The organism is uncultured Nostoc sp. (genome assembly GCF_964245445.1).
Lineage (GTDB): Bacteria > Cyanobacteriota > Cyanobacteriia > Cyanobacteriales > Nostocaceae > Nostoc.
The window spans coordinates 1-43,060 of record NZ_CAXTNE010000031.1 but is presented as its reverse complement, the minus strand read 5'-3'; the positions used below and the strand labels follow the sequence as shown (position 1 = coordinate 43,060).

General features: G+C 40.3%; 37 protein-coding genes. 22 read left to right on the top strand and 15 right to left on the bottom strand.

Going from position 1 to position 43,060, the window contains the following annotated elements:
* Positions 1 to 46: 46 nt before the first annotated feature.
* The gene (locus tag ACFE90_RS08300) at positions 47 to 847 is read left to right on the top strand and encodes a DUF3800 domain-containing protein (RefSeq protein ID WP_375499441.1); all 801 of its coding nucleotides are present in this window, start codon (positions 47 to 49) and stop codon (positions 845 to 847) included.
* A gap of 90 nt (positions 848 to 937) precedes the next feature.
* Positions 938 to 1,084 (top strand): hypothetical protein, encoded by a 147-nt coding sequence (locus ACFE90_RS08295; RefSeq protein ID WP_375499437.1) that lies wholly within the window; start codon positions 938 to 940, stop codon positions 1,082 to 1,084.
* 140 nt (positions 1,085 to 1,224) lie between these two features.
* Here the strand turns inward: ACFE90_RS08295 and ACFE90_RS08290 are convergent, their stop codons facing one another.
* From ACFE90_RS08290 to ACFE90_RS08275, 4 genes are all read right to left on the bottom strand, one after another.
* Positions 1,225 to 1,515, bottom strand: coding sequence for a hypothetical protein (locus ACFE90_RS08290; RefSeq protein WP_375499435.1), 291 nt, complete (start codon positions 1,513 to 1,515; stop codon positions 1,225 to 1,227).
* A gap of 173 nt (positions 1,516 to 1,688) precedes the next feature.
* Complete coding sequence (locus tag ACFE90_RS08285) at positions 1,689 to 3,095, bottom strand: NAD(P)(+) transhydrogenase (Re/Si-specific) subunit beta (RefSeq protein ID WP_375499433.1); 1,407 nt, start codon at positions 3,093 to 3,095, stop codon at positions 1,689 to 1,691.
* Complete coding sequence (locus ACFE90_RS08280; RefSeq protein ID WP_375499431.1) at positions 3,092 to 3,385, bottom strand: NAD(P) transhydrogenase subunit alpha; 294 nt, start codon at positions 3,383 to 3,385, stop codon at positions 3,092 to 3,094. The genes ACFE90_RS08285 and ACFE90_RS08280 overlap by 4 nt, the downstream gene beginning before the upstream one ends.
* A gap of 136 nt (positions 3,386 to 3,521) precedes the next feature.
* Positions 3,522 to 4,697, bottom strand: a complete 1,176-nt coding sequence (locus tag ACFE90_RS08275) for a Re/Si-specific NAD(P)(+) transhydrogenase subunit alpha (RefSeq protein ID WP_375499429.1) — start codon at positions 4,695 to 4,697, stop codon at positions 3,522 to 3,524.
* A 761-nt stretch (positions 4,698 to 5,458) separates the two neighbouring features.
* Here ACFE90_RS08275 and ACFE90_RS08270 point away from each other — a divergent pair.
* From ACFE90_RS08270 to ACFE90_RS08240, 7 genes are all read left to right on the top strand, one after another.
* The gene (locus tag ACFE90_RS08270) at positions 5,459 to 5,971 is read left to right on the top strand and encodes a DUF2808 domain-containing protein (protein WP_375499427.1); all 513 of its coding nucleotides are present in this window, start codon (positions 5,459 to 5,461) and stop codon (positions 5,969 to 5,971) included.
* Positions 5,972 to 6,140: 169 nt separating this feature from the next.
* Entirely contained in the window at positions 6,141 to 6,275 is a 135-nt protein-coding gene (rpmH, locus tag ACFE90_RS08265) for a 50S ribosomal protein L34 (protein ID WP_094327629.1), read from the top strand.
* Between the two features lie 26 nt (positions 6,276 to 6,301).
* Entirely contained in the window at positions 6,302 to 6,724 is a 423-nt protein-coding gene (gene rnpA / locus ACFE90_RS08260; protein WP_375499425.1) for a ribonuclease P protein component, read from the top strand.
* Positions 6,711 to 7,103 carry a PH domain-containing protein gene (locus ACFE90_RS08255; protein ID WP_375499423.1) on the top strand — a complete coding sequence of 131 codons (393 nt, stop codon included), beginning with the start codon at positions 6,711 to 6,713 and terminating at the stop codon, positions 7,101 to 7,103. The genes rnpA and ACFE90_RS08255 overlap by 14 nt, the downstream gene beginning before the upstream one ends.
* A 219-nt stretch (positions 7,104 to 7,322) precedes the next feature.
* A complete protein-coding gene (yidC, locus tag ACFE90_RS08250) occupies positions 7,323 to 8,474 on the top strand; it encodes a membrane protein insertase YidC (protein WP_375499421.1) in 1,152 nt (383 codons plus the stop codon).
* The gene (locus tag ACFE90_RS08245) at positions 8,471 to 8,998 is read left to right on the top strand and encodes a protein jag (RefSeq protein WP_375499419.1); all 528 of its coding nucleotides are present in this window, start codon (positions 8,471 to 8,473) and stop codon (positions 8,996 to 8,998) included. The genes yidC and ACFE90_RS08245 overlap by 4 nt, the downstream gene beginning before the upstream one ends.
* A 284-nt stretch (positions 8,999 to 9,282) precedes the next feature.
* On the top strand, positions 9,283 to 9,798 hold the full coding sequence (locus tag ACFE90_RS08240) for a DUF177 domain-containing protein (protein ID WP_375499417.1): 516 nt from the start codon (positions 9,283 to 9,285) through the stop codon (positions 9,796 to 9,798).
* 92 nt (positions 9,799 to 9,890) lie between these two features.
* On the opposite strand, the gene ACFE90_RS08235 is transcribed toward ACFE90_RS08240, so the two are convergent.
* Together ACFE90_RS08235 and ACFE90_RS08230 are read right to left on the bottom strand one after the other, a co-directional pair.
* Positions 9,891 to 10,592, bottom strand: a complete 702-nt coding sequence (locus ACFE90_RS08235; protein WP_375499415.1) for a hypothetical protein — start codon at positions 10,590 to 10,592, stop codon at positions 9,891 to 9,893.
* Between the two features lie 51 nt (positions 10,593 to 10,643).
* A complete protein-coding gene (locus ACFE90_RS08230) occupies positions 10,644 to 11,012 on the bottom strand; it encodes an HNH endonuclease (RefSeq protein WP_375499413.1) in 369 nt (122 codons plus the stop codon).
* A gap of 327 nt (positions 11,013 to 11,339) precedes the next feature.
* On the opposite strand from ACFE90_RS08230, the gene ACFE90_RS08225 reads away from it, so the two are divergent.
* Positions 11,340 to 12,851 carry an AAA family ATPase gene (locus ACFE90_RS08225; protein ID WP_375499411.1) on the top strand — a complete coding sequence of 504 codons (1,512 nt, stop codon included), beginning with the start codon at positions 11,340 to 11,342 and terminating at the stop codon, positions 12,849 to 12,851.
* A 112-nt stretch (positions 12,852 to 12,963) separates the two neighbouring features.
* On the top strand, positions 12,964 to 13,473 hold the full coding sequence (locus ACFE90_RS08220; protein WP_375499409.1) for an SH3 domain-containing protein: 510 nt from the start codon (positions 12,964 to 12,966) through the stop codon (positions 13,471 to 13,473).
* Positions 13,474 to 13,499: 26 nt separating this feature from the next.
* Here the strand turns inward: ACFE90_RS08220 and ACFE90_RS08215 are convergent, their stop codons facing one another.
* On the bottom strand, positions 13,500 to 15,266 hold the full coding sequence (locus ACFE90_RS08215) for an MHYT domain-containing protein (RefSeq protein ID WP_375499407.1): 1,767 nt from the start codon (positions 15,264 to 15,266) through the stop codon (positions 13,500 to 13,502).
* A 264-nt stretch (positions 15,267 to 15,530) separates the two neighbouring features.
* Between ACFE90_RS08215 and ACFE90_RS08210 the strand changes: the two genes are divergently transcribed.
* A complete protein-coding gene (locus ACFE90_RS08210; protein WP_375499405.1) occupies positions 15,531 to 16,964 on the top strand; it encodes a peptidoglycan-binding protein in 1,434 nt (477 codons plus the stop codon).
* A gap of 137 nt (positions 16,965 to 17,101) precedes the next feature.
* On the opposite strand, the gene sbcC is transcribed toward ACFE90_RS08210, so the two are convergent.
* Together sbcC and ACFE90_RS08200 are read right to left on the bottom strand one after the other, a co-directional pair.
* Entirely contained in the window at positions 17,102 to 20,128 is a 3,027-nt protein-coding gene (gene sbcC / locus ACFE90_RS08205) for an exonuclease subunit SbcC (RefSeq protein ID WP_375499403.1), read from the bottom strand.
* A 379-nt stretch (positions 20,129 to 20,507) separates the two neighbouring features.
* Positions 20,508 to 20,702 (bottom strand): hypothetical protein, encoded by a 195-nt coding sequence (locus ACFE90_RS08200; RefSeq protein WP_375499401.1) that lies wholly within the window; start codon positions 20,700 to 20,702, stop codon positions 20,508 to 20,510.
* 162 nt (positions 20,703 to 20,864) lie between these two features.
* Here ACFE90_RS08200 and ACFE90_RS08195 point away from each other — a divergent pair, with 162 nt between their 5' ends.
* From ACFE90_RS08195 to bchM, 4 genes are all read left to right on the top strand, one after another.
* A complete protein-coding gene (locus tag ACFE90_RS08195) occupies positions 20,865 to 21,281 on the top strand; it encodes a hypothetical protein (RefSeq protein ID WP_375499399.1) in 417 nt (138 codons plus the stop codon).
* 86 nt (positions 21,282 to 21,367) lie between these two features.
* A complete protein-coding gene (locus ACFE90_RS08190; protein WP_375499397.1) occupies positions 21,368 to 22,003 on the top strand; it encodes an NACHT domain-containing protein in 636 nt (211 codons plus the stop codon).
* Positions 22,004 to 22,019: 16 nt separating this feature from the next.
* A complete protein-coding gene (locus ACFE90_RS08185; RefSeq protein WP_375499395.1) occupies positions 22,020 to 22,394 on the top strand; it encodes a DUF4288 domain-containing protein in 375 nt (124 codons plus the stop codon).
* A 152-nt stretch (positions 22,395 to 22,546) separates the two neighbouring features.
* Entirely contained in the window at positions 22,547 to 23,233 is a 687-nt protein-coding gene (bchM, locus tag ACFE90_RS08180) for a magnesium protoporphyrin IX methyltransferase (RefSeq protein ID WP_375499393.1), read from the top strand.
* Positions 23,234 to 23,285: 52 nt separating this feature from the next.
* Here the strand turns inward: bchM and ACFE90_RS08175 are convergent, their stop codons facing one another.
* The 3 genes from ACFE90_RS08175 to ACFE90_RS08165 all read right to left on the bottom strand — a co-directional run bounded on the left by ACFE90_RS08175 (position 23,286) and on the right by ACFE90_RS08165 (position 29,242).
* A complete protein-coding gene (locus ACFE90_RS08175) occupies positions 23,286 to 24,758 on the bottom strand; it encodes an AAA-like domain-containing protein (RefSeq protein ID WP_375499391.1) in 1,473 nt (490 codons plus the stop codon).
* 139 nt (positions 24,759 to 24,897) lie between these two features.
* Positions 24,898 to 27,918, bottom strand: coding sequence for an ABC transporter substrate-binding protein (locus ACFE90_RS08170; RefSeq protein WP_375499389.1), 3,021 nt, complete (start codon positions 27,916 to 27,918; stop codon positions 24,898 to 24,900).
* A gap of 25 nt (positions 27,919 to 27,943) precedes the next feature.
* Entirely contained in the window at positions 27,944 to 29,242 is a 1,299-nt protein-coding gene (locus ACFE90_RS08165) for an AAA family ATPase (RefSeq protein WP_375499387.1), read from the bottom strand.
* Between the two features lie 377 nt (positions 29,243 to 29,619).
* On the opposite strand from ACFE90_RS08165, the gene ACFE90_RS08160 reads away from it, so the two are divergent.
* Both ACFE90_RS08160 and ACFE90_RS08155 read left to right on the top strand, forming a co-directional pair.
* Positions 29,620 to 30,105 carry a hypothetical protein gene (locus tag ACFE90_RS08160; RefSeq protein WP_375499385.1) on the top strand — a complete coding sequence of 162 codons (486 nt, stop codon included), beginning with the start codon at positions 29,620 to 29,622 and terminating at the stop codon, positions 30,103 to 30,105.
* 100 nt (positions 30,106 to 30,205) lie between these two features.
* The gene (locus tag ACFE90_RS08155; RefSeq protein WP_375499383.1) at positions 30,206 to 30,586 is read left to right on the top strand and encodes a DUF423 domain-containing protein; all 381 of its coding nucleotides are present in this window, start codon (positions 30,206 to 30,208) and stop codon (positions 30,584 to 30,586) included.
* Positions 30,587 to 30,638: 52 nt separating this feature from the next.
* Here ACFE90_RS08155 and ACFE90_RS08150 read toward each other — a convergent pair whose 3' ends face one another.
* The gene (locus ACFE90_RS08150; RefSeq protein WP_375499381.1) at positions 30,639 to 31,400 is read right to left on the bottom strand and encodes a DNA polymerase beta superfamily protein; all 762 of its coding nucleotides are present in this window, start codon (positions 31,398 to 31,400) and stop codon (positions 30,639 to 30,641) included.
* Positions 31,401 to 31,545: 145 nt separating this feature from the next.
* Between ACFE90_RS08150 and ACFE90_RS08145 the strand changes: the two genes are divergently transcribed.
* Positions 31,546 to 33,972: a GH116 family glycosyl hydrolase gene (locus ACFE90_RS08145; protein WP_375499379.1), complete on the top strand. Its 2,427-nt coding sequence runs from the start codon at positions 31,546 to 31,548 to the stop codon at positions 33,970 to 33,972.
* Between the two features lie 2,171 nt (positions 33,973 to 36,143).
* Complete coding sequence (locus tag ACFE90_RS08140; RefSeq protein ID WP_375499439.1) at positions 36,144 to 36,479, top strand: HetP family heterocyst commitment protein; 336 nt, start codon at positions 36,144 to 36,146, stop codon at positions 36,477 to 36,479.
* Between the two features lie 789 nt (positions 36,480 to 37,268).
* Here ACFE90_RS08140 and rpe read toward each other — a convergent pair.
* A complete protein-coding gene (gene rpe, locus ACFE90_RS08135; RefSeq protein ID WP_273766505.1) occupies positions 37,269 to 37,976 on the bottom strand; it encodes a ribulose-phosphate 3-epimerase in 708 nt (235 codons plus the stop codon).
* A gap of 164 nt (positions 37,977 to 38,140) precedes the next feature.
* On the opposite strand from rpe, the gene ACFE90_RS08130 reads away from it, so the two are divergent.
* Positions 38,141 to 39,736 carry a S8 family serine peptidase gene (locus ACFE90_RS08130; protein ID WP_375499377.1) on the top strand — a complete coding sequence of 532 codons (1,596 nt, stop codon included), beginning with the start codon at positions 38,141 to 38,143 and terminating at the stop codon, positions 39,734 to 39,736.
* A gap of 434 nt (positions 39,737 to 40,170) precedes the next feature.
* Positions 40,171 to 41,502 (top strand): serpin family protein, encoded by a 1,332-nt coding sequence (locus tag ACFE90_RS08125; protein WP_375499375.1) that lies wholly within the window; start codon positions 40,171 to 40,173, stop codon positions 41,500 to 41,502.
* A gap of 221 nt (positions 41,503 to 41,723) precedes the next feature.
* Here ACFE90_RS08125 and ACFE90_RS08120 read toward each other — a convergent pair whose 3' ends face one another.
* Positions 41,724 to 42,899, bottom strand: coding sequence for an AI-2E family transporter (locus tag ACFE90_RS08120; protein ID WP_375499373.1), 1,176 nt, complete (start codon positions 42,897 to 42,899; stop codon positions 41,724 to 41,726).
* Positions 42,900 to 43,060 lie beyond the last annotated feature (161 nt).

Sequence of the window (43,060 nt, the reverse complement as noted above, 5' to 3'; positions counted from 1 at the left end):
TTGGTTTACTAATTGTTGTTACTGTACCTCATAAACCTCAAATACGCTGTATATATGTGAATTTGCTATATACATTGATGATTCTGGAAGTCCAAAGCCAGACCCTAAAGACCAATATCCCTTCTTTGGTATGGGTGGCGTCTTAATCAAAAGGAACGATGAGCAAATAATTAAACAATTAGTATCAGAGTTCAAAAGTCGCTGGTCTATTCCTCAAGAACAACCCTTGCACGGTAATGAAATACGCTCTCGAAAAAAAGGTTTTGCTTGGTTAGGAAAAATTTCAAAACCAGAGCAAAATCTATTTTTGGAAGACTTGACACTTACTATCATTAGTTGTCCAATAATTGTTCATGCCTGTGTTGTATCTCGTCAAGGATATCTCAATCGTTATCTTGATAAGTATGGTGAGGAAACTTGGGAGATGATGAAAACTGCATTCTCTATTGTCGTTGAACGTAGTGCAAAGTATGCTGGGATGAATAATGGTAGTCTAATGGTTTATTTTGAAGCCGCAGGAAGAAACGAAGATACTTTACTTAAGCAATACTTTCATGATTTAAGAGCAAAAGGACATCCTTTTGATGCTAATAGATCGGATAAATATTCACCTTTATCTGCTGAAGATTTATCAAACACACTACGTGGAATAGACAGTAAGAAGAAGGCAAACGCAATTATGCAGATTGCTGATTTATGTTTGTATCCCATCGTTCGTAGCAAAGACAATCCGGATAACCAAGCATTTTTGTCCCTCAAGAATGCTGATCGACTTGTCGATTGTCGCTTGACACAGAATCAGATTAATACATTAGGAATTAAGTACTATTGCTTTGACAACCCCTAAAAACAACAAAACCGCCTTATTAGCGGTTTATGATGCGGCAGTCATACGACTACCCCCAGGCTGTGCCTAATTTATATAATATCTTCTATCTTGCTGATTGTCAACTCAGAATCACTTAATGGAAATTTGGAGGTGCGATCGCTCTTTTTAGCGAACCACAGAGGCGCAGAGGACACAGAGGAAGGAGAGAAAATATTGCACGGTGGAGTTTTGCAGGCGATCGCTTTTTTTAACTAACCGCAGAGGCGCAGAAGACACAGACGAAGAAGGGGAGCGATCGCTTCGCTTTTTTTCACAAACCAAAACTCCTTGTTTAATTCTTGGGTTCTTCTTTGAGTTTATTGTTCTGGTTTTTGTGTTGGCGTAGCTAGATTTTATCATCCAAATAGGGAATTAGATGAACCAAATAGTGAATTGTGTGGTTGCTCCATTCTTCTTCGTGTATATAATACTGCCAAGTGAATAGCATTCAGTGTCATTTCATAATCGTGCAGTCTCCTTTCATGCTCTTTTGCTAACTCGTTACTTCTTGTTTGAGTTTCTTCCTCTAGTTTTTGTTGATTTGCTGGTGTAGCCCAAAAAGTTGGGCTAAATAGTGAATAATGTTGTTTGTTCATTATTTTTCCTGGGTATTGTAGCGAGGTAAAGCGAATAGAGTTTTTATCCATATTAAACCTCCTAATGGACAATATAAAACATCTGTACTATAAAATGGTAGATATAAGAATTATTTATGACTAAAAAACTTGCCTTGGAAATAACAAATTCCCAAAGCAAGCCCAATTACTAATTCTTTTTTTCTTCGCACCTTGTGTGCAAAAAGCGTTGTGAACGCGGTTCGTTAAAGTTGCTTCACTTCCGAAACCAACTTCGCCACCATATCCTTCGCACTACCAAAAAGCATTGTAGTTTTATCCTTGTAGAACAACTCATTATCTACACCGGCAAAACCCGTACTCATGCCGCGCTTAATCACAATCGTCTGCTTCGCCCGATCTACTTCCAAAATTGGCATACCATAAATCGGGCTATTTACATCACTTCGCGCCGCCGGATTTACTACATCATTTGCCCCAATTACCAAAGCCACATCCGCTTGTTCAAACTGGGGATTAATATCATCCATGTCGTACAACTGGGTATAAGCCACATTTGCCTCTGCTAGCAACACATTCATGTGTCCCGGCATTCTCCCAGCAACAGGGTGAATGGCATACTTGACATCAACGCCCATTTTTTCTAACTGATCTGACAATTCCCGGACGCTATGTTGCGCTTGGGCAACTGCCATCCCATAACCAGGCACAATTACCACAGAACGGGCATAACCCAACATCATCGCCCCTTCTTCGGGATCGATACTGCGGACAGTTTGATCGATCGCACCACCACCAGCAGCACCACCGCCAGAAGTAGATCCTGTACCAAAAGCACTGAACAGCACACTGAAGAGAGAGCGGTTCATTGCCTTACACATAATTTCGGTGAGGATTAAGCCAGATGCTCCTACCAAAGCCCCAGCGATGATTAACATATTGTTCATCACCACGAAACCCGCCGCCGCCGCCGCCACACCTGACAAGGAGTTCAACAGCGAAATTACCACCGGCATATCGCCGCCACCAATGGGGATGACGAACATCACACCCAGCACTAAAGAAACAGCTACCACTCCCAAGAATATGGGTAAGCTATCTGGTGTGATGATTAAATAGGCACTACCTACCAAATAAGCACCCAGAAGCAACAGGTTAAATGGTTGCTGGAAAGGAAATGTAATCGGGGAACCGCTAATTAAACCTTGCAATTTAGCAAAGGCTAAAAAACTACCTGTGAAGGTAACGCCACCGATTAACACGTCCAATAGCATGGAAATGTTCACATCTAGGGGTACGGGTGCGCCAGAATCCAATAATCGCCAAAATTCGGCAACGGCGACTAATGCTGAAGCTGCACCACCTAAACCGTTGAGTAAACCCACCATTTGGGGCATTTCCGTCATTTGGACTTTATAGGCAACGATCGCCCCAATTCCCGATCCAATTGCCAAGCCCAACAATATCATCTCGTAGTTCAATACATGCTGATCCAGCATTGTCGCTACAATTGCCAGCAGCATTCCCACAGATGCAACCACATTACCGTTTCGCGCTGTAGCTGGTGAACCCAGCTTTTTCAAACCAAAAATGAATAAGGATGCAGCGACTAAATATGTCAGCTGAATGCCAGTTGGTAAAAAGTCGCTCACGCCTTAATCTCCTTCTTCTTGAACATTTGCAGCATTCTATCTGTGACTAGAAAGCCACCGACAACGTTGACTGTAGCTAGTACTACAGCAATTAAACCAAGAATTACTGACACACTTGTTTCTTTAGCACCTGAGGCCACTATTGCCCCAAGTACCGAAATGCCAGAAATCGCGTTTGAGCCTGACATTAAGGGCGTGTGGAGAGTCGGTGGTATTTTGTTGATAACTTCAAAGCCGATAAAAGATGCCAAAACAAATACAAACAAAGCAGCAAGTAATGCCTCTGTCATGAAATCAAAACTCCTTTTAAGAATGGGTATTGGGTACTGGGGATTGGGTATTGGTGTATTGGGTACTGAGAAAGTATTGCTAAGTATTTATTTCCTAGTCCCCAGTCACTAGTCCCTAGTCCCTAATCTTCAGTTCCTAATTAACCGCCGATTGTTGAGTATTCGATGCTTGTAGCGCATCCCGCACTCGTTGATTGCGAATTTCACCAGCGTGGGTAACGCAAGCTGCATCAACGATGTCGTCGCTAAAGTCTACCTGTAAAGTTTTCTCTTTGTTAATTAGCAATTGCATCAACGATGTTACGTTCTTGGCATACAATTGGCTGGCGTGAATTGGCATCGATGACGGGAGATTGATGGGGCCGATAATTGTCACGCCGTTCCATACAATATCTTTGCCTGGTTCTGTGCAGGCGCAGTTACCACCCTGATCAGCAGCCAAATCCACAATCACTGAACCGGGTTTCATTTGTGCCACCATTTCTTCTGTAACCAGCCGTGGTGCTTGTCTCCCAGGAACTTGGGCGGTGGTAATTACCACATCAGAATTTTTGACGTGTTCGGCGACAACTTCTTGGGTACGTTGTTTGCTAGCCTCAGAAATTTCCTTGGCGTAACCGCCAGCAGCAACGGTTTCTTCGTCTAATTTGACTTCAACAAATTTTGCCCCTAAGCTTTGCACTTCTTCTTTGACGGCGGGACGAATATCAAAGGCTTCTACCACAGCTCCCAAACGTCTAGCGGTGGCGATCGCTTGCAATCCGGCTACACCAGCGCCCATAATAAATACCTTCGCTGGAGCGATCGTACCTGCGGCTGTAGTTAACATCGGAAAATATTTCGGTAATGCAGCTGCGGCAATTAATACAGCCTTGTAACCTGCTAATGAAGCTTGCGAGGACAAAGCATCCATACTTTGCGCCCTGGTGGTACGGGGAATCATTTCCATACTCAAAGCTGTGACTTTCCGATTTGCTAGTTGCTGCGCCACAACGGGATTTCCCAAGGGATTGAGGAAACTGACTAAAACAGCCCCTTCCTTTAACAAGTCAATTTCTGAGCGTCCATCTTCTCGTTCTTGTGGGGGGCTGACTTTCAACAGAATATCTGTTTCGCCCCATAATTTGGCACTATCGCTGATTATTGTGGCTCCTGCGGCTTCATAGTCAGAATCGCCAAAAAATGATCGTTCTCCTGCACCTGCTTCTACCCAAACTTCCAAACCTTGTTTTACCAATCGAGCAACGGTGTCAGGAATTAATGCCACACGACGTTCACAAACTTCAATTTCTTTAGCAACTGCTATTCTCATGAAATCTCCTGAAGATAAATACCTAATCTCTGCCAAGTAAGCGATTGTCTAGATGAGGGATATCCCGCACTCACAGTACTTAGGCAGGAACATCACCCATGAATTTTACTTGTAGATTGAACCTTGAAACTTTCCTCTCCCACTCTTAGCTGTCCAGGCAAAGCCTGACTTTGCCGTTCGCAGATGTCATATTTTCAGATAGTTGCAAACAGGGTTACGTATTGCACATCCTAAATTGATTCCCAAATTTTGCATCTTTATCTTCAGCTTGTTTTCGGGATTGATAAATTTTGGTATTCCTTTCTTATAGAGTAATATTGACTAAATTTTGAAAGCTTTATAATTTCCAAATCAAATTTTAATAATTACGACTCTGATTCAAACTTAATTTTAATCAATTTAGTCCAACTTAACAGGCGATCGCTGATGGCACGCCTCAATTTTTATAACAAAATTCTCAAATTTAGATACACTTGTACATATTTGGAAACACAATCCAATCCCAACTGTGTTTATACTGAGTTCAAAATTTGACCAATCTACTCATCAAATCAGCACTCTGTAAGGGTAATGAAGTAACTCTAGTACATAGTAAATTTATGACTAAGTAATTTTGCTGTCGCCCAAAGCTCAGTAAGGATGGCACTTTTTTTGTTATGGAACGTCAATTGTCAGGAAGTCAGTAGTAAAGTTTAGTAACGAATACTAACACACAGTTATTTTAGATAACAGATTTATATTTTGGTAGAGGAAGCCTGATTATGCGACGTTTACTTTCTGCTTTAGCCGTGACTAGCTTTCTGGTTACTGGATTACCAGCCTTGACTTGGGCGCAAAGCTTACCCGGATTTACACTGTTTAGCGGTGTCAAACAAGAAAATCAGCTGCCCTTTAGGTTAGATTTTGGTGGACAAGCGAGTGGTTGGGATCGATACATATTAAGGATTCCAGCCCAAAAAATGAAATTGGCTGTTGGTCAATTTGCCATTACTTACCCTGATTATTACAAAGGAACTTTTGACCAGAAAAAAATTGAAGTCCGAGTCAAAGGTAAAGCAGTTCCGCTTTCTGAAGTGAAGTGGGACAAAGAAGGTAAGCTGATTAATATTTTTCCCCAAGAGCCAGTACCAGCAGGTAGTGCAGTTGAGGTAGTCTTATCTAACGTTAAAAACCCAGCCTTCGGCGGAGTTTACTATTTTCGCTGTCAAGTTCTCTCCCCTGGCGATGTGCCACTATTGCGCTACATGGGAACATGGATTTTGAGCATCAATTAATAAGTTTGGGGAGTGGGGAGATGAGGGAGCAGGGGGAGAAATCAATTCAAAATTCAAAATTAAAGAACTTCTGCCTTCTGCCTCCTCTTTTCCTATTCCCCATTCTCTAATAAAGTAATACAATTAGAGATTGTGAGTTTTTATAAAAATCACCTAAGAGGAGAAGAGTATGAAAAGAACACTAGGCGGTACTAGCCGTAAGAGAAAAAGAACCTCTGGTTTTCGCGCCAGAATGCGGACACCAGACGGCAGAAACGTGATTAGCGCCAGGAGAAGAAAGGGGCGTCACCGTCTAAGCGTTTAGGGCGTATCTAAGCTAAAAGAGCATCTGTGGCTTTGCCTAAAGCAAATCGGCTAAAATCCCGCAAAGATTTCCAGGCAGTTTTCCGGGAAGGAATTCGGCGTCATGGCTTTTATTTAACATTGAGAGCCTTAAAGCCGTTATATTCAACAAAACCTTCTTTGTCCACTGCCACCCAGACAACACAAGCAACTGACTCAGTAAATCTTGCCAGCACGCGGATTGGCATTTCCATAAGCACAAAAGTCAGCAAAAGAGCAGTGGTTCGCAACCGAATCAAACGGCAAATTACTTCTGCTTTATATAGCTTGCTGCCCAAATTATCACTAGGATGGCGGCTAGTGTTTATTGTCAAACCCACAACAGCAGAATCTAAGTGCGTAAGCCCACAATTTCTGCAAGAATTAGAGCAGTTGTTGGCACAAGCTGAGGTGTTCGATGGGAATTCGTGAAGATGTTTATTATGAAGGTGGCCCCCATATTGGGGATTTGATTGTCAACCTGTTGATTGGGCTAACCATTGTCGGGATACCATTAACAGTTGGGGCAGTTGTCAGAGCATTGTGGCTGCGTTTCCGCATCACCGATCGTCGAATTACTGTGACAGGAGGTTGGCAGGGACGCGATCGCACTGACATAATTTACTCAGAAATTGTCAAAGTCGTCACAGTTCCCCGTGGCATTGGCTTGTGGGGAGATATGGTACTAACCCTAAAAAACGGCAGCCGTCTCGAATTGCGGGCAATTCCCAAGTTTCGGGAAGTCTACGACTACATCAACGAAAGAATTGCTGCGAAAAATCCTGAATATAGCGCTGCTGCTAATAAGTGATGGGAGTAGGGAGTAAGGAATACAAAATTTACTCAGAATAAAATCCAAAGTTAAGAACTTCCCACTTCCCAAAAACTACATACCACTCCCAATTCCCCACTCCCCACTCCCTTTTTTTGGATGTGCGGCTATCCGTAGCGAAGGGTAGTCGCACATAATTTATGATTTAGATAAATTAGATTCAGTTAGTTTACAGTACCTCAGGTTGAATTCAGAATAATGGATTTTGGTATCGGCTTTCTCTCGAACAACGTGATGTTGCCAATCATAGATTTCTTCTATGGTATTGTGCCTAGCTACGGATTGGCGATCGTTGCTTTGACCCTGATAGTCCGCTTCGCGCTCTATCCCCTGAGTGCTGGCTCAATTCGCAACATGCGGAAAATGCGAATTGTACAACCTCTGATGCAGAAGCGGATGGCAGAAATCAAAGAGCGCTATAAGGATGAACCGCAAAAACAGCAAGAGGAAATGGTCAATGTTCAAAAAGAATTTGGCAATCCTTTAGCAGGCTGTTTTCCATTACTAGTGCAAATGCCGGTCTTATTAGCGCTGTTTGCCACTTTGCGGGGTTCGCCTTTTGCAAGTGCGAACTACAGCGTTAACCTGCAAATCTTTCCCGTAGAACAAATCGAACAAATTCAACCGCAAGCCTTTGCCACTGCTCCTCAAAATATTTACGTTGCTGATGGAGAACACGTTAAAGTAGCTGCCATCCTTCCTAGTGGTAACAAACTAGCGGTGGGAGAACAAACTAAGATCCAATATCAGACCATTGAGGGCAAACCATTTCAGGTACTTTTGGCAGAACACCCAGAAAATAAGCTCATTCCTGATTGGAAAGTCACCAAAGGTGAAGATAGGATAAAAATTGATGCCCAAGGCAATGTAGAAGCATTGCAGCCCGGAGAAGTCACTATTCAAGGAACAATTCCTGGACTAGCAGCAGACAAAGGTTTTCTATTTATTGATGCTTTAGGCAGGGTTGGCGCAACTGATCCAGATGGCACAATCCACTGGGATATCGTCGCCATGATCGTTTCCTTCGGAATCAGCCTTTATGTTAGCCAAATGCTTTCTGGGCAAAATTCCAGTGGTGGCAATCCGCAGCAAGATACAGTTAACAAAATCACTCCAGTTATTTTTTCTGGAATGTTTTTGTTCTTCCCACTACCAGCTGGGGTGCTGATGTATATGGTAATTGGTAATATTTTCCAAACTGCCCAAACTTATCTTCTCTCCCGCGAACCTCTACCAGAAGAACTGCAAAAAATCGTAGCAACCCAAGAGAAAGAAGCAGTAGTAGCAGAACAAAAAGCATTGCCATTTGAACCAAAAAGTGCCAAGAAAAAGGCGACAGGGGGATCATGAGCAATATTTCCATGCAGCGAGGTCAGCAGTGGGTAAAAACCCTGCTGGAACTCACTGGAATACCTGCTGAAATTCAGGGTCATTTAGAAACTGCCCAATTTCAAGACGGCGATTCCCCAGAACCAGATAACTACTGGTTGACAATTGAACAAACGAATTTGACGACAGAACAGATCCAGGTCTTAATTGGTGCTGATGGTTCTGTGTTAGATGCGATTCAGTATCTAGCAAATTCAGTTTTAAACCTGAGCCAACCTCCAGAGGAACAAGCTTCTTACACTATTGAGTTAAATGGCTACCGGGTCAAAAGAGAAGCCGAAATTCGCGCATTAGCAGAAGCAGCAGCCGATGAAGTGCGCTTTTCTGGTAGAGAAGTGGAAATCAAATCCCTTAGTTCTGCTGAACGGCGTCAAATCCATACCTTCTTGAAAGAGTTTGGAGATTTGGAAACCTTCAGTCGCGGTAAAGAGCCGCATCGTCATCTGGTTGTCCGTCCAGCTTTGTTGGAAGGAGTTGGGAGTTAGAAGTCATTCAATTTTGGATTTTAGATTTTTTATTCAATCCCTTCTCCCAAGGGGAGACGCTGCGCGAACGGGTTCAGCAGTCGCTCATGGGGGAAACCCCCAAGAACGCGCTGCTTCACCAAAATCCAAAATTCAAAATCTAAAATTGGCAGAATCAGGAGTTAATTGAGAACTCATAACTATATAATTTCAAAATTACTCTTGTTGCCTAAAATAAAGATGTAGTAACAGTATTATTGCTGGTAATGAAGATAAATTCTTAGTGAGGATGTCTCACAAATCCTATGGACGCAATTTATATTCCGCAGCTAACTAAAGCCCCGGAGCGGACAGAGGAAGTTCAGGTTCAGGAATTTCTGCCTGGTCTGGAAACGTTGACACCAGTTCGCGGTCATGTGCGCGTGCAGCATCATGGCAATTACCTGGAGGTATCCGCTCAGGCAGAAACAATTATTACTTGTACCTGCAATCGCTGTTTGCAGCAATACAATCGACGTTTAGGGCTTGATAGGAAGGAAATCATCTGGTTAGACGAAACTGCAAATCAGACACATGACTTGCCCCTAGAGCGCGAAGTTACTATGGAAGATTTGCTAGAAACCCTACCCCCTGATGGTTATTTTTATCCCAATGAATGGCTGTATGAGCAGATGTGCTTGGCAATTCCCCAACGCCAACTGTGCAGTCGGAATTGTCCAGGTATTCCTCCAATTACTGCTGAGAGTTCTGATAGTTCTGAAATTCCAGTTGATAACCGTTGGGCTTCTCTGGAAGCCCTAAAAAAGCAACTTCCGGGATAGATATTTAATGCGCCGTTTGCTGTATTACGGCGCAATAAATTATCTATTTCTAAGTATGAGTTGCCTAGAATACCTAACGCGCCTTATAAACTCTACTCCTGATTAAAAAATCCTTTGTCGTACAGCAAAGCAGCAATTTTATCAGTACATTCTATAGCTAATTCTGATGACATTTCTTTAGTTAAAATTGTATCTTGTGGAATATCTTTAAAGAAATTTTCTATAACATTTTCAACTTCTTTGCTAAGGCTCTCATAAATTTGTTTATTATTTATGGTTTTAAATAGGCATCTCAAAGAATTCTGAATTTGCTGCAAGTTATTCTCTCGTAGTTGTATAACTTTTAAAACTTCATCTCTAGAGAGATTAATATTAACAAATTTATCTATAATTTTTTGACCTATAACATCAAAAGAATAAAATTCTTTATATTCTTTACCTGTATAAGTATCTGATAGTAATACTATAAATTTGAAGGTACTAAAAAGCTCGATATAAGCACACAGTATTTTTTCACTAGGATTGCCTACAACAAATAAAGTATGTAAAACTTCTATATTTTCTGAATTGGAATTAGTAATATTTTCTGGATAATAGTGCCAAACAGTATTATTTAACTGACCATCTTTTATATAAGGAATTAAGTGCGATATATAATTTCGCTCCCCTCCTTTGTAAATATAGAAACTGATTGCCATTTTACAGATAGCTCGAAATGCTTCATTTCCTCCAAACGTGAGTTGATACTTAATAGGACTATCAATGGATTCTTGTCGCTTGATTGCATTACTCATAAGTTCTTGAACGTCAATCCAAAGGTGCTTACGTTTAAGCCCATTAAGCGCTTATCTCATCTGATTTTCATCTCTAGCAGAGACAAAAAGGTAGACATTATCTCCATCGGATCTCACATCAATAATTGGTTTGATTGGTACTATTTTGCCACCAGAAATTAAAGATACCTTTTCACCTGTGCTAACTATTTTTGCTTTGGTGTATGGATTCTTATATCTATCGCGCTTGATATCAAGAACTAAGCCTATAGTATTTAGCTGCTTACCAAGAGCAGCATCTATGCCATCAAAGTGCGGAGCACATGTATTGCAAATCAAAGATGATGATTTGAGCCTGCCTCCTATTGAATTGAGTATTATATGTTCTTTGTAACTATTGTCTGGACTAATTTCGCATTCACAGATATAACATTTAGACATATATTTTGCTTAGTTATTAAAATAGTCAGTATTTATAAATTTTAGCGAAACTAGGCTGAATTTGCCGACGATAAACAATCTTTACATCCAAGTTTTAATAATTTTCTGGCAATAGTCTGTAAAAAAGTGAAAAAATGGAGTAGTTTTAAGCATCTGATTATCCTGACAGGTGATTCAACTATACTCACCACAAAAGAGCGTTAAAAAATATCTCACATAGAGCGATCGCACTCGCAACCGCTATGAACTGGTAGATGTTGGTTTTTTAGTTGTTAGAGGTGATACAAACCTGAACAATGAAAGAAGAACTAATAACGATAGCCAAATATGAACTTCCGTGAAGAGTTTAAACTGCTGCTACGCGCCCGCTACCCTTTGATTTATATTCCTACTTATGAGGAAGAACGGGTAGAAGCAGCTATCCGGGAAGAAGCAACCAACCAGGGTAATCGCCCAGTGTATACTTGGGATTTTGTCGATGGCTACCAGGGAAACCCCAATGATGTTGGGTTTGGGCGACGTAACCCCCTACAAGCTTTAGAATTTATCGAAAAATTACCAGCTTCTGCACCAGCTGTATTGATTCTCCGAGATTATCATCGCTTTTTAGATGATGTAGCGATCGCCCGCAAACTCCGCAATCTGTCCCGACTTCTCAAGTCGCAACCAAAAAATATTGTTCTACTGTCGCCACGTATCGCCATTCCTGACGATTTAACCGAAGTGCTGACAGTCGTTGAGTTTCCCTTACCCGCCGCCCCAGAAATTAAAACTGAGGTAGAACGCTTACTACAAAGTACTGGTAACTCCCTTTTTGGGAAAGTTTTAGATGACTTAGTGCGTTCTTGTCAAGGGCTTTCGATGGAAAGGATTCGCCGGGTTTTGGCAAAAGCGATCGCTACCCACGGAGAATTGCGACCAGAAGACGTGGATCTCGTTTTGGAAGAAAAGCGCCAAACTATCCGCCAAACCCAAATCTTGGACTTCTACCCCGCCACTGAGCAAATTTCTGATATCGGCGGACTGGATAACTTAAAAGACTGGCTGATCCGCCGGGGAGGCTCATTTACAGATAAGGCGCGACAGTACGGATTACCGCACCCCCGTGGTTTAATGTTGGTAGGTATTCAGGGAACTGGTAAATCGTTAACGGCAAAAGCGATCGCTCATCACTGGCATTTACCCTTGTTACGTTTGGATGTGGGAAGGTTATTTGGTGGTTTGGTGGGTGAATCAGAATCTCGGACTCGGCAAATGATCCAAGTAGCTGAAGCGCTTGCTCCCTGTATTTTGTGGATTGATGAAATAGATAAAGCCTTTGCCGGACTTGGTAGCAGAGGTGATGCAGGAACAGCTAGCCGTGTGTTTGGGACTTTTATTAACTGGCTAGCCGAAAAAAGCTCACCCGTTTTTGTCGTCGCCACCGCCAACGACATCCAAGCTTTACCGCCGGAAATGCTCCGTAAAGGGCGATTTGATGAAATTTTCTTTGTGGGATTGCCCACCCAAGAAGAGAGAAAAGCAATTTATGACGTTCATTTATCCCGATTGCGCCCCCATAACTTAAAAAGTTATGACATCGAAAGGTTAGCTTATGAAACGCCCGATTTTTCTGGGGCAGAAATTGAGCAAACTTTAATTGAAGCGATGCATATTGGATTTAGCCAAAACCGCGACTTTGCTACTGATGATATTTTAGAAGCAGCCAGTCAGATCATCCCCTTGGCGCGAACTGCTGTAGAGCAAATTCAGCAACTCCAAGAATGGGCTGCTGCTGGGAGAGCACGTTTAGCATCTAAACACAATCCTTTAAGCGAACGCCTCCGGCGCACTACGTGAACGCATTCAGCAGTAGCTACAATAATTGGTTAGTTAATAATTGCTAGTCAATAGTCAACAGTTAATCATGAATTACTATTGACTATTGACCACTGGTGATCAGGTTTTAAATATGTTGTCTGGCTTCATAAAGTTTATACTTGGGTTTTTCTTAGCGATCGCTGTGCTAATAGGTGGCGGCGTTGCAATTGGACTCTATTTCATGAATCGCACCGGCATACCCCCTGCCAAACCCGTTTTTTCTAATGATAGTCCCTCGGTGAAAGCCCAAGCTCCCAAAGCAACTGAGCCTGGAGGAGCTAAATCCACTCTTAAACCTGGGACAAAGGCTGAATCGTCTCCAAGCCCAAACTCCACTCCCACAGAATCACCAAAGGCTACCCCATCACCAAAACCATTGCCATCGGGAGCTTACCGAGGGCGTGTTAGTTGGCGTGAAGGCTTGAGTTTGCGATCGCAACCAAATCAAGAAGCTGAAAAGATTGGTGGGGTTGCTTTTAATCAGAAAATTATTATCTTGGAAGAAAACCAAGATAAATCCTGGCAAAAGATTCGTTTGGAAGGTAGCGAACAAGAAGGTTGGGTGAAAGCTGGTAATACTGAAAAAGTTGATCAACAATAGCTTAAAAATCAGAAAATCAGATGTATCTACTCAATAACTTCATCTGGATATACTTGAGATTGCTTTCCTAGAAAACAGGAAGTATCTATTAATGTATCAATTGGAAGCTCAATTTGAAAAGTAGTTCCTTGCCCCTTGGCAGAAATACAATTGAGCTTACCACCATGTGTTTGAACAACAATTTGATAGCTAATTGATAATCCTAATCCAGTTCCTTGTCCAACTGCTTTAGTTGTGAAAAAGGGATCATAGATTTTATTTTGTAAGTCTTCACTAATGCCAGATCCATTGTCGAAAATTTGAATTTTGACCCAACCGACTTGATTAATGGTTGTTTTAATCCGAATTAAAGGTGTAAAACTGGACTTTGATTTTAAGCTCATCAGCTTTTGTTCTAACACATCAATAGCATTTACAATAATGTTGAAAAATACTTGGTTTAACTGTCCGGGATAGCAATTTACTAAGGGTAAATTACCATATTCTTTAATTACAATAATTTCTGGTCGATTGTTCGGCGCATAACTAATACGGTTCTGAAGAATGAGCAGTGTCGAATTAAGCCCTTCGTGGATGTCCACAGCTTTCAATTGTGCCTCGTCTAGACGAGAGAAGTTACGCAAGGATTCCACAATATGCTTAATACGTTCTGCTCCGGCTTGCATTGAGTTCAGTAGTTTAGGTAAATCTTCTAGCAAGAATGGTAAATCAATAGACTCTAATTTCGCTTGAACCGCAAGCACTGGTTCCGGATAATGTTGCTGATAAGTGTTGATTAATTCTAAGAGTTCGCGCAGATAAATTCCCGAATGAAAAAGGTTTCCATAAATGAAGTTAGCAGGATTATTAATCTCATGAGCAACTCCCGCTACTATTTGCCCTAAAGACGACATTTTTTCTGTTTGAAGAAATTGCAATTGAGCTTTCTGAAGTGCCAACATAGCTATCTCTAATTCTTCAGACCGAGACTCAGCTAGAGTAGCCAGCGCTTCTTGGTTTTGTAAAGCTTGTTTGAGACGTTCTTCGTTTTCTTTAAGATCAGTTGTTTTGACTAGTTGAACACTCATTTGTTCGTTGAAAAAAGATGTGAGCAGTGTCCATCCTAGAAGGAGTAATGTAAATAAGCCAATAATCACAGCCATCCAATAGGTTGCAGCAGTATCAATTGCTGAAAACTCGACCGATTCGATGACTGAAAAATGGGTAGCCATCATGCCTGTGTAGTGCATTGAGGGAATGGCAGCACCCATGAGAATTGCACTGCAAATCCTCAAAATGCGTCCTGTTACTGTACTATTAGCTCTGAGGTTAAACCCCAGCCAGAGAGCAACCAGTGAGATGAGAATGGCGATCGCAATCGAGAGTGCAACCACACTCAAGTCATAAGACATTTTGGCTGGTAAACGAATCGCAGCCATACCGATGTAGTGCATTGCACTAATCCCTATGCCCATCAGGAGGCTACCACTCAACAACCGCAAAATACCAAATTCTGGCTGGCTAACTAAGTACAGAGCTAATCCAGAGGCCAAAATTGCAGGTAGCACCGAAATCAAAACTGTTAACCAGTCATAGTTAATCGGAATCGGTAGACTGAACGCCAGCATAGCAATAAAATGCATTGCCCAAATGCCGATTCCCATAGCGATCGCTCCTCCTAGCAGCCACAACCACCTTTGCTGCGATTTAGCGTCTGTGACTCTTATAGCTAGATCAAGTGTAGTGTAAGCCGTAAGTATGGCAATGACAACGGAGAATAAAGTTAAACGAATATCGTAGATCCCGTAGAGCATTAGGTTGAATATTATCCACAATTCAATGGAAGACTAGACTCACTATTTGTCTGCGTCATGCCCGAAACCCAAATGGATATAGCAAAAATTTTGTCAGGCAAATAGAAAACAAGCCTCCAAAGCTTTACGTTGCTTATTATTCCCTTTACAAAAACTTGTGTATCAGATCAGTGTGGGGAATTCTTTGTAAAGAATCATACTAAAAAAAATGCAATACAGATAAAGTGGTATAATCCTCTGTAGCCAATAACTTGAAAAATGCAAGTGAAAACAGGGTTAGATAGCTATTTAACCAAGCTTGCCTCAGTCTATGAGGCATCCGAAAGCATCAAGGTTGTTCCTACCGTAGTTAATTTCAAATTTTTGAATTGGAAAAAGTTATCTAGTGGTGCGACGATGCGTCTTCTGTCTGTGGCAATGATTACGGGACTTCTGAGTATCGCTGGACAAGCTTTAGCACTTCAGAAAATAGGAAGTAATGGCGCTGATGTTAGTAGTAGCCAGAGGTGTTTAAAAAAATTAGGCTACTTTAACGGCCCAGTGAGTGGCAAGTTTGCTAGCTTGACTCAGAATGCTGTGATTAAATTCCAGCAAGCCAATAGAATCACTGCTGATGGTGTTGTGGGTGCTAGTACTCAAAGAGCCTTGCAACGAGCATGTCAAAGTAGAACTTTTAGCAGGAATACCAGTGGTGGCCAATACCCTGTTCTCTCCCAAGGCAAAACTGGTGCAGCCGTCACAAGGTTACAACAGCGTTTGCGGCAGTTAGGCTACTTGAATACTAATCCCACTGGGAATTTTGGCCCAATGACAAGAGATGCTGTAATTGCATTCCAGCGAAATTATCGCATATCTGCTAACGGGATTGTAAATCAACAAACTTGGAACGCACTTCTGGGTTCCTCTGCTACTCCAGGCAGATCAAGGCTCTCTACTCAACAAGTAAAAGAATTACAAGTGCGTTTGCGGCAGCTAGGTTATTTTAATACTGCTGCTACTGGGAATATTGGCCCAATGACCAGAGAAGCTGTCACTCGATTCCAGCGAAATTACCGCCTACCTGTTAATGGCATCGCCAATGCCCAAGTTTTAGAGGCAGTACGTAGAGCCTCCACTGGTGGATATACTACTCAACAACCAGGCAGAAGTTATCTGACTGTAGGTGATCAAGGAGATAATGTCAGATTAGTTCAAGAGCGTTTATCAAAGTTGGGTTTCTCTAATACCAATCCTGATGGCTTTTTCAGCGATTACACCAGAGAATCTGTGATTGCATTCCAGCAATCATCTCGCCTGAATTCGACTGGAAATGTAGATTGGCAAACTTGGGAAGCATTAGGGTTGAACAACTTGAATGCAGGCAATTATACTGAAAACAACGGTTATGTATTTTCTAGTAATAATGACTATGTAGCACCTCAGACTAATCGCTATGCATTGCCTCCTACCAATGGCTACGTTGTACCTGTGAGTAATGGCAACACATTAGTTGCTAATAATCCCTACAGAGTAATAGTGCCAATTTCCAATAATGATACTCTGATTAAAGTGCAACAATATATACCTAATGCTGTCACGGAACAATCCCATCTAGGGGATTATGTGAATGCTGGAGAATTTAGCGATCGCGCCCAAGCAGAAACACTATCAAAAATGCTCCGCTCTTATGGTCTTGATGCACGAGTAAAATACAATTGATTCTGAATTCAGGATTCAGAATTCAGAATCAATTAGGGGGAATTCAGCCCATTTATCCGTCACTCACATAGAATTCAATTCTGTAGCTTGCTACCCTGAAAGGGTATTCTGGCTCCTGACTCCTGAATTCTGTTTTGTTAAATTGACAAACTCAACTGCGAACCTTCCTGAGTTTTATTCACTTCAATCCTGGCTTGGAAAGCTTCTTTGAGGTGGGGCATGTGAGTGACAGTGAGGATGCAGGCGAAATCGGAAGCGATCGCATTAATCGCTGCAATCAAGCGATCGCATCCTTCAGCATCCTGTGTACCAAATCCCTCATCCACAATCAACAATTGCAACGCCGCCCCCGCCCGTTGTGCTAACAATTTTGCCAAAGCCAAACGGATGGCAAAGTTAATTCTAAAAGCTTCTCCACCAGAGTAAGTTTCATAAGCTCGTGTTCCTCTAGAATCGGCGATTAAAATATCTAAAGTGTCTATCAGCTTGGCATTTTTCTTAGTTGATTTAGCGCTGCGTCCAGATTTTTGAGTAATAAATTGTACATGAAACTGATTTCCACTCAGGCGCGAAAGTAGTTGATTTGTCTCAGCTTCCAGTTGCGGTAACACATTTTCAATCATCAATGTCTGGATACCATTTTTACCAAAAGCTTGCGCTAATTCCTGATAAACACGGTATTCCTGCTTGCAAGATTGTAATTGCTGCTGCTGTTGTTCGTACTGAATTTGCAGAGTTTCTAGTTGATGCGCCAACTGCTCTAAACGCCCTAACTTAGCAATTTGCTCATCGAGTTGCCGTCTGCGTATTGCTAACTGCTGCTCTAGTGCTTGAATTTGGGCAGAGGGGTTAGCTGTTGCTTGTAGTTGCTCAACAATGCTTTCAATTTGCCCGCCGAGTTTTTGCCGCTCCGTTACTCTGGCGCTTCTAGAGTCTTCTAACTCTTGCAATCTCGTCTGGAGTTGGGGATACTGCTGCTGGGCTGACAGCAGTTGTTGATACCGCAAATGCCAAGATTGAGCTTGGCGGACAGCCATACGCAGATTATTGTGCTGCTCGGAACTGTAGCCAATTTCGGTAATGTGACGCTCAAGAGCCGCGATTTGTTTAGCACATTCAGAATCAATCTGATCCTGCTGGATTCTGGCTTGTAATTGAGCAATTTGGGATTGTAATTCTGGTTTTCGGGCTAATAATTGCGCTTGTCGCTTAGTAGCATCTTTAATCTGCCCTTGTTTAATTTCTGCCCATCGCCACCGCTCAACTTCACTCCGGGCGAGGGCGTGGTCTTGTTCATTATAATTAACTTGTTGCAAATATTGGTCTAGCTGCCGGAGTTCGGCTTGTTTATCAGGAGCGTAATCACCAGCTTGGAGCGATCGCTCTAAATGTTGTTTTTCAGCAGCAATTTGTTGTAACTGTTGTTGGACATCAGTTGTAGCTTCTAACTGTGCTGCCAACTGTCCCCGTTGTTCGCGTAAACCATCGTAACTCGCTAACTGTTGTGATATTTCCCGATATTCCTGCCTCAGCACCTGAATTTCTCTATCAGACACAGCCATTTGTTCCCGTACTACCCAAAACTGCCCTTGAGTATCTTCTATCTCAGTCTGGGTTTTTTCCACCACCCGACTCCAGTGATGTTCATCCAGGGGACGCTCACATAATGGACAAAGTGCTTCAGGATTTTGGAGCATTTGCAATTTTTGCTCTAATTCTCCTAGCAGTTTTTCATAATCGCGTTGATGAGCTTGCAGACGTTCGATAAAGTGCCGCCTTTCTTGCCCTTTTTCCTGCACTCGTTGCAAATAAACTCGCTTTTTCTCCAGTTCGTCAATCTGGATTGCCACATCCATTACTGCTTGTTGCAGTTGCGGTTGGCGGCGGTGCTGGCGTTGCAATTGGTTCTCAGTACTTTGGAGTTGTTCGAGTCGCGCTACTAAACCAGCATGAGTGCGATCAAGTTGGCTTTGTAAAATTGCTCGTTGTTGCAACAAGGGAGTAACTTGCATTTGCAGTTGATCAAGACGAGCAACATGGTGACGAGCTGCGGCGAGTTGTGACAAAGCAGCTTCTACTTCACCTGATTTAGTCAGAGTTTGCTGAATTTCTCGCTCTTGTTGCTGCAAAGCTTCGATTTGGGCTTGGGCTTGTTGCAGTTGCCGTTCGATTTCGTGAATTTGTTTGGTAAGCTGTTGTTGCTTTTGTTGGCGAGTCTGCCCAGCGCGGGTGTATTCTTCAAATTTGGCAGCAAAGGCTTCTTCTTGAGATTGGAGACTTTGATATTGGGCGTATCCAGCTTTAATTTCAGCTTCTTGGTGTAAGATTTTTTCTAAATCTGATAACTGAGAGCCAATAGCTGATTGTTCTTGTTGGAGGCGATCGCAATCTTGGCTAAGATTTTGGTATTGCTGCTTTACAAAACTGAGTTGTTGTTCCCAATTTTGGCGCTGGTGCTGGACAACTTGCAAACTTTGTAATTGAATATTATCAAAAGCTTGCACCTGTTGCAGTTGGTTGAGTTCGGCTTCTAACTCTACTCTTTGCGCTTCGGTTGTCTCGCGTTGTTGCAGCTGAATTTTTATCGACTCCAAAGAACGCTCTAACTCTACTGCCCTTGCTTTGAACTGACGAGAAGATTCCTTTGCCCGTTCTTCCAAATCATCGTACTGATTGAGTTTCAACAACTCCGCTAAAATTTCTTTGCGTTCTGTGGGGCGTTTGAGCATGAACTCATCCGCACGCCCTTGACGTAAGTAAGCAGAATTAATAAATGTATCGTAATCGAGCTTAATGTGTTCTAGAATCAAATCTTGAGTTGCTCTTACCCCTTTGCCAGTGAGTGAGCGAAACCCAGATGGTATTTCTATTTGAAATTCAAGAACGCTAGTACCTCCCCGAATTCGGGTACGAATCACCCGATATTTTTGCTGGTTGCTTTTGAAAGTAAAATCAACTCGAACTTCCTTCGCGCCAGAATAGATCACATCATCTTCAGCAGTGGCACGGCTTTCACCCCAAATTGCCCAAGTGATTGCTTCCAAAAGTGAAGATTTACCCGCACCATTGGAACCCGAAATACAAGCCGTATGCAAACCGCCAAAATCTAAAGTTGCATCACGGTAACTAAGAAAGTTTTTGAGGATAAGTTGTACTGGGATCATTCACGCTATAGCGCCACATCTACTTTTAATAAATAACAGTACAGATGCACTGTTTGTTAGTTTAGCTATCTAAATATCAGGTTTCTAGTTTTGAAGACTTCAATTTTACAAAATTTAACAATAGAAAAAGCAAATTTCTCTTGTTGCATGAAGAAGTTTTGCTGTCTTTGGAGAAAAATGAAACTTCTGTGGAGGTTTCTTGTTATTTCTTTCTGTTGTCTGAGAGGAAAATATTCCTATTTGATTTATGAGAATTGAAAGTCACAGATCCCCTACTTCTTTGAGAAGTAGGGGATCTTGTCTCTTACGAATTATTTAGGATTGCTATAGTGGCCAAGACAGAATTTGTTATTGGCTAATTGCGTAGGCGTAGCCCGTCTTAGACATCGCTATCATTTGACCTTGACCGAGGTATCAACAATCCAATATATGTACCGACAGCAAATTTTGTTAAATCTAGAAATTGAGGGCGACTCTTGTCGTCGATAACTGCAAGAGTGAGAGAACCAATCACCATAATCAGCGTTACAACAGCCAGCACTTCATCTCTTGAAGGAAATTTCTTGGATAACATCGACTCACTCCCAAATTTTTTGAATTACTACATCCCTAGCTTTACAGGCGAGTGGTTGTTGTAAGCTTAAATACAGACTTGTGATATGAGTGACTTGTGTATGCGATGAGGATGAATTCCCAAATTGGCAGTTAGAATCAGCAAAAGTGTACTGATTAGCTTATGTCCGGGCGATCGCTTTCCTGTTCTCTAGAAGGTATCCAAAAAGCAAAAAGAGCTTTGATCCGCTGTTCCTTAACTCAAAAAGCATTAGCTGAAGATTTAGGAATTACTCGACAGCCGATCGGAAAGTTCTTTACAGGTAAACCTGTTGACCGCAATCTCTTTGTCCAGATTTGCGACAGGCTAGATTTAGAGTGGGAAGAAATAGTTGCTGAAGCAGCCAGTGAACCAAAGATAAATCAGGATAACAGCATTGATATTGATGCGATTGTGCAAGGGGTACGCGAAAAGATAAAACCCCTCATTCAAGAACGCTGCGGCACAATGCGGGTGCTGGATATGACTCAGCCCATTGGGTTGAATGACATCTATACCAGCGTTAATATCCTGGAAAAAATCACTCGGCGACACGGCTAGGAATTGATGAATTATTACAACAGTGTAGGAGCCAGGATTTTGACCTTTTTGGACTCAATAAAATTACTGAAAAACGAGTTATAGGATTGGAAGCGGTTGAGAAATATTCCAAGCTAATGATTTTGGGAAAGCCAGGTGCAGGCAAAACCACATTCTTGAAGTATTTAGCAATTCAGTGTCTTGCAGGTGAGTATCAGGCTGAACGTGTACCGATTTTTGTTACCCTCAAAAACTTTGCGGAAGCTGAAAACAAACCCAGATTGCTAGAATACATCACCGAAGAACCTATAAATCCTATCTCTTCTATTCGAGATGTAATAACTTATGGCAAGGCATTAGTTTTACTTGATGGGTTGGATGAGGTTAGAGAAGAGGATAGCGATCGCATCTTAAAAGAAATTCGTGAGTTTTCTGACCGTTTCCTAAACAATCAGTTTGTCATGACCTGCCGGATTGCAGCACGGGAGTATACCTTTGAGAAGTTCACAGAGGTGGAAGTTGCTGATTTTGACGATGACCAAATTTCCAACTTTGCCAATAACTGGTTTAAGGAGAAAGCTGTAAAACCAGAGACTTTTATTAGTGTGTGTTGCAAAGCATCGATTAGGCGGGAGTTTCCCAGCGAGTTTCTGAACTATTATTTAGAAGATATCAAGATAAACAAATCTGCTAGTGGTAAAAAAGCTTGGAAATTATTGAATGATAATATATTTAAAAAGTAGCTGTGGAGAACATGAGATGAAAACTGAAAGTGCAAATAAAGCAGAATCCTTCTACATTGCTATAATTCTCTATAAATCATCTTCAGCTCAACATGATTATCAACCTTTGTACCAAGAAAGCTTTGTTTTGATTAAAGCCGATTCTTTAGAAGAAGCAAAAGCAAAGGCTTTGAATCATGGTAAAAATGAAAGTGTCAGCTATACAAATGAGAATGGAGAAACTATTACTTGGTCTTTGCAACAAGTGGTAGATGTGAATTCAGTTTTGTATGATGACTTTGATTCCTCTGAGGATATTGTTGATTTATATGCTCGACATTTTCGGAACTATGAAGCTTACCAATCATTTGAGCCATTATTATCTCAAGAGCAATTCAGAGAAGAGTTATAAAACCATGCGATCGCTCTTGTCGATTCCCATCACTGACCCAAAAGCGATCGCAAGTATTTTTACTTTATATCTATAAAAATCTGGAAGACCGTTTTTATGGGTTCCTATCAATGATAATTTTAAGCATTGGGAACCCCTAAAAATCAAAGTTTATGAACGTAGCCGACGATAAAACGATTGTTCGCGAGTATTTCAATTCCACAGGGTTTGACCGTTGGAAGCGAATCTACGGCGATGGCGAAGTCAACAAAGTCCAACTAGACATCCGCAATGGACACCAGCAAACCGTGGATACAGTTCTCGGCTGGCTGAAGGCTGATAACAATTTACCAGAGCTATCAATCTGCGATGCTGGGTGTGGTGTCGGTAGTCTCAGCATCCCCCTAGCGGTAGATGGTGCCAAAGTCTATGCCACCGATATTTCTGAGAAAATGGTAGAAGAAGGCAAGGATAGAGCCAAGCAAACCTTGCCAAATGCTGAAAATCCCACTTTTGCCGTGCAAGATTTGGAATCGTTAAGTGGTAGTTACCATACCGTCATTTGCTTAGATGTTCTCATCCATTACCCCCAAGAAAAAGCGGATGAGATGATTTCTCACCTCTGTTCTTTGGCACAGTCGCGGATAATTCTCAGTTTTGCGCCGAAGACTTGCGCCCTTAGTATACTCAAGAAAATTGGCAGTTTCTTTCCTGGGCCAAGTAAAGCGACTCGTGCATATTTGCATCGTGAGGCTGATGTGGTGAAAATTTTAGAAAGTAATGGCTTTTCATTGCAACGAAAAGCGATGACGAAGACGCGTTTCTATTTTTCCCGCCTACTTGAAGCTACACGTAAGTAAATTGAGAATCGCAGCAAGAGAAATATTATACCTTTGCTGCGATTTGAAAATCTCAAACCTGAGATACGGTAGATATTGCAGTTGGCATCAAACTTTGTTTTTTCTCTAAATAATCGTTGTTCCGCTCTGCATAATAATACATTATTACAAAGGAGGCGATCGCAGCTGTTCCCAAGAGAATAGTGAAAGCAACTAACCACATTTCCGTTTTATTCAGATAAAATTTCTTCTTTGAAGCTTTAACAAAGGATAGGTCTTGTTCAGACTTCTGGGGATGCTGATTCAAAGCACTACTTTGAATCAGAGTACTTTGCTTTTGATTCTGGCTAGTTTGAGGTATTTGATTAAGGCTTTCATAGGTATATTTAATTTCTTGTTTATTTAATTTCTCTAATTCCCTAATTTCGTGCCATAACGGGTGACGTTGTAGTAACCAACGCCGGACTAATTCTATTTTAACTTTACTGCCTTGCTCATTTAAAAAGCCCTTTGATGCTAGTTCTTTAGTTAATTTTTTCTGCAAATCTCTTGACAATACATCATCATGACTTTGAAGTAACATCAACGGGTTTTTCTCTAGCTGTTGGTCTTTTTTTTCTATAGCTATTTTTTGCGCCTCAGCCACCGCCGAAAAAACTACTTTCTCTGGTACAGATAAAGCTTCCCAATACCATGCAAAACCAGCTTCGGCAAGCTCAACCGCCCTATCTATAATCATTTCTACATCTTCTTCAGAAACTTCCCATTTTTCTAGTTCCCTAGCTCGACTGAAAATTGCAAAACATAAAATTTGAATAAAATAGGGATGTCCTGCTGATAAATCGGTAATTGCTTCTATGGCCTTTGGTTCGTATTTTAAAGAATCTGCAACAGGTTCGATAATTAACTGCTTAATACTTTCGTTATCCAGTAACCCAACTTCTGCAATAGGTACTTTGGGAAATATTTTTAGTAAATTTGATATATCTGCTGGTTTTCTTCCAGCAAATATAATTATAAATAATCTTTTATTTTTATAAACAATATTTTTTAACTGTTTGAATAGTGATTCAAGCTCTACACCTATATGGTTATTGCTTAAAGCATCAAATTCATCTAATAGTAATACCAAATTAGTATCTTTTAGATGTTCCTGAATTTGGGGTAAAAAATTAGTGCAAAAAATCTCCTTTTGTTCTTGTATGTCTTTGGCTTTTGGTATTGCTACTTTATTTGGAGCTATTTTTAATTGTTCGACAATAGTTTCTGCTAAATTTTCTAAGAGGTTTTCTAAGTTTTCTTGGCTATGATATTCTAAATCAAAGCTAACAAAAGCAGACTTATCTACTTTGACAAATTTAGAAATATTATGAAGTAGAGATGACTTACCTATACGTCTTTGACCATGCATTAATATGACTTTCTCGCCTTGTCTCAGATTTTCCTCAATGAACGACAACTGCTGCTGTCGCCCAAAAAATATTTCCGGTTCACTAATGGGACGACCGATGATGTAAGGATTTCTTTGAGACTGTAATGGGATCATAATAATATCTGCGATAAGTCTACTGAGCAGCCTGTAATTTTTTAGCTAGATATCTATAAGCTGTTGCAGCACAACAAAAGAAATAAAATTTGGTTCTTCGTTATTACCCACAACCTCGATCATTACTCATGGTGATTGGCTACTTGACATTAGTATTGTTAATTTTTTCCAAATTTGGTTCCGTTAGAACAACAAACTTTCCACTTTTTACTATAATCATTATATATTTTCTTTTTATTTCTCTACTATTTTTGTCAAACATAAGCTTTTCGCCAGATGTGTTATTTGATAAAACCCTAACATTTGGTAAACTGCCCAAAATTGTTGCCTTAGATAGATGCGAAGATTGTTTGAAAGACTCAATAAAAACCTGGGTAGCGTCAAAGCTAGTTGCAGTGTTCCAACTAATCGGAGCTTTCCATTGGTTTTCAGCTTTTTGTGCAAAGCTCTTTGATTTTGGTGCGTCGCGAAACCAAGGTACAGCTACAACCAAACCTTCTACAGCATCACCACCTTCTTCTAAAATTTGATTGCTATAAAGAGAAGCACCTCCTAACAATTTGACTTCTTGTTTTTGTTGTGGTATTTGCATCTCGAGCCATTCCTTGTGAGCTTTAGCAATTGTAATTGCCGCTGGCAGATGCTGCGTATCTGGAAACAATAACATTGCCTGTGGTTGATATTGATCGAGCAGACTCTTGATTTTGTATTCATTGAAGCTTGGATCAGCTAAGTTAATACATGGTTTACCAGCTATTTGACCATTAACTCTTTCAAACTGATTTCTAAACTCTTCTCTTATACTGTTACTGTATGGGTCATTCGGATTACAGAAAATTACTGCTTTTTTTAATTTAAGTTTCAAGGCATATTCAGCTAAATCTTTACCAGTTTCTTCATCTGAATCAACGGTTCTAAAGAAGACTGGGCTTTGTAAGGTTGTGCTACTACTAGTGGGTGAGATAACAGCTAAATTAGCTGCTTCATATATGTTTAACGCTGCTTTAGTAACATGGCTAGAACTGTGTCCTATAACTCCTAGTATTGATTTTTGTTTTACTAGTTCTTCAGCTACGACTTTTGCTGTATTTTCTTGGTTGGCATCGTCAGCAATTATAATTTCTAGTAATCGACCGTTTAATCCGCCTTGTTCATTAAACTGATTTTGTGCTTGTGCTATGCCACGTAAAATTTCTTGAGCAAGATCAGTTCTGTTTGTTGCAGGTACTACAGTTGCCAAAGTTAAAGGATTACCTTGTTTAATGGCACGAGCATTATTTTGATAAATTAGTACCTCAGGGTCATTAAGATTAGTCTTAACAGCTTGTTTAAAGTATTTTTCAGCATCTATGTAATTCTTATTGTTAAAGCTGTCAATACCTTGGTCGCGATCGCTATTTTGTATGCCTGGAAATAAAGTGCGATCGCCTCTACTAATTCTAACCTTACTATCAACTGGATCAACAGCAATCTTTCTACAGATAATACCTAAATATTTTTCTTGTCCTACTGGACAAGTATTGAATAGATGACTAAAAGATAGACTTCCAGTAACACCAACCAACGCTAAGATTACCAGTGAAATTGATAACTGTGAAATTGGTAATCTCACAACTTGCCTCAGCATATCGGCGGCAATGTTTTTTCTCTTAGCTTGAAAAGCTTTGATTTCTAGTAGTTTTTGTTGAGCTAAACTACTTGTAGGTTCAATCAGTAAAATTTTTTCGTACTGCTGTTTCGCTTTCGTAAAATTCCTATCAGTTATTAACCGATGTCCATATTGATCTAAAGCTCGTATAAGTTCTTGTTGATAGCTTACCGGATCTACTTTATAGGCTCGCTCGTAAAGTTCTAAAGCTTTGTCAAACTTTTTAACCTGCAAGTATTTTTCTGCTAACTCCACTACAGTGCTGAAATGATTGGGATTTAGCTGCAAAACTTGTTCGTAAAAACTTAATGCATTTTCCTGTTTACTTTCTTGCCAAAAACGACGAGCTAAATTCAACACCGACTCAACATTTTCTGTCTCCAGTGTTTCTAAACTCCATATTTCATCCCTTATTTGATGACGCTTCAATATCCAGTGACGGACTAACTCTACTTTTAATTTGATAGGATTATTATCTAAAAACCCTTTATTAATTAGTAGTTGAATAGCTTCTTCTAAAGAATCAGTTAGTACAAATCCATAGGCTTCAAGTAGCTTTAAAGGATCTTCTAATTTATTTTGTTTTTGAGCTTCAGCAACTGCTGAAATCACTACTTTTTCGGAAATACTCAGCCCATCCCAAAGCCCACCTAATCCACCTTCAGCGCTCTCGATTGCCTCGTCTAATACATCACTCACAAAGGCAGGTATAACTACTGAATAACCTTCACGCATTGCTAGATTGAAGATTTCATAACACAATATTTGTGTATAAAAGGGATGCCCTGATGAATATTTAATAATTTCTTCTATCGCTCTTGATTGATATTTCAAAGCATTATTAGCAGGCTCAATAATCAGGCGTTCTGCGCTTTTATTATCTAATAAACCTATTACGCGAAATGGTGCAACTCTCAATGATTGCAGCGCATTTGATTGCAGCAAATCTGGGTTAGCATTGAGATATCGCCCAACTACCGCAATCACAAATAATTCTTCATGTCGCCTAACTAAATTTTCTAAAAAACGTAAAAATTCTGAAGCTTGTTCTGTATCGTTTTGAGTTACAACATCAAACTCATCTAACAACAACACCAGCTTTTTCAGCTTTTTATTGTCTAGTGCATCGTAAACTAGCGGTAGTACTCTATTGTTGATAATTGCACGAATATCTACATCTATACTTAATAAAATATTTAGTTTAGTTATATCTAGGTTAAGAAGTCTAAAAATATCATTAAATATCGCATACAAAATTTCACCTAAACTTGCATGAATATGAGTTTGCAAATCGCAATGCACGAAGAAAAATTCATCTTGAGATACAACAAGAGGAATATTTTTTAAAACAGAAGATTTACCTATACGTCGCTGACCGTATAGTAAGATAAATTGTGCATTCTGTTGCAAACTATCTTCTATGTCTTTAAATATAGTTTCTCTCCCAAAAAGTTTTTCTGGTATTTCAACTGGAGTACCGATAATATAAGGGTTTCTTCTGCGATCTTCCATATGATTTTTTCGGCTATTACTTTCACTAAACTACAAAAAAACTAATTATTTTTTCGACTATAGGATAAATAAATTTTAGAGATGATATAACATCTTTTCTATGATTTCCTACCCAAACAATGGCATTTTTCATGTTCTCAGCTTGCTGATGACTCATGAGATTGAGAAATTCTTTCTGCCTTTTTTTCAATGAATCTTCATCAGAATTCCAAATTTCTTGAATTACCCATTTTTCCATCAATGATGAAGTAAATAAATAAGAAATATCGCCGTTGTTAGCTGTACGTTTAATGACACCCTGTTCCTCTAGGTTGGTCAAATTTCGTTCGCTTTGGGTAAAAATTAGGTCAACATCTTTTAAGTCATATCGTCTTTTTTCCAGACGACCTCTCAATTTTGCCAAAGCCATCAACATCAATAAATTTTGGTCTTTATTATTACACCTTTGCCAAGTACTATCAAAAAACTGTTGAGTACTACTTTCAAATTCCCTAACAAATTCTTCTACCTGGGGCGATGTATTATTGCGTAACTCTTGATATACCAAAAAACTAGCAATTTGTAGCAGAGATGGGTGTCCCCCAGCAATTTCTTCTATTGCTTGCCGTAATTCTGTTGTGATTGGTTTATTAAATGGTTGCAGTAGTTGTTCTATTTCCGTGTGATCAAATGGTTTAATTTGTCGAAATAAATAATGGTTATACCACGGTGAAGCATTAGGATTAAGACGTGGCCCAAGATCATTGAGGCGTTTTTTAGAAGTGACAATGATTGAGAGATTCCGTTTTGGTTCTGAGTAAACAGCCAAGTTACGGCATTCACTCAAGAATTGTTGCACATTCTCTTGTGAGTATTCCTGGCTTTGAGTAAGAGCCACATCGTAGTCATCTACCAGCAATACTAAGAATTTTCCTCTTTGAGCAAGTTCTCCTAATAGCTGACGCAGACTATCTCTAGATGCTCGACTCTCTGTTATAAGAGTATTGATCTTAGCTTGCAATTCTGGTTCAGTATCCAGATTATCCTTCAGTAAGCTAAGTAATTTTTTCCAAAAGCCGGAGGGAGTAAAAGGCTCAACTTCCTCGCAACTAAAGCGCACTATTACTGCTATCGATGAATCTAGTCCATGCTGTTTCCAAGTATCAGGAGAAGCCAGTTTCACCAAAAAGGAAGTTTTTCCTGTTCCCAATCCGCCCCATACTGCCAAGTGACTGCGATGATGGATCTGATCAAAGGCTGCTGCTATGAGAGAGTTTCTCCCTACGAATCTTTCTGGGACAATGGGAGTTCCAACAACGAAAGGATTTTGTGAGTTTGGATACATTCCGATTTCCTTAGTTGTATGTTGTATGATATTTGACGTTGATTTTTTAGTCTTGTATATTTGCAGGATGGCGATATTGATGGTTTTGTAGAATGGGCGTTTACCCATCTTTTAATTATTGGACACGCAAAATGCCCGTCCCACAACCACTCTAAAATTGTGTAACGTCGAATTTTTATAGGAAAGTAAGTATATTAAAATATTACATGATTGCTGGGTATGTTTTACGCGTCAAGAACCCTGTTTCTTCAAGCAAGGTAGGCAAAAAAGTTTGGCGCAAAAGCTAAAAAACTGTCGCTGAGAGTAAATTGATATATTTGAAGCTTTGCGAAAGTAAGGTTAAAATCGCTAGCAAAGTGTAAATCTGAAGTGGAACTATGAAAACTGCTGAAAAATTGGCCGCAGCTTGGCTACTGACAATGGGATTCATGTTTGTAACTCTATCAGCAGCAGAGGTATTTAATAAAACGACTATGGAAAAATCAATCACGCTACCCTTAGCTTGGGATGGTTCGATTGAGTTCTCACAAACAAATACCCCTGTAATTGATGATACTACAGTAGAACGTCTAATTTTTGGCATTCCTACCCTAACATTGGGCACATGGTTAGCGTTGGGATTATACCGTCAAAGCCGACAGGAGAAAAAAGCTCTTAATCAACAAATTAGCGATCGCCTGCAATCGATTTTTTATAAAATGCTACAAGAAAATCATGGGCGCATAACTGTATTAGGCTTTGCCATGCAGTCACAATTACCCGCAGCCCATGCTAGGCAATATTTAGATGAAAAAGCTAAAGACTTCAATGCAAACTTTAAAGTGAACGAAGAAGGGGCTGTATCATATCATTTTGATGTCTAATTGTCATTTGTCCTTTGTTATTTGTCCTTTGTTATTAACTAATGACTAATGACCAAGGACCAATGACTAATGACTAATAATTAACTTACGGCTAAGTCTAATGACGCAGATTTTTTTGAGCGTAGCTGCCATTTTAGGCGGTTTGTCAGTTGCTGCTGGTGCTTTTGCTTCCCATGCGTTGCGGGAAAAAATTAGTGAGCGATCGCTAGAAATTTTTGAAACTGGCGCTCGTTACCAAATGTATCATGCTCTGGCACTTTTTCTCGTAGCACTACTAATTAGTCGCACCGAATTTCCTCAACCCACTCTCATAGCTAGTGGATGGCTGTTTATCATTGGCATTGCTATTTTCTCAGGTAGCTTGTACGCTCTTAGCTTAACCGGTATTAAATCTTTAGGAGCGATCGCACCACTAGGCGGCGCAGCATTTCTTGCTGGTTGGGGTACTTTAGCTTTTGCTGCTTGGACTTTGAAGTTGTAAAGTAACAAAAATATTTTCTTACAAACAAAGTTATGAATTATGAGTGAAAAACTCATAATTCATAGTTCCTCGTTCTCAGGCGTACCAACAAATTATGCAAATCCGTATTCGCTGAAGGTACTTCGGGTAATGGACTAGACTGATATGCCTCCTGCAACTTATTACGCAGACGTTCATATTCTATTTGATGAAAAGCTACATTAATATCTGACAAAATAGACTTTTCTGCACCTCCTAATTTGTGGGCAATTAAATCAGGAATATATGGTAAATTAAAAAACTCATTCAGCTTAATTAAATTAACTTCAATTATGCCTGTTTGCATCAGATGAATTCCAGTCAATAGAACTCGATAAACATAAAGTAATGGTTTGATACGATGCGTCTCTTCTTTATTAAAAAGTTTCCATTGTGTTGCAGCAAAACCAAGATAGTGGTAACTATGGTGACGGGTAATGCAATTTTTAGCAATAAATTTTAACTCTTCATGTTCGGGTGAACTAGCTAATATTAAAGGTGAATACAGTTGTTCTAATACGTAACCATTCTTTTTGATGCTACTCAAAAAGAAATTTTTTACATCGTGAGTTACTAAATCAATTTCCAAAGATTCCCGAACTTCTGAAAATTCAATAGTTTCATTCCCAGTCTCTAATCCCACCACTTCTCTAACTGGTAAAATATGCACACCACGCAAGTCATAATCAGAATCAGGTGATGGAAAACCATATAAGTGGGAACCACTGATGATGGCGAATAAAAGCGGGTAAGGCTGTTGCCGAATAATTGTGTTAATTGAAGGTGGAATATTCATAATATACAGTTTACTTGCTTACTCCGTACGCCTGTTTCTTTAGAGCATCTTCTTTTTTCAAGGCTTCAACAAAACTAGGCTCTTGAGAAAAATCACACATCGCGCTAGTCTTCATGGACGTAACTGTACGCTGTAACATTAGGCGATGACAAATCAACTCTCTTTGAAAATTCCCTCTTGCACCTGGAGCCGTCCCATCGGCTTAGGCTGGGACAAACCTTATACCGTTCGCTACGCAAGTAATATCGATGATGGCCCTTGGCATGGTATGCCTTTGGGTGGCTTTGGTGCAGGTTGCATCGGTCGTTCTTCACGGGGAGATTTTAATCTGTGGCACATCGATGGCGGTGAACATACCTTCAAAAACGTTCCCGCTTGTCAATTCAGTGTGTTTGAATCCAATAGCACATCTTCTCAAGCCTACGCTTTGTCTACGCAAGCGCCCGATGATGGCACTCTCAAAGCTTGGCAATGGTATCCAACAACTCCCGGTACAGAGGGGACAGGTAATTATCACGCACTATATCCACGTAGCTGGTTTGTGTATGAAAATGTATTTCAAGCACAGTTGACTTGTGAGCAGTTCTCCCCAATCTGGGCAGGTAATTACCAAGAAACTAGTTACCCTGTGGCAATATTCCTCTGGAATGCCCACAACCCAACAGATGCACCCATTACTCTGGGCATCATGCTGACTTGGCAAAATATGGTGGGCTGGTTTACAAATGCCCTCAAATCTCCCGAAGTGCGGGTGCGCGATGATGGTAGTCCGGTTTACGAATACCAACCACGCTGGTGCGAAAGTCAAGGAAACTATAACCAGATAGTTGAAAATACACAACAGTTTGGTTGTGTTTTAGGTCGGGTTAATAGTGATAAACCTTTGCAAGAAGGTGACGGAACTTGGTGTATTGCGACGCTGAAGCATCCCCAGGTGGAAGTATTTCACCACAGCCGATGGAATTCTGAAGGAGCGGGTAATGAGGTGTGGCAAAGCTTTGCTAAAGATGGTTCTTTGCCTAATTATCTAGATACGACAGCAACAGAGAATACACAATTAGGGGCTGCGATGGCTACGCCGGCCGCAGGCATCGCACTCCGTTTTACTCTCCAACCAGGCGAAACTCTCGAAATCCCCTTTGTCCTTGCTTGGGATTTGCCGATCACAGAATTTGCCGCCGGAGTCAACTATTATCGCAGATATACAGACTTTTTTGGTAAAAGCGGAAACAACGCCTGGGCGATCGCATCGACTGCCCTACAAGAATACCAAACCTGGCGATCGCAAATTCAAACTTGGCAAAAACCCATTCTCGACCAGGAAGATTTACCCAACTGGTTTAAAATGGCTTTATTTAATGAGCTTTATGACCTCACTAGCGGCGGTACTCTCTGGAGTACAGCATCAGAACTTGACCCCATCGGTCAGTTTGCGGTGCTGGAATGCCTAGATTACCGTTGGTATGAAAGTCTAGATGTGCGATTATACGGCTCTTTTGCCCTACTGATGCTGTTTCCAGAACTAGAAAAGTCGGTGATCAGGGCATTTGCAAGGGCGATTCCTCAAGGTGATGATACACCCCGGATAATTGGCTATTACATGACAATTAAGGCAGAAAGCCCGATCGCTGTTCGCAAAGTTGCAGGTGCGACACCCCACGATTTAGGCGCACCGAATGAACACGTTTGGGAGAAAACCAACTACACCAGCTATCAAGACTGCAATTTGTGGAAAGATTTGAGTAGTGATTTTGTCTTGCAAGTATACCGTGATTTTCTGCTCACGGGTGCTGATGATGTAGAATTCCTGGCAGATTGCTGGGATGCGATCGTTCAAACCCTGGACTACCTGAAAACTTTTGACATTGATGGCGATGGGATTCCTGAAAATTCTGGTGCGCCTGACCAAACCTTTGATGATTGGCGGTTACAGGGTGTCAGCGCCTATTGTGGAGGGTTATGGTTAGCGGCGCTAGAGGCTGCGATCGCAATTAGCGATATTTTATTAACTTACCAGACAGGTGACACAGCAGAGTTAGCGGCGCAAAAGTCCACTTATGAAACTTGGTTACAACAATCTCTTCCTATTTACCAAGAAAAACTCTGGAATGGGCAATATTACAAACTTGATAGTGAAAGTGGTTCTGATGTGGTGATGGCAGATCAATTATGCGGACAATTTTACGCTCGTCTGCTGGACTTACCTGATATTGTACCGAGCGATCGCGCTCTCTCTGCCCTAAAAACTGTTTATGAGGCGTGCTTTTTGAAATTCTGTAATGGTGAGTTTGGTGCTGCTAATGGTGTTCGTCCTGACGGTTCACCAGAAAACCCCAAAGCTACTCATCCCCTAGAAGTTTGGACAGGGATAAACTTTGGGCTGGCGGCTTTTCTTGTACAGATGGGAATGAAAGATGAAGCGTTTAAGTTGACGCAAGCTGTGGTGCAGCAAATTTATGACAATGGTCTGCAATTTCGCACTCCTGAAGCTATTACCGCAGCTGGTACTTTCCGCGCTAGCACTTACTTACGAGCAATGGCAATTTGGGGAATTTACTTAGTTATTAATTGATTTGCAATCAAAGCGGTTCTCGCCTTGATGCAATAAACGTAGAGGCGCACAGCTATCATGCGTGTCAACTCAACGTGAAAGCCAATCTAGAACAAGCTTTTATCGTAATACGCTTGGGTTAAGCATTTTCTTATTCTCTCTGTGTACTCTGCGCCTCTGCGGTTAGTTAAAAAAATTGACTTTGACAAAGAGTTTTAACCTTAACCCAAGCATATTGGTCTTTATCTGAGAAAGCAAAGTCTAAATTTGTGATTGTATTTTCCAAGTGTTTCCGGAAGCGAAGGAAAATTTCAGTAATGGTAAGAGTTGAAGCATTGAGAATTCAAGACTACTCTATGCCGACTTTATCTTTGTTTTAGACCAAGGTATTCTTGTTGAGCAAGGCACTGATTGCAAACTCATAAAAATTGGTAGTTTTTACTAGTATTTAGCCTAGCTGCCACAGCACCCGTAATCTCAACTCTATAAAAGTTTTAAAGATTAAGATACATATAGGACTCAGATTTTATTTTTGAAATCTATCTAGGGTGTGTTAGCAATAACGGAACTCACCAAAATCTTAAAATGGTGCATTGCGTTCCGTTAACACACTCTACAAGACTACTTATTTTTAAAAAAAATTTATAATTACTATAAAATTTACTGTTGAATAAACTTAACAACCTTATGTGTTAGTTAACTTTATCACTACCACTAATTTTCCTAATATTTTATCTACTTAATCTGTTACATATTTTTTAGTAAAAGCATTTTGCTATAAATATTTGGCTTGATTTAAATTGATCATGATTAAAACAACCTATCTTTATCCCCACTGATCAGTATTTTTTTAAACTAGGCTATCTATCATTACTAACTGATAATCATGAAATAATTCACGATCAGTTTACAGTAATTTTATTTATATAAGCTGAAGCTGTATTTTTTGGAAATCAAAGAATATATCAGTCCTAAATGAGACGCAAGAATAAAAAAAGGCTGTAATCCTTGTAAAATAAGGATTTTTATCTCGGTATTTTCTCATGAATGATTCCGGATTGCTATATAGGGATAACAAATATAATTATCTTATCGAACTTATTAAAAAAATATGTTCAATGCTAGGGCTGCGAACGTTTTTTATTGTTTGGATTTTACTATTTTTATAAGTTGTTTTACATTATAGTTAATGGTAGTATTTTCTAAGGACTCGACAATAATAAATGGTTTAAATTGAGATTGTATGGGGGGTCACACCCCTCATGAATTAGCAAAGGAGGACAAAATTAAAAGTTGCACAAGACGCAAGTACGTGTCTAAATACATTCAGTAAATTTAGCTTAAAATCTACTAAATTAGTAGATGACATTAACGACAAAAAATAGTATAAATACGAATGGCATCGTTAAAGCTCAAAGATAAATAAATTTTTCCCACTACTCAAAAAAATATGGAAATTTGCCGGAAAATGCTTAATTAAGCAGTAGTAAGAAATACAGGCGTTTTAACAGATAAAGTTTATTGAACTAGGAGTTGAGAAAGTTTCAGAGAACAAAACTGCATCTACCAAGAGCTACGCCGAGACTTTTGTCCTACCAGTTAGATGAGAAGACAAAAGATAAATTTTTACCTTTCACTTCCTAACAAGCTATAAGCACAGTTTCCTCAATTCATCAGAGGGAATCTGGATAGTTAGGACTGAGCAGCCAACAAACTTGATTAAAAACTTGATTGTTTTTAATCAAACGTTAGTCATGAAAAAAATCATCAGGTCAAATGCAGTCGAAACCTCAAGCCAAGGGGATAGTTCAGGAATGAATCTATATAATTTGTATCCCTACTACAAGCTAGCTCTTGCCACAACTAGTTTACTAGGGGAGTTATCAGCCAAAATTACTAAAACTCTGCTCAATAGCGCCAAGGTAAAGCTTAAACAGCAGAGAAGTTTCAGCCTGTATCTTTACCATTCAAAGCTACGAGAGCCAATCAGAGTTTGGGAAAATTATGTACGCGTCTGTTGATTGATAGATTTTATCCTTCGTCAACATCCAACACCGCCAAATTGCTGAGAATTTCCTGAAAGCGATTCAACAGCTACAAAAAGGTTAGTGCAGTTTGTAACCCTCAATTGAAACACTAACAATCGCAGAAATTTAACTAGTTTACTTCATTCAAGATAACTAAACACTATGATGAATCAAGACATTGCTGGTATTAGTAGTAACTTAGATACAACAGTCAAGGCTCAACAATTTGACAAAGTAGTTGAAGCAATTATTGCTGGAAAATACTCCTGGGCATGTGTTTTAATGCTACGTTTTGCTGGTTATAATCCTCTCCATTACATTCCGTACCGTACCTACAATCGCTTGCTCAAAGAAAATTCTCAAACCAATAGAACAAAACAACAGCAAAGTGAAAATATAAAAATGCTGAAAGATTCAAGACCTGCTTATCTTGAGGTAGTTGGAAAGCAAAAACCAGAAGGTAGCCAAGATATTTCCTTGAAACGCTGTGGAGTGAATTAAAAACAATTTGGAATCCACAGATTCTGTCTTAAAGTTGATTGAGTGTCTGAGAGCCTACTATGCTAATTTAAAATTTTTAGCATGGTATGTTTTCTATAACAGTGATTAATTTAATATTTTTTTGCAGAAATGTGCCAAAATGGCAAATATGTACTGATGATATTGGTAAACTAATAACAACTACAACTTAAACCAAAACAGAGGTGATTGGCGGCAAACAGGTTAATTTTAATAAATAAAATCAATGATTAGTTCTGACTATGAAATCAATCAAACTGATTACAAAAGTAGTCAGCATTTCATGGAGTAAATAACTCCTATATAAAGGAAGACCAACGATACAACCGTTGCTACTGGTGGTTCTTTTTCTGAGAAAGTTTTAGCAAGGAGAATTTGGGGAGGTGGATTCCCCCAATCTAAATTTTACACAGCTTTCATCGACTGCAGACGATGGGAGTAATGCTAATAAAAATTTCTATCCTGTGGTTGGTGTTGCTTTAGTTAAATATTGCAAACGCTTAACACCAATAACAGGAACGGAAACAGAAAAGTTACGGTAAAATCGTTGTCCTGGCTGGTAAAACTATTAGGTCATACGCTTCTCTTTCGACTATTGTAGTCCTAGTCCTCCCAACTTGGATTATCTCTGCTTTCTAAATTTTCAATTTATGTAGAAACAACTGGAAGTTCAAAATTTGAATAGCTTCCAGTTTTTTATGTGTAAATAAAAATAGGGTGAGCAATTTGCTCACCCTACTTTTTGTAGAGAATGGTTAATCCAAAAATGAATTAAACCTTAGCTAATTCCGGGGTAGGACGCTTGCTATTGCGAATTGATGTAATAGCCTCAGCATAATCCTTAGCGTTAAATACAGCTGAACCTGCGACAACTGCATTAGCTCCCGCTTCCAAAACTTGCCAGGTATTATTTGCCTTGAGTCCTCCATCCACTTCAATCCAAGGGTCAAGACCGCGTTCATCACACATTTGACGCAGCTTGCGGATTTTGGGTAATACACCAGGGATAAAGCTTTGACCACCAAAACCAGGGTTGACGCTCATAATCAGTACTAAATCGCACAAATCTAGAACGTATTCAATTAGCTCTAGAGGGCTACCAGGATTAAGTACAACTCCAGCTTTCTTACCAAGTTCTTTAATTTGCCCCAAGGTGCGGTGCAAGTGTGGGGAAGCATTATGCTCGCAGTGTACGGTGATATGATCTGCACCTGCCTTAGCAAAATCCTCTACATACTTTTCTGGCTCCACAATCATCAAGTGGACATCTAGTGGCTTGGTTGTAATCGGACGAATCGCCTCCACAATCAGAGGGCCTATTGTAATATTGGGTACAAAACGACCGTCCATTACATCAACATGAATCCAATCTGCTCCAGCCGCGTCTATGGCGCGAATTTCGTCACCCAGACGACTAAAATCGGCTGATAAAATAGATGGAGCAATTACAATGGGCTTTTGAGATCGGTTTTGGGTCATGGCTAGTGGGTTTTAAGCGTCCTCGTCTGTACGCATTGTAACAAAACATTGAGCAAGACTCATAACTTTGATCCCGGATTTTTTGGGAGTGGGGAGTAGGGAATGGGGGAGAATAATAACTTCTAACTCTTGACCAATGACTAATGACTAATGACTAATAACAAATGACTAAAAAACTAACCTGGATAATTTGGGGATTAAGTGCTTCTTGTCTGAGTGCGCCGGTAATTGCTTCGGCTTTAGAATCTGCTCTAGGAACTAATGGTATTGATGCTCTAAGGCTACATCAAGCTCCTTATAATTTAATCGGTCGCAAGATTGCTATTGGTCAGGTGGAAATTGGCCGACCTGGAATGTTTGGGTGGGATAAGGCGGTGTCTAAAAACCGTGCCATTTCTTTAGCGGGAGTCTTCTTACGCAATGGGCCAGCTAAATCAAATAGTGGTGTTGACCCCCACGCTTATAATGTTGCTGGGATGATGGTGAGCCAAGACAAGGCTTTGCCGGGAGTTGCTCCAGGAGCGCGACTGTATTCATCTGCGGTGGGTTCCACTAAAACTATGGGTCAGCCAGAAGAGTGCTTATCAGCCCAGTACGTAGCCCTACAAAATGGTGGCGATGTCCGTGCCATTAACTTTAGCTTTGGTGAACCTCTGACCCGCGATCCTAGACCAGAGGCTACTTTAGATGGTAATGCTTTACTAACTTTATGTGTTGACTGGTCTAGTCGCGTTCATGATGTTTTGTATGCGATCGCAGGCAATCAAGGTAAGGGGGGTATTCCTATTCCTACAGATAACTTTAACGGAATAAACGTGGCTTTTTCATCTCGCCGAGGGGGAGTTTTTAACAAAGTAGATGTGGCTAATCTGGCGGGTGCTAACCAAGGAGTGAGCGGAAGGCTAGCTGGAAAGGAATTTAATCTTGATGACCGTCGTGCTATCAGTTTAGTTGCTCCTGGGAATAACATTCCTTTGCTCAATCCAGATGGCAAAGTGAACAAGGTTACAGGTACTAGTTTTGCAGCGCCTCAAGTTACGGCTAGTGTTGCTCTGTTGCAAGAATTTGCTGACCGACAGATACGGACAAAACAACCACATTGGAGCATTGATGCTCGCCATCATCAAGTAATAAAAGCTGTATTGCTGAATTCAGCAGACAAAATCCAAGATAGCGGTGATGGCTTGCTGTTGGGAATGAGCCGGACGCTAATTGATAAACAAAATCAAAGTTGGCTAGATTCTGATGCTTATAAAGATCCAAAAATTCCTTTGGATGCCCAAATGGGAGCGGGTCATTTAAATGTATTTCGCGCTTATCAGCAACTTAGTAGTGGTCAATGGCAGCCATCAACAACTGTACCTGCCATTGGTTGGGATTATCGCACAGTCAATGCTGGAGCGTCTGTTGACTATATATTAGCAAAACCGTTAAAACAGGGGAGTTTTGTTGCTGTTACTCTGAGTTGGGATCGATTGGTAGAACTCAACGATAAAAATAAAAACCAGCAATATGACTTAGGCGAAAATTTCCGCGATCGCGGTTTGAATAATCTTGACCTGTACTTAGTAAAAGCTAATGCTCAAAATTCAGATGCTGGTGCTGTTTGCTCCTCAATCAGCCAAATCGATAGTGTAGAACATATTTTCTGCCCTGTTGCTGCTGCTGGCAATTATAAAATTCGCGTCCAGTTTCGTCAAAAGTTAAATGAAGTGACTCAACCCTATAGTTTAGCTTGGTGGAGTGTACCTATCAATTGAAATAGGGTATCACAACTTTTATCTGTGTCAACTTAGAGCGTTTTTCATTTATTTAAATAACACTCCTCTGTAGGGTAGCACAGCCGTGTATCTCTACAAAAGTTTGGTATTTCGTGAACTAAAAAGCTTGATTTTATCTTTAAAAATCAAGAGCGCTGGTTATTTCGTGGTTAAGTAGTTTACAATACTTTTATAGATAAATAGGAAAATTCCTAAGAATCGAGATTTTTATAATTCGTCTGTATCGCCGCCTCAATTAGGAATTAGCAACTTTAATAAGTTGTGTTTAATTCCTCTGAGTTAATAACTTGCTGTTACAGTTTCTGTAACAGTCCCATTTTTCTATTGGAGCAAATGCAATAGTTAATCATTGACACAGTGTCTGCGTCACCCATGGTCACAGTTCGGGAATCTTTCGCAAGTGAGGTGGTAAAATGAATCCGCAGAAATATAGTAGTATGAGAGAAAATTTCATGCAAAGACGTTACGGCGTTAGCCTGGGCAGACGCTATGCTATGACAGCCGCAAGTGTTGTTTTATGCAGTGTATTAGGGTATTCTCAAGTCGATAGTAATAAAAGTGTCCTTGCCCAATCTGGTTTACTTCAACCAGAAACTCCATTGCAAAAAAAAACACTCAAGACTGATACCAAACTTGTTGAGTCTAGCAATAAGTTTGGCTTCAAACTCTTTTCAGAAGTTCTGAAAAAGGATCGAGATCAGAAGAATGTTTTTATCTCACCTTCGAGTGTTGCGATCGCTTTAGCTATGACCTACAACGGCGCTAGCGGCACGACTCAACTAGCGATCGCAAAAACCCTGGAATTACAGGGGCTGAATCTAGCAGAAATCAACTCTTCTTACGCGGCGGCATTAAAGCAGCTTTTAGACAATTCTGATCCGAAAGTACAACTGAATATTGCTAACTCACTTTGGGCAAATCAAAATTTTAGCTTTCAGCCAGACTTTCTCCAAAGAATACAGTATTTCTATAAAGCTAAGGTCAGCAATCTAAATTTTCAAGATCGCGCAACACCTAGTATTATCAATAACTGGGTAAAAGATAATACTAATGGCAAAATTGATAAGATAATTGAAAAAATTGATCCAAGTCAGGTATTGTTTTTAATTAATGCCATCTATTTTAAAGGAAAATGGAGCCAAGAATTTGATAAAAGTCAAACTGCTCAATACCCTTTTTATACCACATCTGGCAAGCCAAAACAACACCCGATGATGTCACAAGATGGTGACTATAGATATTATGAAAGCAAACAGTTTCAAGCGGTTAGTTTACCTTACGGCAAAGATGGTAAATTCAGCTTTTATATTTTCCTGCCGAAACAAAACTCTAACCTGAAAGCCTTCTATCAAAACTTGAATGTTGAGAACTGGGATAAATGGATGACTCAGTTCAGCAAACAAAAAGGGTTTATTCGCTTACCCCGCTTTAAAAGTGAGTATGATGTTACTCTCAACGATGCCTTAAAAGCTTTAGGTATGGAGGAGGCTTTCAGCAACAAAGCCAATTTTTCAGGCATGGGTAAAAATTTTGCCATCAGCGAAGTTAAGCATAAAACTTTTGTCGAAGTGAACGAAGAAGGTACCGAAGCGGCTGCGGCTACTTCAGTGGGAATAGTCGCAACAGCTTTGAGAGAAGAACCAGAACCATTCCGAATGATTGTTGATCGTCCTTTCTTCTGTGCCATTAGGGATAATCAGACGGGAAGGGTTTTGTTTACGGGTTCCATCATTGACCCACAATGAGGAAGCATGAAGAAAGGTACAAACTAAGCCGAATTGTAGGCAAAAAGTTAGAAACATTCTTTTCGAGATTCACAGCCCGAGAAAAGATACGTCATTGCTCAAACCTCTTCCCTTCATGGCAGAGGTTTTCTCCTATCTCCTTCTCTTTGATAGGTTTCAAGGAATCCTGGTATCAACTATTCAAAAAATGAAGTCTTGAATCCCTTCTGACTTCTGCCTCCTTAAGGTAATGTCGCTTCAGAAATACTTAATGTGTTGTTAGCGTCAGCTTTCGAGGATTGGTTTGCTGCAATAGGTACAGTTATCTCCTCAGTGGCGCACTCGTCTGTCTCGCTGCTTAGGCTCCCAGGACGCAAGGCGCTTAAAGCAGTCTTAATTACAACCGCTGTGGGTACTGCCACAATTACACCCAAGAGTCCGCCAATTCTTGCCCCTGTCAAGACTGAAATTAAAATCCAAACTGGATTTAAACCAGTAAAGCTGCCTAAAATTCGGGGGGCAATTAAGTTTTCGAGAATTTGCTGTACAATTACTGCTGCTATCAAGACTCTCACACCCATTGAAAAATCTTGCAGTGCTACCAATAGTGTAGTCAGGGCGATACCTACAGAACCGCCAAAGGGGACGAGAGCCATCAAACCAATAGTTAGACCAAATAGTAAACCAAATGGCACTTTCAGCCACAAAAAGGTAGGAATCAGGGCTGATGCCATACAGGTAGATAAAATCAACTGGGTGATGAAGAAATTTTGGAAGCTCAGGCGGACTGTTTTGGAAAAAGGATCGCGAAATTTAGAGGGTAACCATTCTACTAAACTTTCCCAGAGTTCACCTCCATGCTGCAAAAGGTAGAAAGTCAAAACCATCGTCAAGAGAATATCTAGCAGGCTAGTAACTGTAACAACTGCCAGATTTAAAACTTGTCCAGCGATCGCTTGCAATTGTCCCTTGACGCGATCATTGATTTGCACTACCAGAGCATCGAGGTTAATCGGTAAACCATAAGTCTCAGCTTTTTCGTTTAATATCATTAACTGAGAGCGTCCAGAGTCGATCAACTCTGGTAAACGAGCCACCAGTTGTTGAGCTTGGGTAAGGGCCAATGGAAAAAGTGTCACACCCAAGGCTAATAAAATCGATAAAGCCAAGAGAAATACTAAAATAGCGACTTGCTCTCGCCTAGCACCATGATGCTCCATCCAGCTCACGGGGTAGTTGAGCAGAAAAGCTAGCACTGAGGCTCCGACTAAAATGACTATGAGAGAATGGAAATAATTAAAAAATACCGAAAGTGCCCAACCATTAAGAACTAGTAGCGGAAGGAATAACGCGATCGCGCCGATTCGCGCTATTGGTGTGAATGTTTGCCACCAGTCGAGTAGCTTGCGTGTCTGCATTTTAAGCTGATTGCTGGATAAAACTAAATGAAATCTTTCTTTACAGATTATTATCTCTAACTATATGAGTCTTATTCATCCTTCTAGTTTAGGAGTTAGACTAACCCAAATGGAAAATTTTAAACCGAAAGAGAATGGGGACTGGGGACTGGGGGAAGAAG

What these genes read in the sequence shown, in the direction of transcription:
- ACFE90_RS08155 (WP_375499383.1), top strand. Translation starts at nt 30,206, where the DNA reads ATGACGCAGATTTTTTTGAGCGTAGCTGCCATTTTAGGCGGTTTGTCA.
- ACFE90_RS08290 (WP_375499435.1), bottom strand. Translation starts at nt 1,515, where the DNA reads ATGGATAAAAACTCTATTCGCTTTACCTCGCTACAATACCCAGGAAAA.
- bchM (WP_375499393.1), top strand. Translation starts at nt 22,547, where the DNA reads ATGAACGTAGCCGACGATAAAACGATTGTTCGCGAGTATTTCAATTCC.
- ACFE90_RS08235 (WP_375499415.1), bottom strand. Translation starts at nt 10,592, where the DNA reads ATGAGTAATGCAATCAAGCGACAAGAATCCATTGATAGTCCTATTAAG.
- ACFE90_RS08230 (WP_375499413.1), bottom strand. Translation starts at nt 11,012, where the DNA reads ATGTCTAAATGTTATATCTGTGAATGCGAAATTAGTCCAGACAATAGT.
- ACFE90_RS08170 (WP_375499389.1), bottom strand. Translation starts at nt 27,918, where the DNA reads ATGGAAGATCGCAGAAGAAACCCTTATATTATCGGTACTCCAGTTGAA.
- ACFE90_RS08120 (WP_375499373.1), bottom strand. Translation starts at nt 42,899, where the DNA reads ATGCAGACACGCAAGCTACTCGACTGGTGGCAAACATTCACACCAATA.
- ACFE90_RS08225 (WP_375499411.1), top strand. Translation starts at nt 11,340, where the DNA reads ATGAACTTCCGTGAAGAGTTTAAACTGCTGCTACGCGCCCGCTACCCT.
- ACFE90_RS08240 (WP_375499417.1), top strand. Translation starts at nt 9,283, where the DNA reads ATGGACGCAATTTATATTCCGCAGCTAACTAAAGCCCCGGAGCGGACA.
- ACFE90_RS08200 (WP_375499401.1), bottom strand. Translation starts at nt 20,702, where the DNA reads ATGTTATCCAAGAAATTTCCTTCAAGAGATGAAGTGCTGGCTGTTGTA.
- ACFE90_RS08280 (WP_375499431.1), bottom strand. Translation starts at nt 3,385, where the DNA reads ATGACAGAGGCATTACTTGCTGCTTTGTTTGTATTTGTTTTGGCATCT.
- yidC (WP_375499421.1), top strand. Translation starts at nt 7,323, where the DNA reads ATGGATTTTGGTATCGGCTTTCTCTCGAACAACGTGATGTTGCCAATC.
- ACFE90_RS08140 (WP_375499439.1), top strand. Translation starts at nt 36,144, where the DNA reads ATGAATCAAGACATTGCTGGTATTAGTAGTAACTTAGATACAACAGTC.
- ACFE90_RS08175 (WP_375499391.1), bottom strand. Translation starts at nt 24,758, where the DNA reads ATGATCCCATTACAGTCTCAAAGAAATCCTTACATCATCGGTCGTCCC.
- ACFE90_RS08215 (WP_375499407.1), bottom strand. Translation starts at nt 15,266, where the DNA reads ATGCTCTACGGGATCTACGATATTCGTTTAACTTTATTCTCCGTTGTC.
- ACFE90_RS08275 (WP_375499429.1), bottom strand. Translation starts at nt 4,697, where the DNA reads ATGAGAATAGCAGTTGCTAAAGAAATTGAAGTTTGTGAACGTCGTGTG.
- ACFE90_RS08165 (WP_375499387.1), bottom strand. Translation starts at nt 29,242, where the DNA reads ATGTATCCAAACTCACAAAATCCTTTCGTTGTTGGAACTCCCATTGTC.
- ACFE90_RS08255 (WP_375499423.1), top strand. Translation starts at nt 6,711, where the DNA reads ATGGGAATTCGTGAAGATGTTTATTATGAAGGTGGCCCCCATATTGGG.
- ACFE90_RS08185 (WP_375499395.1), top strand. Translation starts at nt 22,020, where the DNA reads ATGAAAACTGAAAGTGCAAATAAAGCAGAATCCTTCTACATTGCTATA.
- ACFE90_RS08220 (WP_375499409.1), top strand. Translation starts at nt 12,964, where the DNA reads ATGTTGTCTGGCTTCATAAAGTTTATACTTGGGTTTTTCTTAGCGATC.
- ACFE90_RS08270 (WP_375499427.1), top strand. Translation starts at nt 5,459, where the DNA reads ATGCGACGTTTACTTTCTGCTTTAGCCGTGACTAGCTTTCTGGTTACT.
- ACFE90_RS08130 (WP_375499377.1), top strand. Translation starts at nt 38,141, where the DNA reads ATGACTAAAAAACTAACCTGGATAATTTGGGGATTAAGTGCTTCTTGT.
- rpmH (WP_094327629.1), top strand. Translation starts at nt 6,141, where the DNA reads ATGAAAAGAACACTAGGCGGTACTAGCCGTAAGAGAAAAAGAACCTCT.
- ACFE90_RS08195 (WP_375499399.1), top strand. Translation starts at nt 20,865, where the DNA reads ATGTCCGGGCGATCGCTTTCCTGTTCTCTAGAAGGTATCCAAAAAGCA.
- ACFE90_RS08160 (WP_375499385.1), top strand. Translation starts at nt 29,620, where the DNA reads ATGAAAACTGCTGAAAAATTGGCCGCAGCTTGGCTACTGACAATGGGA.
- sbcC (WP_375499403.1), bottom strand. Translation starts at nt 20,128, where the DNA reads ATGATCCCAGTACAACTTATCCTCAAAAACTTTCTTAGTTACCGTGAT.
- rpe (WP_273766505.1), bottom strand. Translation starts at nt 37,976, where the DNA reads ATGACCCAAAACCGATCTCAAAAGCCCATTGTAATTGCTCCATCTATT.
- ACFE90_RS08145 (WP_375499379.1), top strand. Translation starts at nt 31,546, where the DNA reads ATGACAAATCAACTCTCTTTGAAAATTCCCTCTTGCACCTGGAGCCGT.
- ACFE90_RS08245 (WP_375499419.1), top strand. Translation starts at nt 8,471, where the DNA reads ATGAGCAATATTTCCATGCAGCGAGGTCAGCAGTGGGTAAAAACCCTG.
- ACFE90_RS08150 (WP_375499381.1), bottom strand. Translation starts at nt 31,400, where the DNA reads ATGAATATTCCACCTTCAATTAACACAATTATTCGGCAACAGCCTTAC.
- ACFE90_RS08125 (WP_375499375.1), top strand. Translation starts at nt 40,171, where the DNA reads ATGAATCCGCAGAAATATAGTAGTATGAGAGAAAATTTCATGCAAAGA.